This is a genomic window from Sporosarcina sp. P17b, from assembly GCF_002743115.1.
In the GTDB taxonomy this organism is placed as follows: Bacteria; Bacillota; Bacilli; order Bacillales_A; family Planococcaceae; genus Sporosarcina; species Sporosarcina ureae_C.
On the sequence record NZ_PDYP01000012.1, the window covers coordinates 1 to 57,671 of the forward strand.

Annotated in this window: 51 protein-coding genes and 1 pseudogene (1 of these 52 running past the window's edge); 41 read left to right on the forward strand and 11 right to left on the reverse strand. The window is 38.7% G+C overall.

The window, feature by feature from the left end:
* Positions 1-345: 345 nt before the first annotated feature.
* The 15 genes and pseudogenes from CSV76_RS12720 to CSV76_RS12785 all read left to right on the forward strand — a co-directional run.
* Positions 346-627 (forward strand): annotated as a pseudogene (locus CSV76_RS12720) (hypothetical protein); the annotation flags it as partial.
* A 483-nt stretch (positions 628-1,110) separates the two neighbouring features.
* Positions 1,111-1,911, forward strand: a complete 801-nt coding sequence (locus CSV76_RS12725) for an IclR family transcriptional regulator (protein ID WP_099625810.1) — start codon at positions 1,111-1,113, stop codon at positions 1,909-1,911.
* A gap of 27 nt (positions 1,912-1,938) precedes the next feature.
* A complete protein-coding gene (locus CSV76_RS12730; protein ID WP_099625811.1) occupies positions 1,939-2,934 on the forward strand; it encodes a TAXI family TRAP transporter solute-binding subunit in 996 nt (331 codons plus the stop codon).
* Positions 2,935-3,054: 120 nt separating this feature from the next.
* Positions 3,055-3,681, forward strand: coding sequence for a hypothetical protein (locus CSV76_RS17730; RefSeq protein WP_233204479.1), 627 nt, complete (start codon positions 3,055-3,057; stop codon positions 3,679-3,681).
* Complete coding sequence (locus CSV76_RS12735; protein ID WP_233204480.1) at positions 3,651-4,985, forward strand: TRAP transporter permease; 1,335 nt, start codon at positions 3,651-3,653, stop codon at positions 4,983-4,985. Before CSV76_RS17730 ends, CSV76_RS12735 begins: the two co-directional genes overlap by 31 nt.
* Before the next feature lie 2 nt (positions 4,986-4,987).
* Positions 4,988-7,138 (forward strand): acetate--CoA ligase family protein, encoded by a 2,151-nt coding sequence (locus tag CSV76_RS12740; RefSeq protein ID WP_099625813.1) that lies wholly within the window; start codon positions 4,988-4,990, stop codon positions 7,136-7,138.
* Complete coding sequence (locus tag CSV76_RS12745; RefSeq protein WP_158232806.1) at positions 7,131-7,913, forward strand: enoyl-CoA hydratase/isomerase family protein; 783 nt, start codon at positions 7,131-7,133, stop codon at positions 7,911-7,913. The genes CSV76_RS12740 and CSV76_RS12745 overlap by 8 nt, the downstream gene beginning before the upstream one ends.
* A 26-nt stretch (positions 7,914-7,939) precedes the next feature.
* Entirely contained in the window at positions 7,940-8,329 is a 390-nt protein-coding gene (locus CSV76_RS12750; protein ID WP_099625815.1) for a hotdog family protein, read from the forward strand.
* Between the two features lie 12 nt (positions 8,330-8,341).
* On the forward strand, positions 8,342-8,704 hold the full coding sequence (locus tag CSV76_RS12755; RefSeq protein WP_099625816.1) for a MaoC family dehydratase: 363 nt from the start codon (positions 8,342-8,344) through the stop codon (positions 8,702-8,704).
* A 35-nt stretch (positions 8,705-8,739) separates the two neighbouring features.
* Positions 8,740-9,492 carry an SDR family NAD(P)-dependent oxidoreductase gene (locus CSV76_RS12760; RefSeq protein ID WP_099625817.1) on the forward strand — a complete coding sequence of 251 codons (753 nt, stop codon included), beginning with the start codon at positions 8,740-8,742 and terminating at the stop codon, positions 9,490-9,492.
* A 39-nt stretch (positions 9,493-9,531) separates the two neighbouring features.
* Entirely contained in the window at positions 9,532-10,311 is a 780-nt protein-coding gene (locus CSV76_RS12765; RefSeq protein WP_099625818.1) for an enoyl-CoA hydratase/isomerase family protein, read from the forward strand.
* Between the two features lie 14 nt (positions 10,312-10,325).
* Complete coding sequence (locus tag CSV76_RS12770) at positions 10,326-11,510, forward strand: thiolase family protein (RefSeq protein WP_099625819.1); 1,185 nt, start codon at positions 10,326-10,328, stop codon at positions 11,508-11,510.
* A gap of 23 nt (positions 11,511-11,533) precedes the next feature.
* A complete protein-coding gene (locus CSV76_RS12775; RefSeq protein WP_099625820.1) occupies positions 11,534-12,391 on the forward strand; it encodes a 3-hydroxyacyl-CoA dehydrogenase in 858 nt (285 codons plus the stop codon).
* Positions 12,392-12,583: 192 nt separating this feature from the next.
* On the forward strand, positions 12,584-12,874 hold the full coding sequence (locus CSV76_RS12780) for a hypothetical protein (protein ID WP_099625821.1): 291 nt from the start codon (positions 12,584-12,586) through the stop codon (positions 12,872-12,874).
* A 349-nt stretch (positions 12,875-13,223) separates the two neighbouring features.
* A complete protein-coding gene (locus CSV76_RS12785) occupies positions 13,224-13,562 on the forward strand; it encodes a hypothetical protein (protein ID WP_099625822.1) in 339 nt (112 codons plus the stop codon).
* Between the two features lie 403 nt (positions 13,563-13,965).
* On the opposite strand, the gene CSV76_RS12790 is transcribed toward CSV76_RS12785, so the two are convergent.
* Positions 13,966-14,862 (reverse strand): LysR family transcriptional regulator, encoded by an 897-nt coding sequence (locus CSV76_RS12790; RefSeq protein ID WP_099625823.1) that lies wholly within the window; start codon positions 14,860-14,862, stop codon positions 13,966-13,968.
* Positions 14,863-15,061: 199 nt separating this feature from the next.
* Between CSV76_RS12790 and CSV76_RS12795 the strand changes: the two genes are divergently transcribed.
* The 5 genes from CSV76_RS12795 (at position 15,062) to CSV76_RS12820 (ending at position 21,110) form a co-directional block, all read left to right on the forward strand.
* Positions 15,062-16,297 (forward strand): sodium/glutamate symporter, encoded by a 1,236-nt coding sequence (locus tag CSV76_RS12795; RefSeq protein WP_099625824.1) that lies wholly within the window; start codon positions 15,062-15,064, stop codon positions 16,295-16,297.
* Between the two features lie 21 nt (positions 16,298-16,318).
* Positions 16,319-17,263: an agmatinase gene (gene speB / locus CSV76_RS12800; protein WP_099625825.1), complete on the forward strand. Its 945-nt coding sequence runs from the start codon at positions 16,319-16,321 to the stop codon at positions 17,261-17,263.
* 215 nt (positions 17,264-17,478) lie between these two features.
* Positions 17,479-18,603 carry an S-layer homology domain-containing protein gene (locus tag CSV76_RS12805; protein ID WP_099625826.1) on the forward strand — a complete coding sequence of 375 codons (1,125 nt, stop codon included), beginning with the start codon at positions 17,479-17,481 and terminating at the stop codon, positions 18,601-18,603.
* Between the two features lie 263 nt (positions 18,604-18,866).
* A complete protein-coding gene (locus tag CSV76_RS12810) occupies positions 18,867-19,592 on the forward strand; it encodes an AIM24 family protein (protein ID WP_233204481.1) in 726 nt (241 codons plus the stop codon).
* A gap of 252 nt (positions 19,593-19,844) precedes the next feature.
* Positions 19,845-21,110, forward strand: a complete 1,266-nt coding sequence (locus tag CSV76_RS12820) for a hypothetical protein (RefSeq protein ID WP_199173069.1) — start codon at positions 19,845-19,847, stop codon at positions 21,108-21,110.
* Between the two features lie 739 nt (positions 21,111-21,849).
* Here the strand turns inward: CSV76_RS12820 and CSV76_RS12830 are convergent.
* Complete coding sequence (locus CSV76_RS12830) at positions 21,850-23,550, reverse strand: sigma 54-interacting transcriptional regulator (RefSeq protein WP_099625829.1); 1,701 nt, start codon at positions 23,548-23,550, stop codon at positions 21,850-21,852.
* A 164-nt stretch (positions 23,551-23,714) separates the two neighbouring features.
* On the opposite strand from CSV76_RS12830, the gene CSV76_RS12835 reads away from it, so the two are divergent.
* The 6 genes from CSV76_RS12835 (at position 23,715) to CSV76_RS12860 (ending at position 30,984) form a co-directional block, all read left to right on the forward strand.
* On the forward strand, positions 23,715-24,872 hold the full coding sequence (locus CSV76_RS12835) for an amidohydrolase family protein (protein WP_085426918.1): 1,158 nt from the start codon (positions 23,715-23,717) through the stop codon (positions 24,870-24,872).
* 25 nt (positions 24,873-24,897) lie between these two features.
* A complete protein-coding gene (locus tag CSV76_RS12840; protein WP_085426917.1) occupies positions 24,898-26,277 on the forward strand; it encodes an APC family permease in 1,380 nt (459 codons plus the stop codon).
* Positions 26,270-27,445: a M20 metallopeptidase family protein gene (locus CSV76_RS12845; protein WP_099625830.1), complete on the forward strand. Its 1,176-nt coding sequence runs from the start codon at positions 26,270-26,272 to the stop codon at positions 27,443-27,445. The genes CSV76_RS12840 and CSV76_RS12845 overlap by 8 nt, the downstream gene beginning before the upstream one ends.
* Position 27,446: 1 nt before the next feature.
* Entirely contained in the window at positions 27,447-28,817 is a 1,371-nt protein-coding gene (locus CSV76_RS12850) for a glutamine synthetase family protein (RefSeq protein WP_232319594.1), read from the forward strand.
* Between the two features lie 64 nt (positions 28,818-28,881).
* The gene (locus CSV76_RS12855) at positions 28,882-30,213 is read left to right on the forward strand and encodes an aspartate aminotransferase family protein (protein WP_099625831.1); all 1,332 of its coding nucleotides are present in this window, start codon (positions 28,882-28,884) and stop codon (positions 30,211-30,213) included.
* A gap of 36 nt (positions 30,214-30,249) precedes the next feature.
* Complete coding sequence (locus CSV76_RS12860; RefSeq protein WP_085426914.1) at positions 30,250-30,984, forward strand: type 1 glutamine amidotransferase; 735 nt, start codon at positions 30,250-30,252, stop codon at positions 30,982-30,984.
* 259 nt (positions 30,985-31,243) lie between these two features.
* On the opposite strand, the gene CSV76_RS12865 is transcribed toward CSV76_RS12860, so the two are convergent.
* The 3 genes from CSV76_RS12865 to CSV76_RS12875 are packed head-to-tail and all read right to left on the reverse strand — an operon-like array spanning position 31,244 to position 32,594.
* On the reverse strand, positions 31,244-31,687 hold the full coding sequence (locus tag CSV76_RS12865) for a MarR family winged helix-turn-helix transcriptional regulator (RefSeq protein ID WP_085426913.1): 444 nt from the start codon (positions 31,685-31,687) through the stop codon (positions 31,244-31,246).
* Entirely contained in the window at positions 31,684-32,160 is a 477-nt protein-coding gene (locus CSV76_RS12870; RefSeq protein WP_099625832.1) for a glutathione peroxidase, read from the reverse strand. The genes CSV76_RS12865 and CSV76_RS12870 overlap by 4 nt, the downstream gene beginning before the upstream one ends.
* 14 nt (positions 32,161-32,174) lie before the next feature.
* The gene (locus CSV76_RS12875; RefSeq protein ID WP_099625833.1) at positions 32,175-32,594 is read right to left on the reverse strand and encodes an organic hydroperoxide resistance protein; all 420 of its coding nucleotides are present in this window, start codon (positions 32,592-32,594) and stop codon (positions 32,175-32,177) included.
* A gap of 328 nt (positions 32,595-32,922) precedes the next feature.
* On the opposite strand from CSV76_RS12875, the gene CSV76_RS12880 reads away from it, so the two are divergent.
* The 3 genes from CSV76_RS12880 (at position 32,923) to CSV76_RS12890 (ending at position 38,609) form a co-directional block, all read left to right on the forward strand.
* Positions 32,923-34,332: a YfcC family protein gene (locus CSV76_RS12880; protein ID WP_099625834.1), complete on the forward strand. Its 1,410-nt coding sequence runs from the start codon at positions 32,923-32,925 to the stop codon at positions 34,330-34,332.
* 216 nt (positions 34,333-34,548) lie between these two features.
* Positions 34,549-36,333: a choline/carnitine O-acyltransferase gene (locus CSV76_RS12885; protein ID WP_099625835.1), complete on the forward strand. Its 1,785-nt coding sequence runs from the start codon at positions 34,549-34,551 to the stop codon at positions 36,331-36,333.
* A gap of 221 nt (positions 36,334-36,554) precedes the next feature.
* Positions 36,555-38,609, forward strand: coding sequence for a transglycosylase domain-containing protein (locus CSV76_RS12890; protein WP_099625836.1), 2,055 nt, complete (start codon positions 36,555-36,557; stop codon positions 38,607-38,609).
* Positions 38,610-38,729: 120 nt separating this feature from the next.
* On the opposite strand, the gene CSV76_RS12895 is transcribed toward CSV76_RS12890, so the two are convergent.
* Positions 38,730-39,962: a Fic family protein gene (locus tag CSV76_RS12895; RefSeq protein ID WP_099625837.1), complete on the reverse strand. Its 1,233-nt coding sequence runs from the start codon at positions 39,960-39,962 to the stop codon at positions 38,730-38,732.
* A gap of 283 nt (positions 39,963-40,245) precedes the next feature.
* Between CSV76_RS12895 and CSV76_RS12900 the strand changes: the two genes are divergently transcribed.
* The 7 genes from CSV76_RS12900 to CSV76_RS12930 all read left to right on the forward strand — a co-directional run bounded on the left by CSV76_RS12900 (position 40,246) and on the right by CSV76_RS12930 (position 47,974).
* Positions 40,246-40,497, forward strand: coding sequence for a hypothetical protein (locus CSV76_RS12900; RefSeq protein WP_099625838.1), 252 nt, complete (start codon positions 40,246-40,248; stop codon positions 40,495-40,497).
* Between the two features lie 258 nt (positions 40,498-40,755).
* Complete coding sequence (locus CSV76_RS12905; protein WP_099625839.1) at positions 40,756-42,540, forward strand: choline/carnitine O-acyltransferase; 1,785 nt, start codon at positions 40,756-40,758, stop codon at positions 42,538-42,540.
* 339 nt (positions 42,541-42,879) lie between these two features.
* Positions 42,880-43,734 carry a MurR/RpiR family transcriptional regulator gene (locus tag CSV76_RS12910; protein WP_099625840.1) on the forward strand — a complete coding sequence of 285 codons (855 nt, stop codon included), beginning with the start codon at positions 42,880-42,882 and terminating at the stop codon, positions 43,732-43,734.
* Between the two features lie 2 nt (positions 43,735-43,736).
* Complete coding sequence (locus CSV76_RS12915) at positions 43,737-44,873, forward strand: M20 peptidase aminoacylase family protein (protein ID WP_099625841.1); 1,137 nt, start codon at positions 43,737-43,739, stop codon at positions 44,871-44,873.
* Between the two features lie 4 nt (positions 44,874-44,877).
* Positions 44,878-45,735: a GNAT family N-acetyltransferase gene (locus CSV76_RS12920; RefSeq protein WP_099625842.1), complete on the forward strand. Its 858-nt coding sequence runs from the start codon at positions 44,878-44,880 to the stop codon at positions 45,733-45,735.
* Positions 45,716-46,825 carry an o-succinylbenzoate synthase gene (gene menC / locus CSV76_RS12925; protein ID WP_099625843.1) on the forward strand — a complete coding sequence of 370 codons (1,110 nt, stop codon included), beginning with the start codon at positions 45,716-45,718 and terminating at the stop codon, positions 46,823-46,825. Before CSV76_RS12920 ends, menC begins: the two co-directional genes overlap by 20 nt.
* Positions 46,826-46,927: 102 nt before the next feature.
* The gene (locus CSV76_RS12930; RefSeq protein WP_099625844.1) at positions 46,928-47,974 is read left to right on the forward strand and encodes a YkvI family membrane protein; all 1,047 of its coding nucleotides are present in this window, start codon (positions 46,928-46,930) and stop codon (positions 47,972-47,974) included.
* Positions 47,975-48,152: 178 nt separating this feature from the next.
* On the opposite strand, the gene CSV76_RS12935 is transcribed toward CSV76_RS12930, so the two are convergent.
* Positions 48,153-49,124 (reverse strand): polysaccharide deacetylase family protein, encoded by a 972-nt coding sequence (locus CSV76_RS12935; RefSeq protein WP_099625845.1) that lies wholly within the window; start codon positions 49,122-49,124, stop codon positions 48,153-48,155.
* Between the two features lie 170 nt (positions 49,125-49,294).
* Between CSV76_RS12935 and CSV76_RS12940 the strand changes: the two genes are divergently transcribed.
* A complete protein-coding gene (locus CSV76_RS12940; protein ID WP_233204484.1) occupies positions 49,295-49,570 on the forward strand; it encodes a hypothetical protein in 276 nt (91 codons plus the stop codon).
* A 190-nt stretch (positions 49,571-49,760) separates the two neighbouring features.
* Entirely contained in the window at positions 49,761-51,014 is a 1,254-nt protein-coding gene (locus CSV76_RS12945) for an erythromycin esterase family protein (protein WP_099625847.1), read from the forward strand.
* Positions 51,015-51,159: 145 nt separating this feature from the next.
* Here CSV76_RS12945 and CSV76_RS12950 read toward each other — a convergent pair whose 3' ends face one another.
* The 4 genes from CSV76_RS12950 to CSV76_RS12965 form a co-directional block, all read right to left on the reverse strand.
* Positions 51,160-52,050, reverse strand: coding sequence for a glycine betaine ABC transporter substrate-binding protein (locus CSV76_RS12950; RefSeq protein ID WP_099625848.1), 891 nt, complete (start codon positions 52,048-52,050; stop codon positions 51,160-51,162).
* A 1-nt stretch (position 52,051) separates the two neighbouring features.
* Positions 52,052-52,705 carry an ABC transporter permease gene (locus tag CSV76_RS12955; protein ID WP_085426889.1) on the reverse strand — a complete coding sequence of 218 codons (654 nt, stop codon included), beginning with the start codon at positions 52,703-52,705 and terminating at the stop codon, positions 52,052-52,054.
* On the reverse strand, positions 52,698-53,834 hold the full coding sequence (locus CSV76_RS12960; RefSeq protein WP_085426888.1) for a betaine/proline/choline family ABC transporter ATP-binding protein: 1,137 nt from the start codon (positions 53,832-53,834) through the stop codon (positions 52,698-52,700). The genes CSV76_RS12955 and CSV76_RS12960 overlap by 8 nt, the downstream gene beginning before the upstream one ends.
* 235 nt (positions 53,835-54,069) lie before the next feature.
* Positions 54,070-55,140 carry a TDT family transporter gene (locus CSV76_RS12965; RefSeq protein WP_158232807.1) on the reverse strand — a complete coding sequence of 357 codons (1,071 nt, stop codon included), beginning with the start codon at positions 55,138-55,140 and terminating at the stop codon, positions 54,070-54,072.
* Between the two features lie 309 nt (positions 55,141-55,449).
* Here CSV76_RS12965 and CSV76_RS12970 point away from each other — a divergent pair, with 309 nt between their 5' ends.
* From CSV76_RS12970 to CSV76_RS12980, 3 genes are all read left to right on the forward strand, one after another.
* On the forward strand, positions 55,450-55,713 hold the full coding sequence (locus CSV76_RS12970) for a hypothetical protein (protein WP_085426886.1): 264 nt from the start codon (positions 55,450-55,452) through the stop codon (positions 55,711-55,713).
* A gap of 171 nt (positions 55,714-55,884) precedes the next feature.
* Entirely contained in the window at positions 55,885-56,808 is a 924-nt protein-coding gene (locus CSV76_RS12975) for a S66 peptidase family protein (RefSeq protein ID WP_099625850.1), read from the forward strand.
* Between the two features lie 228 nt (positions 56,809-57,036).
* Positions 57,037-57,671: the 5' portion of a hypothetical protein gene (locus CSV76_RS12980; RefSeq protein WP_099625851.1), read on the forward strand. The gene runs 28 nt beyond the window's last position; the window shows 635 of its 663 coding nt (coding positions 1-635); its start codon is at positions 57,037-57,039; the stop codon falls past the right edge of the window.

Sequence of the window (57,671 nt, forward strand, 5' to 3'; positions counted from 1 at the left end):
TCATCGATCTTCGCAGACCAGTATGCTTCTTTCTCTTTTCTTTTCAAATAAATACCTCCCAAAATGTGTTCTATGGGAGGAGTATCTCACGAATCTTCTTCTATTAATATGTGTTCACTATTTGACGCTTACCTTTTTATGTAGCTGCAAGGTTCCAACACAAGTCGGAAATAATTCTGAATTGAACTAGAGCTATGTGCAACCCCGGTACCATCATCCATCACTTACGAACAATAATCTTATTAGAAAATTGAAGAGTAATGTTTAAAGTAGGTACCAGGTCCCCAGACAAATGAGAAACAACTCTGAATTGGACTGAAGTTGTGTGAGGACCTGGTACCTTTATTAAAGCGACGTTATTTCACGTCGGCATATGATGAAGCGATTGAAACGCAGTCGAATACGTGGTTTGTGAAAGAAGATCAACTTCATTTATCGGCAATTCAGTACACCGTAGGATCAGACACCATACCGAATATCCGAGGGATCCTTGATAGTAAGGAATTTGATAAGTATAAAGCTGAAAATCCAGGCGCGAAGCCGTTTATGTACGGACCTGAAATGAAGCGTGATTGGATTCATGTGTTGAATGAGGTGATTGTTCCTTTGGGAGATGAGTTGAGGTGAGTGGGGGAATGTATGTATGAGGTGCCTATGTCAGAAATAAACTTAAATGCTTAAATAGTTATAAAGGACTGAGAAGTTAGATACCTGTGTGAGAAGCAAACGTCAATGTTTAAACAATCATGAAAATAATATGCTCATATTATGATCAAAGCTGAACCCCAAATAGTAGCCACTTTTTATAGTGACATTTACTATTTGGGTTCAATTTTGTAAATTATAAATACTAATTATTTTAAAAACAAGATAAAAGCCTAAACAAGATAAAAGTGTCATAAAACTGAAGTTGTTAAAATATTTTTATTTTTATTTTTTTAATGTTGACATTAGTCAGACAACTATGTATTGTTGTATATGAAAGTTCTTATTATATATAAAAAGAACTTTCATATATAAAAAAAGCAGTAATTATATTAGGTAATACATTTTTTAGTAACCAAATGAAAGCGCTTCATTTAAAAATGAATAGAAATAGGGGGGAGTTTTGTGGACAAAAATTCACAAGTATTAATGAAGAATAATGAGGTTGAGAAAAAAGTATATTCTGCTCCAGCTGTTAGTAAAGCAATAGAAATAATCACATTTTTAAGTAAATATAAAAATAAAGAGTCAACATTAACAGAGATAAGTAAGGGGGTTTCAGTGAATAGTTCTACTTGTTATAGAATTTTACAAACTCTTGTAAGTGAAAAGGTTTTAAGATACAAAGATGAGACAAAAAAGTTCTCTCTAGGTTCTTATTTAATGGTATTAGGAAATAGAGCCTCGGAATTTATTGACTATATGGAAGTAACCCGAGAATATATGGGAAAGATAGAGAAATTAACAAAGTCTACATGTGGACTTTGTCAAAGGGTCGGTGATCAATGGTTGTATGTAGAAACAAAAATTCCTGATTCACCTTATAGTATTTCAATAAAAGTTGGGCAGAGATTTGATTTGAATGCAGGAGCAACAGCAAAATTATTAATGGCTTATTTATCACCAAAAGAAAGGGAAGAAATTTTAGATCGTATAGGTTTAATAAAATATACAAATACAACTAAGTTTGATAGAGAAGAGTTTTTAAATGAAATGCCAGTGATTAGAGAGCAAGGTTTTTCAGTTAGCATAGGAGAGCACTATGAAGGGATTTCCGGTATATCATTTCCTATATTTAACAAGCTAGGAGATATAGAATTTGCTATAACAGTAATCATGTTGAAAAATGGAAGAAATAAAGAAGACTTAAAAAACGTTGCAATTCAAGTCAAAGAATTAATAGATGAACTAACATCATTAATATGAATAGGTCAGAATTATAGGAGGATTAATATGAAAAAAATCAAAAGTTATTTCTTACTTCTAACAGTTTCTATTCTAACATTACTAGTCCTAGCTGCATGTGGTCAATCGTCCGATGAGTCTTCAGGTGAAAAGTTAACTGGTGCATTTTCAACAGGTAGTTCAGGCGGACTTTATGATTTATTAGGCGGTGGTATGGCAAACATTATAAATCAAAAATCTGAGAATATTAAACTAAACTCAACTGTACCTCCATCTATTAGTGAGGTACCAAGAATGTTAGATACAAAGCAGGCTATCGTAGGTATAGGAATGGCAGATATGATGCAACGTGCCAAGGAAGGCGTTGGAGAGTTTGATCAGCCATACGAAAGTATTAAACCAGCATTTGCAATGTACGACAACGTAATGGCAATTGTAACTACAGCTGATTCTCCAATTAAAAATATAAAAGACCTTAAAGGAAAAAAAGTAGGTGTTTCTTCGAAATCTACACAAGACGTAGTATCTCCTTATTTAGAACTTGCAGGAGTTCCCCATGATGAAGTTGAATGGGTATTTCTTTCTTATTCAGAACAAGCTGAAGCGTTAAAAGAGGGAAGTATTGACGTTGGAAATTTCACTTCTTATCCGAAAGCAGGTTTATTAGAGGATTTATCTACTTCAAGAAAAGGATTGAAGTTTCTCGAAATAGATGAAGATATACGAGAAGAATGGGATAAAGAATATCCATTGTGGGCAAACGGTATAACGCCAAAAGAAACCTATAAAGGAATGGATAAAGATAGTAATTATTATACGATGTTCACAGTACTTTACGTAAATTCAGGTTTATCTGAGGATAATGTTTATGAAATAACAAAAGCTGTATTTGATAATTATGAAGATATATCAGTTCTCCATCCAGCAGCAAAAGATATTAAACCAGAGAAAACAAAAGAATATATTGAAAAAAACATTATCGATCAAAAAGATTTACATCCTGGTGCGCTTAAGTATTTCAAAGAAAAAGGGATTTTAGAATAAATGTATTGAAATGATTCGTTTACAAGACGCTAGACTTTCTGGGATGAATAGTTTTAGAAAGTCTATTTTCTTGAAAAATCTAGAAGAGGTTACTCGCATTCTTAGAGAGAGGGTGAATACATGGAAGTAACTAATGAGCAGAAAAAAATTCTACCCATGGTAATCCTTATAATTAGTGTTGTATGGGTCACTTTCCAATTATACACGGCAGCATTTGGTGTACTGCCAGCATTGCAACAAAGAGCTATTCATTTACTTTTCGCATTGACAATGATATTTCTGATGAATCCATTCTCAACAAAGAAAGGTTCTAAAAAAGAAAAAATCACGTTTGAAAAAATTATTATGGTAACACTTTCTGTTTTTGCAGTAGGATATATTACTATTAATCACATTGAAATATGGTCACAGACTGGTTCCTTATCTTTTTTACAAGAGATTGTTAGTTTTCTAATCATTTTATTAGTACTCGAAGGCGCTAGGAGAGTTATTGGGTGGTCACTTCCAATTATTAGTCTCATTTTCATCGCGTATTCATATTTCGGGAACTACCTACCACCGTTATTCCAACACCAAGGATATACTTTTTCAGAGTTATTTCGTCACGAAGTAATGGGGCTCGAAGGTATATTTGGTATAGCGCTAGGAGTTGCAGCAACATTTGTGTTCTTGTTTATTTATTATGCTGCTATCCTTCAAGAATCAGGGGGGGGAAGGTGTTTATTGACTTATCTACCTCACTTGTAGGTAGAATTCGTGGAGGCCCCGCGAAAATTTCTGTAATAGCGAGTGGCTTATTTGGATCTATTTCAGGTAGTGCAGTAGCAAATACAGCAGGTACTGGTTCATTTACAATTCCGTTGATGAAGAAGACAGGATATTCAAAACGCTTTGCTGCATCTGTTGAAGCGGTATCTTCTACAGGGGGTCAATTCATGCCTCCTGTAATGGGATCAGCTGCATTTTTAATTGCAGAGGTATTATCAATTCCTTTTTGGCAGGTTGCACTAGGAGCATTAATACCCGGAATTTTGTATTATGTAGCTGTTTTTATAATGGTTGATATTGAAGCCGTAAAACATGATATTAAAGGTATAGATGCAAAGGATATCCCGAGCTTCAAAGAAACATTAAAAAAAGGATGGCATCTAATGCTTTCTCCATTGGCACTAGTCTTCCTATTACTATATTTACAATGGTCACCTATGAAGGCTGCATTTGGAGCTATTGTAATTACATTACTTTCAACATTTATTAATAAAAATAATCGAATGAGTGTATCTCAATTCTTTATGAGTATGAAAAAAGGTGCAGTAGGTTCACTTGAAACTACAATCGCGTGTGCATGTGTTGGTATTGTAATAGGAGTTATAAACCAAACTGGTTTAGGTTTTTCAATATCATCTATTTTAATAACTCTTGCTGGCGATAATCTAATACTTTTACTTCTATTAACTATGGTTGTTTCCTTGATTTTGGGTATGGGACTGCCAACAGTGGCTGCATATCTAGTTTTAAGTGTTATGGTCGCTCCTGCACTTGTTAATCTAGGAGTATATCCACTAGCAGCACACTTATTTATCTTTTACTTTGGTATTATCTCTGCTATAACACCTCCTGTAGCGCTTGCTTCGATCGTAGCAGCAGGAATTGCAGAAGAAAAACCATTGGCAACAAGTCTTAGCTCATTAAAGCTAGGTTTGCCAGGTTTTCTCCTTCCATTTATGTTTGTCTTAGGACCTGAGTTAGTTTTAGAAGGAACAACAATAGGAATAGTCACTAGTGTAATAACAGCTATATTAGGGATTTATTTACTAGCTATAGCTATACAAAAATATTTCATTCGCCACTTAAAAATTTGGGAAAGTACAATTTTCGGACTTACATCCTTAACTTTACTTTATCCAGGTATAACAACAGATATAATAGGTATTTCAATTACGCTGATTTTCTCATTGTATATATGGAAGACAAAAGAAAAATTACCTAAGCAAAAATTAAAATCAGGCGATAAGATTATCGAGTCGTCTACACAAAGTATAGGGGGATAAAAATGATAAAAAATTTAGTTAAGAAAAAAAATGATTACTCAAGTTTCTTAGATCCACAAAGTATTGCTGTTCTAGGAGCTTCTAATGATCCAAGCAAAATTAGTGGTAGACCAATTGAATATTTAAAAAGATACGGATTTAAAGAAGAAAATATTTATCCGGTAAATCCAAAATATGATTCTATTCAAGGTGTTAAATCTTACAAATCACTTGAAGAGTTACCAGATGGAATTGATCTAGTAATAATTGCAATCGCAGCTAAATATGTAATTGAAAATATAAATATATGTGTAAGAAAAAAAGTTAAATCTTGTATGATCTTTAGCTCCGGTTTTGCTGAAATGGGAGAGGAAGGACAATCATTACAGGAAGAAATTACAAATATCGCCAAAGAAACTGGGTTGTTTATTATAGGTCCAAACTGTCAAGGTATAGCTAATTTGAAAAATAGGAGCATTACTACTTTTTCAACAGCTTTTGTAGAAGGAGAATTAGTAAACGGCTCTTCAGCAATCTTGAGTCAAAGTGGTGCGGTTGCTGCTATGGTTTATAATATGCAAAAAAACGATGGAGCTGGAATTAAGTATTGGGCTTCTACTGGTAATGAAGTTGATGTCAATATTCCGAGTATAGCAAACTATATATTAGATGATGATGATATTAAGGTAGTACAAGTTTATATGGAATCAATAAAAAACGTCAAAGAGTTAGTGGAACTAGCTGAAAAATCTAGAAGATTAGATAAGCCAGTATTAGTATTGAAACCTGGTAAAAGTGAAGAAGCTAAAAAAGCAGCTAGCTCACACACGGGTGCTCTTGCTGCGGAAGATATAGTAGTAGATAAAATTTTAAAACATAATGGATTAGTTAGAGTAGACGATGTTAATGAGCTTAGTTCTTTTTCAAAAGTATTTCGTCTTTCTAAAAGAGTAAAAGGAAAAAATGTAGCTATTCTTAGTAACTCTGGTGGGTTAGGTGTAATGATGGTTGATAAATGTAAAGAGTATGGATTAAACATCGTAGAGTTTGAGAGCAATACAGTAAATCGACTTTCGGAGATTTTACCCGTATTTGCATCATTTGAAAATCCAATCGATGTAACAGCACAATTATTAAATGATAAAGAATTGTTATCTAATGCACTTCCGATTTTGATGGCTGATCCCAATGTAGATATTATTCTATTCGGTCTAGGTATAATTGGTAAAGGTTATGATATTGATAAAATGATTAGTAGTATAATTCAATCTCAAAAAGATGGAGAAAAATTGATTAGCGTGGCTTGGGTAGGTAGTCAAGAGGGTAGAATTGAAGAATTTAACTGTAATGACGTACCAGCTTTTGAAGACCCGACACTATGTGTCAAGGCAGTTGCCAAGTATGCAGAGTACTGTACAAATAACTTTGAGAATAGTGACTACTTAGATAAACCCGATTATTCAAAAGGGAATTCATTATTATTAAATATGGAGACTAATGAAGGGTTTCTATCAGAATATGACAGTAAGCGTGTATTAAAGTCAGATTTCCCAATCGGTCCAATGTATAAAGGATCGAACGAAAAAGATATTGATAACATCGGGAATGATATTAATTATCCAGTAGTTTTAAAAGTCAATTCTAATAAAATTCAGCATAAATCAGAAATCGGTGGGGTTAAACTCAATATAAAAGATAAAGAGCAACTACTAAACACTTATTCTGAAATGTTATCAAACGATCTAATTCCAAAAACAAATAAGGGATTAGAAGTAATAGTGGAAGAAATGTCGGAAGAAGGATTCGAAATTAGTTTAGGTTTGAAAAAAGATCCTGTATTCGGACCAATAATTATGGTTGCATCCGGTGGTATTTATATAGAAGTATTAAAGGACTTTCAATTACTAATCCCACCAGTTTCATATGAGCAAGCAAAACATGCTGTTAACTCGCTAATGTTGTCCCCGTTACTAACAGGAGTAAGAGGAGAAAAACCAAAAGATGTTAATAAGTTATGCGAAGTGATAACAAATTTTTCTGACTTTGTACTCGAGAATGAAAATAATCTAGAAGAGATAGATATTAATCCTATTATTGTTAAAGATAAAGGTAAAGGTGTAACAATAGCAGATGCTCTTATTAAGATATCGAAAAGTGGTGAGAAAAATGAATAACGAAAACATTATTGTTGAAGATTTGAACGGAGTAAGAAATATCACTTTAAATAGACCTAAAGCACTGAATTCTCTAAATTATGATGTTATTGAGGAATTAGAAAATGTAATAAAGGAGAGTAAATACAATGACTCAATCCGAGTCGTTGTATTGAAGGGAAGCGGAAAAGCTTTCTGTGCAGGTGATGACCTAAAAGGAATGGCCACAGAGAAACAATCAGTTCCTGAACATATATTAAGAAGATCGGAATTAGGATATGGAAGGTTAATATTAACTTTGAGAAATTTAGATAAACCTATAATAGCTGAAGTACATGGATACGCGTTAGGAGCAGGTTGTGATTTAGCTTTAGCTTGTGATTTGGTTCTAGCTGCTGAGGATACAAAATTTGGATTAGTATTTGCGCAACGCGGTCTAGTATCTGGAACAGTATTATTGCCTAAACTAATAGGATATCAAAAAGCGTGTCAATACCTATTCATGGGAGAATATTTTTCAGCATTAGAAGCTGAAAAATTAGGAATAGTAAACGAAATACATAAACCTGAAGAACTTTCTAAAGCGGTTAATGTATTGGCAGAAAAGTTATCAATAGCTCCTACAGCTGCTATTGGTTTAATCAAAAGAGCTATAAATGAAAGTATTGGAACTTCACTTGAAGAATCAGTAAAAGTACAAAATACTGTTGTAGCTGCTTCTTATACTACACATGATTATGAAGAAGGTAAGACAGCCTTCCAAGAAAAGCGTGAACCAAATTATTTAGGCAGATAATTATATAAATAGATTGGAGACTTATTATGCTAGCCTTCGAATATCAAAAAACACCAATTAATCATGAGTATAAAACATTTTTTGAGTTAGAAGAAGGATTTGTAAAGAGCTATTTAAGATCAATTGGATTAAAAGAAGATAATAAAAAAATTCCATCATCAATTTTTGCAATATATAATTTTTGGAATTCAACAATGGGGAATCCTGTACCTGGTACTATTCATTTAAAACAAAAAATGGAGAATTTACTAGAACCTCAAATTGGAGATAATTTTGAAGTGACGATAACTATAAAAGATAAATTTCGTAAAAAAGAAAGAGATTATCTAGTTTTTGAAACTGAGTTTCATAAAGATGGAAAATTATATTGTAAAGAAACCACAACATACTTATGGGGTTTTGCCAATGGTAATTAGAGGAGTGTAGTAATGAGTAATTTAGAAAGTACAGATTTAATCAGTAGTAAATATACTGTTTCTCAAGAAGAAATCAATAGTTTTGCAAAAAATAGTGGTGGAATGGGTTCTATTCATACAGATCCCGAATATGCTCAAAAAACATTTTTCAAAAAAACATTAGTACATGGCCTTTACATGCTTGCAATTATAGAAAAAGAAGCTCACTTCCAGTTTAAAGGAAGCAATATAAAAACTATTGAAGTGAACTATTTGAAACCTATAGTTGTTAATCAGGAATTTCATATTAAGTTTATTCAAAAGCAGGTAAATGATTGGGAGTTATCGGTTCTAACTAATGATAAACCAATGATTATAGGAACATTTACACTTTAAGATTTAAAGTGTAAGTAGAAGGTGGGATGTATCAAATGAATAAATTTGAAGGACAAGTTGTGGTAGTAACAGGCGGAGCTCAAGGTATAGGCGCGGCGACTGTTAGCGCTTTTCTAAAAGAGGGAGCAGCAGTAGCTGTTCTTGATCAGCAAATTGAAAAGATACAAGCCTCTGTTCTGATAAATAATAAATTATTAAAATATTATCAATGTGATATTACTAAAAATGAAGAAGTCATAGAGTGTTTTAAGGATATAGTAGAACATTTTGAGAAAGTAGATGTACTTATTAATAATGCAGGGGTAACACGCGATAATTTGCTATTTAGAATGAGTGATGATGATTGGGATATGGTTATTGACACTCATCTTAAGGGAAGTTTCCTATGCTCAAGAGAAGCACAAAAATATATGGTGAAGCAAGGGCATGGAAAAATAATAATGTTATCTTCTAGATCAGCGTTGGGGAAAAGAGGACAGACGAATTATGCTGCTGCCAAGGCAGGGATTCAAGGAATGACAAAAACTATGGCTATTGAACTTGGACCATTTGGTATAAATGTAAATGCTGTAGCACCAGGATTCATTGAAACACAAATGACAAAAGATATTGCGAAAAAAACTGGAGTTTCGTATGAAGAAATTAAAGAAGAAGTAATTAAAAGTAATGCTATTAAAAGAGTAGGAAAACCTGAAGACGTTGCTAATCTAATTAAGTTTTTAGCATCAAAGGAATCAGACTATATAACGGGGCAGACTATTTATGTTGCTGGAAACATAACGAATTAAGTCTAAGACTTTTAAAAAACTGCTAGGAGGAAGTAAACTATGAGTTACAAATTTATTGCAGTAGAAAAAACAGGGAAATTAGCATATTTAATTATTAATCGAGCTGATGTAAGAAATGCTTTAGATAAGGAAACTCTAGATGAAATGAAAATGTTCATGGAAGAAGCTAAAAATGACGATAGTATAGGAGCAATTGTTATTACTGGAGCAGGTGATAAATCATTTGCAGCCGGAGCAGATATCAAACAGATTAGAGAGAAGTCTATGCTTGAGATTCTTCAAACAGGTGGAATGAAGGAATTTTATAGCTATATAGAAAGTTATGAAAAACCAACTATTGCAATGATTAATGGTTTTGCATTAGGTGGTGGTTTTGAACTTGCATTAGCATGTGACATACGCATAGCTTCAGAAAACGCAAAATTAGGACTGCCAGAACTCAATCTAGGGATTATACCAGGAGCAGGCGGCACACAAAGATTATCAAGGTTAATTGGAAAAGGTAAAGCAGTCGAGTTAATCCTTACTGGGAAGGTAATGAAAGCTGAAGAAGCCAAAACTATAGGAATTCTAACCGATGTAGTTCCAAGTGAAGAGTTGCGCAATACAACAGAAAAAGTGGCAGAATCAATTCTCAATAAAGGACCACTCGCGGTTAGATTAGCAAAATTAGCTATTCTATATGGAAACGAAACAGATATCAATACAGGATTAATGATTGAAAAGTTATCACAAGCAGTTCTTTTCGCTACTGAAGATAAAAATGAGGGAACAGATGCATTTTTAGAGAAGAGAAGTCCTGAATTCAAAGGGAAATAAAGGGGGTAAAGAAATTGAAAGATAACTACGTTATTGTCAGTGCTGTTAGAACGCCTATTGGAAGATTCGGAGGATCATTAAAAGATATTAATTCAGGGAAATTAGCAAGTTTTGCAATTACAGAAGCAATTAAAAGGGCAGGAATTAAACCAGAACAAGTTGATGAGGTAATTATGGGCGAGGTCAGACAGACTTCTGAATCATCAAATGTCGCGAGAGTAGCAGCATTACGTTCAGGTATACCTATTGAAAAGCCAGCTTTTACTGTTAATCGTTTATGTGCATCTGGTATGCAGGCAATTACTTCTGCTGTACAGCAAATTGCTTTTAACCAAGCTGAAATTATAGTAGCTGGTGGAACAGAAAACCTAAGTAGAGCTCCTTTCTATTTATACGATGCTAGATTTGGAGAAGGAGTTCCTAAATTAATTGATTCTAATTTGTTAAACGGTCAGCAACCGACTGAAACTTATGGAAATGATCTTGGTATGGGTATCACTGCAGAGAATGTTGCAGAAAAGTATAAAATCACTCGAGAAGAGCAAGATCAATTTGCTGTACTAAGTCAAGAAAAAACCAAAAATGCAATTGAAGAAGGAAAATTCGAAAAAGAAATTGTTCCCATTGAAATAAAGAGAAAAAAAGATAGGTTCCTGTTTAAGCAAGATGAACATCCAAGATTAGATACAAAAATTTCTTCTTTAGAAAAACTGAAACCTGCTTTTAAAGAAGCTGGAACTGTCACAGCTGGTAATACTTGTGGCAGAAATGATGGAGCTACTGCGATAGTAATCATGAAAGAACAAAAAGCTAATGAATTAGGACTAAAACCTATTGTCAGAATAGTAGATTGGGCCACATCAGGTGTTGATCCGAGATTTATGGGAATTGGTCCAGTGCCAGCCATTAAACTATTACTTGAAAAAACAGGTTTAAAGAAAGAAGAAATTGATCTATTTGAATTAAATGAAGCCTTTGCAGCTCAAGCATTAGCTGTTATTAAAGAGACTGGAATTGACATTAATAAAGTAAATGTAAATGGAGGAGCTATCGCATTAGGGCATCCTCTTGGAGCTACAGGAGCAAGGATAACTACTACACTTATTCACGAGCTTATAAGACGACAAGGACGATACGGAATAGCTACTTTATGCGTCGGCGGTGGTCAAGGCATAGCTTTATTGGTAGAAAGAATCTAACTAAATTATAGGGGGAAACTTTTATGTCTATTGAAACAATCCTTGTGGTAGGATCAGGAACTATGGGAAGAGGAATTGCATATGTATCAGCCGTAGGAGGATACAATGTTATTTTAAATGATATTAATGAAGATGCGTTAGGCATTGCGGAAACTGATATACAATCATTTTTCAAATCAGGAATTGAAAGAGGGAAAATGTCGTACGAAGATGCAGAACTAAGTAAAAGTAGAATTCAATACTCTTTAGATCTGAAGAAATCAGCAGGAAAAGCTGATTTTGTAATTGAAGCGGTTCCAGAAGTGATTAGTATTAAAGAAGAAACATTTAAGAAATTAGATGAATTTACACGAGATGAAGTAATACTTGCAACTAATACATCAGCTATGAGTCCCACAGAAATTGGTTCTTTTACGAAGAAACCCGATAAAGTTATTGCAATGCATTTCTTCAATCCGGTTCCCAAAATGAAACTAGTAGAAGTTATTAAAGGCCTTGAAACTTCGGAAGAGACTGCATCAACTGTTAAAGAAGTTACTAGAAGAATTGGGAAAGAAATTGTTTTAGTTAATGAACATCCTGGATTTGTGACGAGCAGAATCAGTGCATTAGTAGGAAATGAAGCCTTTAATATGTTAATGGAGGGTGTAGGTACTCCAGAAGAAATTGATAAAGCGATTGAATTAGGATTAAATTACCCAATGGGTCCATTTAAACTTGGAGATATAGTAGGTTTGGATGTAAGATTGAAAAACCTTGAATATTTGCATAAAACATTAGGAGAAGCATATAGACCAAGTCCACTTCTTATCAAATATGTAAAAGCAGGAAGATTAGGAGTGAAAACACAAAAAGGGGTATATGACTACATTGCTAAATAACAACTTGTAGAAATATCTTATATTATATTTATTTGAAAGAGAGTATTTCTGCAGAATTAGAGTGTAAGGTACCTGTGTGAGAAACAAACGTGAATGTTTGAACATTCATGAAAGTTTCTCGCACAGGTACTTTTATTTTTGTGACAGACTGCGAAACTGCTTAAGATAAAGACATAGCAGGAGGTGAGTAGAATGGATTTATCTTCACCGGTGAAGGAGCTTCTTCACTATAAAACAGGGACTTTGCTGCAGATCACCTGGACGGATGGGCTTGCCGGTTTATATGAACTGGATACGTTTTATGATACGGATAATGGGCTGGAGATGGAGGAGTCGGAATACCGAGAGTTTCATGCGGCGCTGGTGAGAGTATGTAATGGGGACGGCGGTCTATTGGAGATCGGCGGGTCAGAAAATATTCCCGAGTCGGTGACACTTGTAGAGACGGGTGACGTGATATGGCGCAGGTGCGATAATGAATAAAAATGGTACCTGTGTGAGAAACAAACGTGAATGTTTAAACAATCATGAAAGTTTCTCGCACAGCTACCTTCTATTAATACTGATAATTAATAAACAAAAACTATAGATTTCAAGAAACCTTTCATCATTATTATCTTATTCTGGGAAATTTTAAAACTAGAAAATGTTTGGAGGTAAATTGAAATAAGGTACCACGTCCCTGCGTAATAAAATAAGACCTAATAAAATAAGATATCAGGTCCGACAAAATTATTTTCCACTCTATTTTGGAATGCTCGTTCCCGCACGTCTAATTAATCTTGAACAACCATACAATTGTAAGAACTTACAAATTCATTGGAGGGAAGTCATGATTAGTTTGATTCAACATACTCAAAAAGGAAATTTCAACCACTTTGTTATGAAAGGTGAAAAAGGAAAGTATCACATTACTGTAATTCAACCGCCTCTCGATTTTCATGGAGAGGGATGGGGGCGTAACGAGTATGAAGGTCATTATGTTGTAATAAATAATGATAGAAATACAAGGCTTGGTTCTTGTCATAGCTATAATTTTGTATCTAGTTATTTTACCGACAGTAGCCCTGACTATTTACCATATCGAATAGGAATACATGAAAGTTGTTGGGAGGATTTTATGAACTGCTCAAGGGAGTTTATCTATCCTATAGTAAAGAGTTGTGATTAAATATTAAGACATTAAAACAAGCTACGAGGTCCCCGCATAACTCCCACACAATTTGGGTAGCTGAAAAAGGAAACTAAAGAGAAAAACACAGCTATTTGCGGTCCACAACATTTAGTGTCAGATCTTAAGTAATACTTCGCAATAAGCGCCGAAAGTGTACAATTAGAAAAAGGCTGTAAGGCTCCAATCAAATAACGCATATAAAACACAGCACCTCCTTGATACAATCAGTGTATCAAGAAGGTGCATTTTCATATTTCAAAAAGTCAAAGATCATTATCCTCACATTTTGAATAAAGTGTGAAGTACACATGCGAATTAGTATAGCTGCAAGGTTCCAATACAGATCGGAAACAATTCTGAATTGAACTAAAGCTATGTGCAACCCCGGTACCATCATCCATCACTTACGAACAATAATCTCATTAGAAAATTGAAGAGTAATGTCAATAAAGTCTTGAATAGGAGGGGGGAGATACCGTTCAGGCTGATAGACTAAATAAACCGTTCTTTTGGAAGGGAAATCTTTTATGAAGACTACGTTTCTTCGTTTCGATGGATTGAGGGCGAGAAAACTTTCTGGAACAACTGATATTCCTAGTCCATTCTCCACAAGGCTACATGCCGTTTCTAAACTTTCTGTTTCGAATTCTACTGATGGTGAAAAGCCTACATACTCGCATGCTTTAATAAAAGTTTCTCTAATTTTAAAACCTTCCAGACTGTGAATAAATGTTTCGTCTTTCAAATCGATAATTTCAATACTGTTCAGATTTTTAAATCGATGATCCGGAGGTGTTAGTAATACGTAATTTTCTTGGAAGATAGGTATATATTTGAAGTCATTGTGATCATTAGCTATAGAAGTGATTCCTAGATGAATATCATAGCTCTCTAAACTTTTTACAATATCACTCGGTCCTAATTCCCGCACTTTCATCGATACAGCAGGATATTTGCTTTTGAAAATTCCAATCATATGAGAAATGAAATACCGGTATGATTCAATCATTCCTAGATTAATTTTGCCTTTACCTACATTTCTTGCATCCTCCATCTCTTTGTAGATCTTATCAAATAACCCCAATACATTCTCCGCATGTTTATACAAAATTTCCCCTGGTTCGGTCAACTTCAAATTTTTTGTACTTCTTTCAAACAATATACATCCCAGTTCGTTTTCCAATGATTTGATGGTATTGCTCAACGCTGGCTGTGAAATATGTAATTGTGCTGCAGCTTTTGTAAATTGTCCGCATTCTGCAATAGTATGAAAATGCTTTAAAGAGCGAATGTCCATTTTAAAACCTCCTCTTTATAACTATTAGTTATCAATTTATAATATTTCGATATTAGACATTATATAATTACTATTATACAATTTCAACTAGATGGAGTGTTTAGAAAGTTCTAATTCATTTAATTTCATTTTTTATGGAATTAGCTTTAGCTCCTGAGCAAAAGCGATGTTTAGCGACAAATAGAAAGGAGGAACTGCTATGTCATCGAGTAGAAGTGAGAATGGAATGCTAATCCTGGATGTCGATATGATTACTTTTACTGCTATCGGGGCAGTGTTACTAATCTTGGGGACATGGATTGTAAAAAGATATGAATTTCTTTGGAAGTATTCCATTCCGGGACCTGTAATTGGAGGTTTTGGATTTTCACTATTAATGTGGGGAGCTTATGAATTAGGGCTTTTTGAGTTTCAATACGACAATACACTCTATGATTTATTCATGTATGTTTTCTTTGTAACAATTGGCTTGTCTACCGGCGTGTCGATTTTGAAAAAAGGCGGCAAATTGCTTTTGATTTACATGTTGGTGTGTTGGTTCCTAGCGATTTTGCAAAACGGTATTAGTATCGGTGCAGCATGGCTGACAGGCATTAATCCACTCTCTGCATTAATGGCAGGACAGGCATCTATGCAGGGCGGTCATGGCATGGCTGGCTCACTTGCTCCATTAATAGAGTCATTTGGTGAATCAAATGCACTTACAATTGGAATGGCTGCTTCGACATATGGACTAATAGCAGGCTCGTTAATTGGAGGACCTGTTGGCAATTGGTTGATCTCTAGAAAGAACTTAAAAATCCAAACTGATTCAGCTGATTTGAATGCGCTTACAACTGAAATTGAAGAGAAGAAGACAGCGATTACTTGGCAAAATACACTTATAGAAGGCTCTTTAATCTTTGTCATATTGGCCATTGGTTTGCCAACAGCACAGTGGATTACCAATGTGACTGGCTTCTCCATCCCAGGTCATATATTTAGTCTATTCCTAGGAATTATATTCCGCTCAATTAATGAGCGAACATCATGGGTGCCTATGACTGACACAACAATGGATATGATTTCAAATGTTTCATTGAATATGTTTTTAGTAATGGCCATGATGAAACTGAAATTATGGGAACTGTACGATCTGGCTCTTCCTTTGGCGGTAATACTTGTGTTGCAAACACTAGTCACAGTAGCAGTTGCAGCATTCATCCTATACAGATTACTTGGAAAGAACTATGACGCAGCTGTTATGTCAGCAGGATTTATTGGACATGGATTAGGAGCCACGCCAAATGGATTGGTTGTAATGAATGCGATATGTACGAAATATGGCGTCTTTTCCAGGAAAGCGTTTATCATTATCCCGATTGCGGGAACAGTTTTAACAGATATTGTCGGAGTACCTATGTTTGTATTTCTTGCAAACCTTTTAGGAAATTAAACTAGTAATGGAGGAATAACAATGGAAAAAATTAATATGCCAATCACAGGAATTTGTTCTTTTGCTAAGTATCCAATTTGCACGGACTGGGAAGAAATTGATGCAGATATCGCAGTTCTAGGCGTTCCGTATGATACGGGCGTTGGCTTTTTAAGCGGCTGTCGATTTGGGCCTAGAAGAATTCGGGAAGTGTCCACGCATTACGCGCGTGGTAGTGCAGGATTTTATGATCCGGAACGTGATGAAGTATTTTTAGGTGGAGATGTAAAAATCGTGGATGCAGGAGATGCGGATGTCATCCATGGAGATATAGAGCAAGCATTTACTGCAATTGAATATGCTGTAGCAAAAATCCGAGAAAAAGGTGCCATTCCTGCGATTATGGGTGGAGACCATTCGATTTCCATTCCTGTTGCACGTGCATTAAAAGATGAAGGTGATATCACAGTCATTCAATTAGATGCCCATTTAGACTGGTCAGATGCACCAGGCGGACAAACTTTAGGAAACGGTAGCCCTATGCGTAGAATGTCTGAAATGGATCATATTAAAGATATGGTACAAATCGGTTTACGTGGATTAGGGAGTAGTCGAAAAGAAGATTTTGACGCAGCAAAAGCTTACGGGAGCGAGCTAATCTCAGCACGCGATTCCGCTAAGTTGGGTGTAGAAGGTATACTTAATAAAATTCCAAAAGCCGATAAATACTATGTGACAATAGATATTGATTGCTTTGATATTTCATTGGCTACGGGTACAGGATCTCCTTCACCTGGAGGATTCACATTCGATTTCCTAAATGACATTTTAATTGGAATCGCTGAAAAAGGAAATGTAGTTTGTTTCGACCTAGTTGAAGTTGCTCCCCAATATGATCCTACTGGTGCCACGACTCGGGTAGCAGCTATGACGATGCTGAATTTCATGGGCCATATACTTAAAAACAAAGAAAAACAGTCTAACTAATAGAAACTACCATAGCCATGCAGCGAATATATTTTATTCGCTGCATGGCTTTTTGAGTGGGTGTCAGGTTGTTAGGAAAGTGAGAAATCACTCTGAATTGAACTAAAGTTGTGTGCGTACCTGGTACCTTTATGATTTTTATTTTGAAACTTTTTCCTGAAATCTACGTCTGTACGCTGATAAATATATCGTACTAACCGATAGGAGGTATTTATATGAAAAGCAAACTATGGAAAATAATGATGACAGTGTTGATTATATTGCCGCTGCTCATGATACCGACGGGGACAGAGGCGTCCGTCAAGAATCCATTCCGAGATGTGTCAACGAACAATCCTTATTTTGAAATGGTGCATGAAATGCGGGATCAGAAAGTTATCAGTGGGTATCCGGACGGTACATTCAAGCCGAAAGAAAAAATCAATCGGAAGCAAGCAGCCGCGCTTGTCAACAGAATTGTCAAATTGCCGGCACGGAAGAAGTTTGTGGCATTCAAGGATGTCTCCACGAAGAATCCTTATTTTCATGACATCCAGAAAGTACAGCAAGCGGGTATATTTGAGCCCGATGCAAAAGGTAATTTTTATCCGAACAAGCAGATTACACGTGGAGAGATGGCGAAAGTGCTGACAATAGCATTTAAACTGAAAGAGATTTCGGACTTTGATTTCCTTGACGTACCGAGAAACCATCCGATGAGTGAATACATACGAGCAATGTATGCTGCCGATATTACGACGGGTGACGGTGGCATATTCTATCCAGATATCGCTGTCTCCCGTGATCACTACGCCGTTTTCCTCTACCGGACCCTGCATCGGAATGACCCGATCAATCCTGAAAATCCTGAAAGACCGTTGCCGGGGCAATTGACTACTGCGCAACCTGAATATCTGCAGAGTTCCGATTATAATATAGCAGAAGCCATGCTTAGTATGATGCAACAGAAAGTGACGCTTTATCCAGCCGACTACTTACTTACAGATCCCATCAAAGACGGTCCTTATGGCGATACGCGTGAAATCGAATTGTACAGTAAGTATCGTGGATACAATGAAATGGCGAAGCAAAACATACGTTACTTAAAACGGTTTACGAAAGAGAATTCAATCGTAGGAGAAATGCTGACACGATGGCTTGAAGGTGATTTTACTAAAGTAACAGATGATTATAGGACGTTACGCAGGATCACAGACTCAGAATACGGAAACTGCGAGAGTGATATATGCATGGATGACCTCATCAATGCCCGTACAAAACGTGCGGAAGAATATTTCCTGAAAACAATCACCGGTCCCGAAGCTATGAAACGTTTCCATGCGGAATGGGGATCGGATTGAATAATTGAACGATGAAATAGTGTACAGTACCTACGCGATAAACAAACATAAATGTTCAAAACAAGATGCCTGTGTGAGAAACAAACGTGAATGTTTATACAATCATGAAAGTTTCATGCACAGAAACCTTTCATCAATGCATAGGAAATGTGAATTTTACTAGTCCTAATCATGCTATAATTACCATAACATTGCAAAAAAAGAAAATCAGAAAGCGGGCGATTATTCTGTTTACAATTAAAAACTTTGAAGATAATGAGAATGTGAAAATCAGGGAAGAACTAGGTCCTTTTAAAGTAGTAGAGTTTCAAAAAGAACTAAGTACGAATCATGCAACGGCTCAATCGGCATATTATGCTTCCGAAATGAATGTAAGACGAAGACAGCTAGTTTGCGATGTCAGTCAGTCAAACATTACGATTCAGGCAGGGGCCATGCAATGGATGGCGGGAGACGTGAAAGCGACGACTGGGCTTAAGGGAGTAGGAGACTTCATCGGAAAAACGATTAGGGGCAAAATGACCAAAGAATCGAGCATCAAACCGGAGTACACGGGCACCGGTACACTTATTTTAGAACCAACGTATAAGCATATTTTGCTACTGGATGTATATGAGTGGGATCAGTCACTCGTCATTGAAGACGGACTCTTTTTAGCTTGTGATTCAGGATTAAAACATAAGGCCGTGATGCGTTCTAATCTTTCTTCTGCTGCTTTGGGCGGGGAAGGTCTTTTCAATTTGGGACTTACCGGGCAAGGAGTGATTGCACTGGAATCTTCCGTGGCAAGAGAGGAACTTATAGAAATTGAGTTAGAAAATGATGAGTTGAAAATCGATGGAAATATGGCGATTGCTTGGTCAGGCGGTTTAGAATTTACTGTCGAACGCTCTGGAAAAACACTTATGGGTTCGGCGGCTTCAGGCGAAGGATTGGTAAATGTCTACCGCGGAACAGGAAAAGTGTTAATGGCGCCGTTCCTTCAATAAATTCGAAATAACAGATTCGATTAAAATAAGGTACCTGTGTGAGAAACAAACGTGAATGTTTAAACAATCATGAAAGTTTCATGCACAGGTGCTTTTGATTGTGATGTGAAGTGTGGTAACTATGATTTTTTACTCGGAGAAGAAAACAAGTGAAATGTTAAAGGTATCTGGTTCTACTTCAATTCGGAATTGTTTCAGAACCAGGTATCTTAAGACTTATATATCTAATGAAAAGACTGAAGGAGAGTTTAAATGATGCCTGAAGAAAAAATGTTGAGTAACCTAAATGAAATCAATGAAATTGTCCTCTCCAACACTATAGGTGATATGCTTTCTCTGAAAAAAGTAAACGATGATAAATTGAAAGAGAAGAAAAAATACAAGGAAGTCTTTGTATCTGACTTGTCATTGATAACGGGTAATGTTTCACAGGCGGTACTGCAAGTTGCTAATCAGGGAATGACTGTGACTCAAATTGCGAAACAAGCACCTAATGGTTTGTTTACTGCTACTACAAATCCCTCCAATTTGTCCAAATTCGCAAATGGAACTACATCGACAATGGTGCGAGACTCGTCTGGTCGTATAACCGAGCACGCGGGTTTTGCTGACATTGGTATAAGTGCATCAGTGAATCCTACAATTATTCTTTCAGCCGGAATGCAAGTGATGTCAGCTGTTTCAGGAACATATTATTTACATAAAATTCAGGATCAAATTACTAATATGGATGCGAAATTAGAAGAGCTTCTAAATATTCATCATGACACAAACATAGGACGTTTAATTGCGACTAGGAAAGGATTGTCAGAAATTGCAAGTAGAGACTTTGTTGATGCGACTGATCTATATGCAATTAGGAACTACAAAAAAACTGCAGATGAAATTCATGAGGAATATATGTATCGTTTAGAAAGACTAGAACGTGAATTGAACATGGAATTTGATTCGAATGCTGAGGGAAAAAAACTCATTGATATTAATTTTACAATGACGATTGCTTTTGAAGCCAATAAACTATCTTTGTTTGCAGAACTAATTGAGATTGGAACCAGGATGAAGATTGGAGGTCAAATAGAAATTATTAATGGATTAACTAGTCAATTAGAAAGAAATTATGCAAGCAGTTTTTATCATAAGGTTGACTTAGAAGTTGAGAAGGTCTATTCAATAAGACGGCAACAAAGTAACAGTGAATTGGTTGCTAAAGAGAAGAAATATGAAAAGTCATTAGAAAAATTTACTGATTTTCCTATTGTTCCTCATTGGGGAATTCTAGCCATCAAAGCGGGGAGGCTTGTTAAATCTAAAAGAGATGTTAATAAAGCGGTAGAAAAAATCGAGTTAGAAAACAAAAACTTGGGAAAAGTAAAAATAGACATGAAACAAAACAAGGAGAACGATCGAATTGATAATATTATCGTCGAAGTCGTTGAACTGCCATATAAAGAGAAGGAGATTTTATATATTCCTACCGTAAATAATAAGCAACGAGTATTTGTACCGATGGAAGATTAGTAGAAAAATATCTTAAGGATACGCTTAAAAATAAGGTACCTGTGTGAGAAACTTTCTTGAGTGTTTAAACAATCATGAAAGTTTCCCGCGCAGGTACTTTTCATTAGTAAGCCATTCAGTTGTTCCGACAGGACAGTTTTCTTTTATAAAAAAAACCTCAACCTTTATAGGAAGAGGATGATTGCCGCAACTGTAATCACCTTAATGACTAAGCTACTTGAGATTTTGATGTGGATCTCCATAACCACACCTCCAATAAAGAGAGAAGGATTACGGGATTTAGAATGCAGTGCAGATGCACTCCGAGAGTCCCGACCACTCTTCGAACACATTGTAAATATAACACGGTTACCGGCAAATGTTACCGTAAATATTTTGATGGGTTTTAAAATAAGTATTTTAGTATGAGGAATAAGATATTCACAGTAGCGACGAACAACTCTAAATTGAACTAGAGTTGTGTAAGGTCCTGGTACCTTAAATTAGTACAGGTTCCCACACAAACCAGGAAAATTACTTATTTAATCTAGTGTTAAAAAGGTACCTGTTGAAGAAAAAATATATATGTTTAAACAATCATTTAGGAATCATCTACAAGTACCTATAATTGTTTGTTATAAAGATGACCGTGTAGACTATGCTTATGCCATAACACAAATATAAAAAAACGGAGACAGAACTTTGGTGTTCATCTCCGTTTTTTTATATTTATAGTACTCTGATTCAATGGATACATAATCTATTTCTCAAACTCGATTTGATGCTTTTTGATTTTATAGTTTAAATTCTGTCTGGAAATTCCAAGTTGATTTGCCGTATTGGTTAAGTGATAATTGCAGCGGTTCAATGTATTCTCGATAATTTGCCTTTCATATTGTTCGACTGTTTCTACCAAATCAATTTTAGGATTGTAAGTTGCTGTTGTTGTACTTTCTATTTGCGCATCTACCGTTTGTAAGTATTCTGGTAAATGATTTATTTTAAATTCAGATTCAGTAGGAGAGCGATTAATCATCCACTCAATCATATGTTTTAGTTGTCTCAAATTACCGGGAAAGTGATAATTTTTCAAGAAGGTTACAGTTTCCAATGCAAATGAGTGCTTTGTATTACTGTTATTACTTCCAAATAGCTCAAGAAAATACTCTGCGTACTGCATGATTGATATCTGCTGCTCCTGTAAGGAAGGAATGTAAAAAGAGAATGAGCTGAGTTCGTAGAAGAGGTTTTCGTTCAATCGCTGTTCCTGAATGGCCTCCCAAGGCTTTTCATTCAATAGAGAAATAATTTGTGTGTCTATCTCGATTTCCTCATCACACCCATTGCGTATAATCGTGTTGGTTTTAAGCGCATTAAAAAGTCTTTCCTGGATAAATAGCGGCATTAACGTCAACTTATCTATTATCAATGCACCTTTATGTGCAAGTTCTAAGTAACCTGCTTTACTGTTTGAACCAAATAGCATATTGGACAGTGATTGAGAAGAAAGAAGGCCGCAGTTGATCATATATACAGGCTTACTCAGAATGTTCTCAGCATAGAAGCGAGCTAAAGCATTTTTTCCTGTACCTCGATCACCATAAAATATAAGGTTAGCAGAAGGGTTTTCCAGTTGTTTTAACTCCTTTAGTATTGAAGATAGCGCTTTAGTGTCTGAAAAGAAACTTGAATGCTGCTTTTCTTTATTTATATCATCTTGTGCTACTTCTGTTTGCCGGACATAAAGAGTTTCAATAAAATCTTCGGTTTTTGAAAAGTCTTTTGTAATGAGAATATTTCCGATTTTTTGTTTGCCGATAAGAAGTGGTATATTTCTCTGATAGATGCTATATCTCTTTCCACTATTTGAAAAGAATATGTTGCTAGATGCGATTTCCTTGTTGTTGGTAAGTGTATAAATTGAAGAAGCCTGATTGACTTTATCCGAAAATACCTCGGCAGCATATCTCCCCTGAACGTCTTTTGTCTCTCTTGAATCCAGTTCGCCTTGCTTTTTATTATAAAGAACAACTTTTTGGCTATTGTCTATAAAACAGATTCCCTCTTCTATATGATCTAAGATTATTTCAAACTGACGTAAATACTGCTGGTACTTTTGTATTTCTGTATTCTGACGGTTAATGGTTGTAACTTGCCGCAAAATTATAAGTGCTTCTGAATTATCAATCGCATGTATATTGACTAAAGCATGGTTTTGTCCAATGGACATATCTATATTCTTCATGTCTATTCTATTCATGAAGAATTGAGAGATTTTTGTAGAAGGAAGATAATTATGTATGGATTTACTAACTAGTTGGCTTTTAGTGGCTCCAGGGAAATAATCTACTGCTGATTGATTAAGTGTTTTAATAAAACCATGTTTATCGATAATTATAATCCCTTCGAAGAGATAAGGTGCTAATAATTGGGTTGCGTCTTTCAAGTTGAATTCATTCATTTTTTTCTCCTTTTGTAAAAATATTTTTCTTTCCTTGAAGTTTAAAAGTTTAGAAAATATAATCAATCATATCACAATTTTCAGAATAGAAAAAACAGTAGCGGAAATTTTTTTCCGAAAGTAATTTTTCTTTTTTGGAATGCAGAATTGAGAGGAGATATGGAATGAAGAAAGTAAACCTAACTGGAGTAAAAGTAGTGGACGTGCATGCACATCCGTTTAAAGAAAATCGAGAATCCCAATCACCAGTCGGATTTTTACGGAACCTTTCCTTATCAGTAATTCCGGAGATGTTTTCAGACTTGAGTGAAGTAGAACAGCATCAGCCGTATCCAGGATCGAATATGTGGATCCAAAGGCTGCTAAGAGGAATGTCGCGTTATCTCAATTGCGATGAGGAAATTGAAGCAATTGTCCATGCAAGAAATGAGCAATCAAAAGATTTTTCTGCCTATACTCAAAAACTTTTCAAGGATGTAAATTTGCAGGGAGCTATCATGGATTTTGGCTATCCGCAACCTCCGATAGACAGAGAGAAGTTCGAAGTATTATGTGATATCAAGGTTTGGGAAATAAGTAGAATAGAGCCTCTTATGGTGGAGCTTTCTGAGAATCATCAATCATTTGAAGATTTCATTAGCCTTTATAGAAAGCGCTTACAAGAGGATTTGAGAAAAGAACATATAGTAGGATTAAAAACAATTATTGCTTACCGAAGCGGCTTGGATGTTGAAGAAATTGATGAGTCAGCAGCGTCAGGAGAATATGAAACATTTAAAAATGATACAAGAGCTCCCGTAAAAAGGCTTCGTGACTACTGTTTCCATATTGCGATGGAATGTTGCACTGAAGCAGACAAATTTATGCATATTCATACGGGCATCGGCGATGGAGAAGTTGTACTTCCAAAAGCAAGCCCAAGTTACTTGTTAGATATTTTTCGTCAAAAAAAATACGAAAATACAAAAGTTCATCTTGTCCACGGAGGCTACCCATGGATGGAGGAGGCTGCCTTTATAGTCAGTATTCTTCCTAATGTATATATGGATATTTCTTTACAAAATCCATTTACGGCACATGGAGTCGAACGGATTATGTCTCAAGTATTTGAATTGGCACCGTTTGATAAGGTCATGTATGGATCAGATGCTTTTACAGTTCCTGAAATGAACTGGATGGGTGTTAAGATTTTTATTGAAAACTTTGAGCGAGTGCTGAATTCGTGGGTTGAAAAAGATTACATGGATGTGGAAAGGGCTCAATATATCGGGGAAATGGTTCTCTATAGGAATTTTGAAAAGATTTACAATATCACACTATAAAAAAGAATAGGGAAGGGGAAATTTTATGAGTGATCATTTACAGTTGGATCTTCAGCCGAAAAGAACTTTAAAATTCTGGCACATTTGGGCTTTGGGAGTCGGAGCAGTAGTTGGCGACGGGATTTTTCTTTTGATGGGTGAAGGAATTGCTGTGGCGGGACCAAGTTCAATTATTTCGTACGGAGTAGCAGGTCTGTCACAGTTATTTCTAATAATGGCATTAGTGGAAATGGCGGTTGCCATGCCAAATGCAGGAGCAATGTCATACTGGGTTGAACGGATTTTGGGGAAGTCTTGGGGGTTCATTGCGGGAATGACATTTGCGATCGGCTGGATTATAGCTGGCGGCAGTGTAGGACTAGCACTTGGAAAAATAACAATGTGGTATTTCCCGAGTTTAACTGCTGAATGGTGGCCGATGGTGTTTGCACTGGTGTTTATCACCTTATTTGCTTTAATGAATATAGCGGGTACTATGCTTGCAGCCAGGATACAGCTTTGGCTCGTGTTGGGCCTTGTAGCTATAATGATCGTATTTGCGGTTATTGGTCTTAAAGATGTAAATCTTAGTAACTTCACTCCTCTGATGCCACATGGAGCGTCAGGATTTTTAAGTGCGATACCTTTAGGTACGTATGCATATTTAGGCGCGCTTACGCTTGTTACAGCAGGAGCTGAAGCTATTAATCCTGAACGAGACCTTCCGCGCGGACTGATCTGGTCAAGTCTGACATTTTTATTTATTTATTCTTTTGCCCATTTCGTACTTCAAGGTATCATCCCTTGGCAAAATGTGACGATTGACAGTTCACCATTTACAGTGGCAGCAGGTCAAGTTTTTGGTGTTGCAGGTGCATTTATTATGAATACTGCTGCATGGGTAGCCGCAGCAACTACTATTCTCATGGGAACTATTTATGCGACTTCACGTATTTTTTATTCTCAGGCAAGGGAGGGCATGCTGCCTAAATTCATGGGTAAAATACACCCTAAAACTTACACGCCCATTAATGCAATTATAGTAATTTGGGCTGCAACTGTTTTATTGATTGTTATCGGTCAATTTAATCCGGATTTGATATATATAGAGTTATCAAATCAGCTTGTGATTGCTTGGTTGTTTTCATGGGGGATTACATTGGTTGCCAGTGTGATTTACAGAGTACGCTACAAAGAAGAAGTAGCAAAGTTATCATGGAGACAACCCTTGTTTCCGATGTTTCCTGTATTAGGGTTTATCGGTATAGTAGTTGTTCTTTATGGATCATTCGTCAATGATCTGGGGACGTTACTAAGAGGTGCTGCTTGGCTAACTGTGCTGTTTGTTCTATTTAAAATCTTCAATAAAAATGCCTTTCGCAAAAATAGCGCGGAACCAATAAAAGGTGATTTGGACTATGAATAACAAAGACTATTTGAATCAATTAAAAGATGAAGTAATATCCATTCGAAGAGAACTCCATCAAAATCCCGAGCTGTCTTTTAAAGAGTATCAAACAGCGGAAACTATCACGAAGATTCTCACTGGCTGGGGGATTAACTATAAAAAGATCGGGGAAACAGGAGTGTTTGTCGACATCATTGGGAACGCTTCAGGCAAAACCATAGGCTTGCGTGCTGATATTGATGCACTGCCTATTCAAGAAGAGGCAGAAGTTTCTTACCGTTCACGTAATGATGGAGTAATGCATGCATGCGGTCATGACGGGCATACGGCTATGCTATTAGGTGCAGCTAAACTGCTGCATGAAAAGAAAGATGAGCTTCAAGGAACTGTACGCTGTATTTTCCAGCCCGGTGAAGAATTGGATGGAGCGGCACAGGAGCTCATTGATAGAGGAGTACTTGAAAATCCCTCAATAGAATGTGTAGTCGGTATGCACTTATGGCCATATCTGCCGTTAGGAACTGTTGGTGTGAAGAGCGGAAGCATGACGGCATCTTGTGACGATTTTAAAATTGTTATTAAAGGTAAGGGTGGTCATTGTGCAAGACCCCATCTAGGTATTGATGCTATTAATATAGCAACAAAGTTAGTTCAAGACTTGCAAGAAATTCCGTTGAAACACACAAGTCCTACTCAGCCGGCTTTAGTTCATATTGGTAAAATTCAAGGCGGAGAAGCTAATAATGTAATAGCAGATACAGTTGAAATAGAAGGTACAGCAAGATCATTCTCTGCGACAACGAGACAATTGATCAGGAAAAAGATTGAAGATATTTGTGAAGCCGCAGAAGGATTATGGAATGCCACTATAAAGATAGAATATATTATTGGTGCCCCAGCAATCAATAACTCACTCAGTATGACAGAGTTATTTAAGACAACTGCGACTGATTTGCTTGGTGATACTCAAGTCTATGAGCTTGATGAACCTTCGATGGGTGCCGATGACTTCGGATACTTTTCGGAAAAAGTACCGTCGCTGTACTTCCGGTTAGGTATTAAAAAAGACAATGAAGAAATATTCGATCTGCATCATCCCAAGTTTCACTTCGACGATACGGTCTTGATTTACGGTGTTGAACTATATACAAGTATTGCCGAAGAGTTGCTGAAAAGGAGAGAGTGAAATGACATCAATTAAACTAACGAATATGAACTCGAAGCAAGAAGAAGTATTAGAGAGAATAGAGCGCGAGAATATCCAATATGTACGTGTGGAATTTTTAGATTACGCAGGAACAATTCGTGCCCGCACTATTCATAAGAGTCAAGTGAGAAGCGCAATGGAAACAGGGGTTAATTTCAGTACAGCTATTATGAATTTCAATATGTTTGATAGGATGATTGAAAATGCCAGATATGGAGCGGACGATGGTGATTTCTTTGCTATGCCTGATCCAGACACTTTTGTAATTCTACCGCACAGAAATCAAACGGCGCGTATGTATGCTGATTTAGTAGATGAAGATGGAAACCCTTGGCACGGCTGTCCCAGAAGTGCATTAAAAAGGCTGTTGAAGGAAGCTAAAGAAGAAACCGGCGGCGAGATTAATATGGTCTACGAACAAGAAGCCTACTTGTTAAAAGAGCATGACGGGAAACTTGTACCCGCTGATAACAGCTTATGTTTTTCAACGGATGGATTGGATATTCAAGAAGAATTTGTTCAAAAGTTTGTTGAAATTATGTATAAGTTGGGAATTGAAACAGAACAGATATCAAGTGAATACGGTCCTGGACAACTGGAAATTAATACAAAATACGATGAAAGTCTTAAAGCGACAGATAACCAAGTAACTTTCCGTCAGCTATTCAAACATTTAGCCAGAGATATGGGGATGGTTGGGACTTTGGCACCGAAACCTTTTGAAGAATATGCAGGCAGTGGGCTGCATGTCCATATCAGTATATTTGACGGAGAGCGGAATGTTTTTAAAGAAACTAATGATAGCAGAGGATTAGAGCTGTCTGATACTGCCTATTACTTCATAGGCGGCATTTTGCACCACGCGAAAGCGCTTTCTGCAATAGCTGCGCCTACTATGAATTCTTATAAGCGCTTATTGCCTGGAACTTTTGCTCCTGCACATGTTTGCTATGGAGTAGGCAACCGTTCTGCACTCGTCCGTGTTCTTGAACCCCGACGAGAAAGGAGATTTGAATACAGAGGTGCAGACGGAACGTGTAACCCGTATATGTTGTCATCTGCTTTGATTGCTGCAGGGTTGCATGGTATTCGGCAGAAGATGGATCCTGGTCTTCCACTTGAAAAAGATATTGCTTCATTATCAGCTGAAGAATTAATCACATTAGGCGTAGAAGATGCACCGAGAGATTTAAAGGAAGCTCTTTATTATCTTGAAAAAGATACGATACTCGCAGAAAGTATTGGAAGAGATATTTGGGAAGAGTTTATTAAAGTTAAAAAATCTGAATGGAAATCTCATTTTTATCAAGTAAATGAATGGGAAAGACAGTTGTTTTCTTCTGTTTATTAATTAAACTCAACGATTCAGAAGGTGGCGTAAGAGTTAATATATTTTTTAGAAGGTGGAGATATGTTTGACGAAAACAGACACCATTATTGAGAGAGAAAAAAAGTTGATTTCAAAAGCGCTCAGTCTTCGTTTCCATCCAATCTCTGTAGAGAGTGCATCTGGAACGAGAATTATTGATACGGAGGGTACTTCTTATCTAGATTTAACAGCAGGTTGGGCAGTGGCAAACATCGGTTATAGCCGAGAAGAAGTTGCAAAGGTAATATATGATCAATATAAAAAGCTTTCATTCACTACCCAACTTAGTGCACCAAGTGAAACAATGACTACACTGGCAGATGAATTAATCAGTATTTCACCGGGGACATTTGAGAAGAAAGTATGGTTTGGACATTCAGGATCGGATGCGAACGAATTTATTAGCAAGTTTATACCAGTGGCTGCCGGACGTTCAAAAATGATATCTTTCTTCGGCTCATATCACGGACAAACAATGGGTGCTTCCTCCCTTTCTGGCCATGCCGCTCAATCGATGTTTGAAGGAAGAGGAAATGTCGTTAAAATTCCGTACCCAAATGAATTCCGGCCATTCAGTGGAATTAAAGAAAATATCAAAGAACAAGCCATTCACTTTTTAAAAGAGGTATTTGCTACAGTATGTCCTCCTGGAGATACTGCAGGGGTAATTATCGAAGCGATACAAAGTGATGGCGGAATGGTACTGCCACCTGAAGGTTTTTTACAGGCTCTAAGTGAGATATGCGATCAGCATGGAATCTATCTGATCCTGGATGAAGTGAAGGTGGGTTTAGGACGGACTGGAAAATGGTTTGCGTTTGAACACGATAATATTATTCCGGATGCAATCGTGGTCGGTAAATCTCTTGGTGCTGGTGTACCTATAAGTGCAGTTATCGGGCGAAAGGAAATCATGGATGCTGTTCCGGCTGGCCATATGTTCACTGCCAGTGGGAATCCTATTTCCACTGCTGCTGCCATAGAAAATTTAAGTATTATTAAAGAAGAAAATTTAATGAGTAATGCAACAGAACGCGGAAATCAGTTTTTGACAGGTCTTAAGGAAATTAAAAAGAAATACAATTTTATTGGAGATGTAAGAGGTGAAGGGCTGGCAATAGGGATTGAGATTGTTGAATCTGAAAGCAACCAACCCGATCCGTTAGTGACTGCAGCTATATGCTACCGGTCTTACGAATTAGGCTTGCTTGTATATACAGTAGGAATTCATGGGAATGTACTAGAGATCACACCTCCGCTTATAATTACTGAGAATGAAGTACAAGAAGCTCTGAATCTTTTGGAAGCTGCTTGTGAAGATGTAGCGCAAGGCGATTTTGATTATGCCAAATTAGAAGAATACACTGGTTGGGGTTAACTTGTAAGTATACTTATAGAAAGGTGCAGTTAGAATATGAAAGTTTGTATCTTACAGCACGAAGGTTTAGTTGCACCTGGTTTTGTAAAGGAATGGGTGATCAGCCGATGTCATGAAATGCAAATTATTCGTGTAGACTGTGGGCAAGAGTATCCCCCAATCGAAAACTTTGAAATGCTAATTATATTAGGCGGTCAAGCGGGCGCGTATGAAGAACAAGAGTATCCCTGGTTAATAAGAGAGAAGAAATGGATTCGCAGTGTAGCGGACAGTGGAAAACCGATCTTTGGAATATGTTTAGGGGCCCAACTACTTGCTAGTGTGTATGGAAAATCTGTAAGAAAAGCCAAGTATAAAGAAATAGGTTGGTGGAAGATTTCTTTTGTTGAAAACAGCGAGTCTCATGTTTTACTAGAAGGCTTGCCGAACGAAATTCCATTTTTTCAGTTTCATCAAGATACATTTGATCTGCCTGAAGACGCTGTACTTCAAGCAGACAATGAAGCATTCGATAATCAAGCATTTACAATAGGACGTTCTATTCTCGGAGTTCAATTTCACCCCGAAATTGATAATGAATATCTACAGCGTATACTAGATAAGTTTGGTGACTCCTTCGAAAAAGGTCGCTATACACAAACATCTCAGGAAATAGCCAATAAAGAAACTTGTCAGCAAAGCAAAAAATATCTATTTCAGATCTTGGATAACTTTGAACGTTTAATTGACCAGGAAAATACCAGCTCCATAAAAAATAACATGTCAATGTAAATAAACAATTTAATACTTCTAAGTGAAGAAAAACAAGTGACTTGCTCGAGGTCAAGACTGGTTCTAAAACAAGGTACCTTAAACTTATGTTCGAATATGATATCAACAAGAACAAACGATAGAACAACTGTGAAAATCAGTCACTCTATCGTTTTTTTTTGTACATTTTATTCAAAATGAAAAAAGCACCAGACCCCCCACACAACTCAGAATCAATTCTAAATAAATCTAGAATCATGTGCGGACCCAGTACCCTTCATCACAACCTCGTACGCTCCTTCAACTTCCCCTGCAACTCATTTAATCGCACCATAAGCTCTTCATACTCACTTAACCCAATATTACACAATTGAATTTCCTCATTAACTCGTTCAATAATAGAGTTTTTCTCGTCGTATGCTTTTTTCTCTAACTTGACATAAACTTTACGTTCGTCTTCTACTGAACGTTCTTTGCGTAGCCAACCTTTTTCCTGCATACGGGAAATCATCGGTGTGAGTGTCCCTGTTCCTAGGCCTACTTGTTCGCCGAGCTCTTTCATCGTGATTTCGTCATGTTCCCATAACGCGAGCAACACCAAGTATTGAGGATACGTCAGTCCGAATGATTTTAAGACACTGGCGTATAGTTTAGTGAACTCTCCAGCCGTTTCATAAACCGCGAAACAGAGCTGTTTATCTAGCGTAGAAAAGTCTTTTTTCATAATAGTTTTTCCACATCATCCGCAAGCTTTGCAGGAACGGTTTGAGGCGCGTATCGCTTCACGACGTGTCCGTCACGATCTACTAAGAACTTTGTGAAATTCCATTTGATTTTCTTCGAGAGCAGTCCGCTTTTCTCTGTTGTCAGGTAATCGAATAATGGGTCTGCTTCATCGCCGTTTACGTTCACTTTCGCCATCATTGGGAATGAAACACCATAGTTCAGTTGGCAGAATTCAGTTGTTTGATCAATATTATCAAATTCCTGGTCATTGAATTGATCGCAAGGAAAACCGACTACCATCAGGCCATCGTCTTTATATTGTTCATATAGCGATTGTAAACCACCGAACTGTGGAGCGAAGCCACATTTACTAGCTGTGTTGACGATAACTAAAGGCTTTCCTTCATACTCTTTCAAAGACAAGATCTCGCCATTCGTTTTTTTAACTTCAAAATCGTATACCGATACCAAGTAAATTCCTCCTTTTATTTCACTGTGATTTCCACTTCGACATTCCCGTTGAGTGCTTTAGAATACGGGCAGTAATTATGTGCTTTCTTTGCATATTCTTCTGCAGTTGCTTGATCTACACCTTCGATTGTTACTTCAAGTTTAGCGCCTAGCTTCACGCCGCCGTCCGTTTTATCCGGATAAAGTGCTACAGTTGCGATGACTTCACTACTAGCATACTCTACTTTTCCTTTGTCTAACTGAATTTCAAGTGCACTGTTGAAACATGCGCTATATCCAGCCGCAAACAATTGTTCAGGATTTGATGCGCCAGACACAACACCGCCAAGTGCTACAGGCTTTGCTACATCTAAATTGAAAATATTATCTGGTGAATAAACAGAGCCATCGCGTCCGCCTGTGTTAATAATCGTCGTTTCGTATAGTGGTTTCATGTAAAATTCCTCTTTTCTTTTTATGTTGTGTACGATTTAATCTTATACGATTTAATTTACAAAAGCAATGATTTTGTTTCTGAATGAAAAATAAAAAGTATCGGCTCATGTATCCTTACAAAGGAAGCCTTGATTAATATGAAAATAATATATAGTATAGAATGTATTCAATTGCCAAAATTGATAGAATACTTTATTTCCTGAAAGTCCTGTTTACTGTGAACGAATAGGAAAAAGATATTCAACAAGAAAAAATACATCAAAATCCTAGACTCCACAAAACAAGTGTAGGGAGTCGTGTGAATGGTGAAAGAGGGGGTACGTTTTAATGAAAGAAAGTGAAGTGAAAAGGGAAAAGAAGAAATTTTCAATGCCACATATTTTCGTTATCCTGTTTATGATTATAATCTTGGCTTCTCTAGCCAGTTATATCGTGCCTGCAGGTGAGTACGAACGTGTGACGATGGAAGACGGTAGGGAGGTTATTGATCCCAATACGTTTAAATTGGTTGAAAGTACACCGGTTGGACTATTTGATTTTATGTTTGCGGTTCCAACGGGCTTGATTGAGACAGCAGAAATTATTTTTGGTGTTTTGATGATTGGCGGTATGTTCGCAGTCATTGAACGAACTGGAATTATTAGTATCGGTGTTGGGAAATTAGCAAATATGTTTTCAAATAGGGGACTATGGGTGATCCCGATATTGATGATCCCTTTTGCTATTATTACTACGTTTACGGGTCAAGTTGAATTATCTTTAATTTACTTGCCTGCTATTTTACCCCTCATGCTTAAACTCGGCTTTGATAAAGTGACAGCAGCAGGAACAGTGCTTGTGGCCACAATCTCTGGATTTACTGTTGCACTCACATCTCCTGCAAACTTAGGTGTTTCCCAGACGGTATCTCAACTTCCGTTATACTCTGGAATGGGTTACCGAATTATTATTCTTGCTACTATACTCTTAGTTGGAATAGTGTTCGTCGTTCGATACGCTAAAAAGGTGCGGAGTCATCCCGAGTTAAGTATTACATATGATGCGTCTGATTTAACGCAGAATGAAGCAATGCTGGACACGGATCAGCAAAAAGCAACCACTAGGCAAAAACTTGCATCTGTTGTGGTGTTGATTGCGTTTGGTGTTTTACTTTGGGGCTTGTTCGAACACGGCTGGTATTTCCGGGAACTATCTGGTTTATATATTATGACCGGAATTGTTGTGGGTCTTGTCGGAGGTCTCGGAGTATCTCAAATTTCGGAGTCCTTTATTGAAGGATTTAAAAATATCCTTTTAGGGGCTTTAGTCGTTGGCGTTGCACGTGGAGTCGCCGTTGTGCTAAATGACGGAAATATTATGGATACTATTACGTATGCAGCTGGGAATCTCGTAGCAGCGATGCCAAGTAGTGTGACGGCTACGATCATGCTAGTCGTCCAAGGTTTACTGAATTTCCTGATTCCATCGGGAAGCGGACAAGCGATGGTGACCATGCCCATTATGTCTGGACTTGCAGACTTGTCAGGTGTATCTAGGCAAACGGCTGTACTTGCATTCTTATTTGGAGATGGATTCTCGAACATTTTCTATCCAACGTCAGGATACTTTATGGCAGCTTTAGCAATTGTGGGAATCCAGTGGAGCAAATGGGTGAAATTCATTTGGCCTCTTCTCTTAATCTGGTATGGGCTGGCTATTGCATTCTTATTCATTGCTCAATTTATTAACTATTCTTAAAGGGTGGGCTAGTCTAGTCTTCATTCTTCAAAATTACAAATAAGGTACCTGTGTGAGAAATAAGCGTGAATGTTAACCATTCATGAAATTTTCATGCGCAGGTACCTTTATTATGCGATTCTTTTTCATGTTATACTAAATAAATTGCTCGAAAAGAAGATTGGACACCCGATCTTCTTTTTAACGTTAAAAATGATAATCGCTTAGAAATGAATCATGAAGGAGATAATTATTATAAACAAGACATTTGCTTACAAAAATGAATTACCATCTTTACCAATACCGCCATTGACGAGTACAAGAGAGCGACTTCTTGAATGGGTTGAACCATTTTTAAACGATAAACAACTTGCAGAAACTACTGAGGTTGTGAACGATTTCTTCAAATTAGATGGAGACGCAGAAAGACTTCAAAAAAAATTATGCGAATTGGATGCTGAAATTAAAGGGAGTTGGCTAAAGCCTTTATGGGATGATATGTATTTGAAATTCCGTGATCCTTTGCCAACGGGCATGCATTTCAATATTTTATTGGATAATAAAAACCATGAAAATCGATATACGCGTGCGGAACTTGCGGGAAGGGTAAGCCGTTTAGTCACGGAATTATATCATTTAATCATTGATGGCGAAGTAGCGCCCGTCGTAAAAAATGGTGTGCCCCAAGATATGAGTCAATATAAGAAGTTTTTCAAGTCCATTCGCATACCGAGAGTAGAAAGAGATGAATTTAGACTAGCGGCATTTGAGAAAAGAAATAACCATGTCATTATTTTATATAAGAGAAATGTGTATAAAGTGAACGTAACAAATAGTGAAGGTGAAATGTATCAAAGCAGTGAAATCGCACATGCTATTGAGCGAACTTTTCAAGAAGAGCAAAGTGAAGGCGCCAACGTAGGGATTTTTACAACTGCGAAAAGAGACGAAGCTGCGAAGATATATGATCAACTCACTGTATCTAAAGTGAATGCGAATCATCTACAAGCGATAGCGGATTCGCTCATTGTCCTATCTATGGATGAAGAAAGTAGTAGTTCCGAAGAAGCGATTGAGAATTTAATGTTAAATGGAACGAATAAATACTTTGATAAAACCATCCAAGTGATCCTCACGAATAAAGGTGAATTGGGTTATAGCATCGAGCACTCTTCGGTTGATGGTACGACGATATTTGCTGTCATTAGCTATGTTAATGAAGGCCTGGAAAGTGATGAGCCTGAAAAAATATATACGACTGAACCTACTCTAATGGAAAAACAACAATGGGAATTATCTGCGGAGATGGAGAAGTCGTTAATGAAATTTGAAAAAGAGAATGCAAGAATCAAAAAAGAGTTCTCTATTAAAACGACAATCTTCAACAGCTTTGGTTCAGATGAAATCAAAACCATGAATATTAGTCCGGATGCTTTTTTCCATATGGCTTTACAAATTGCACAGTACAGAACGTTTGGCGTATTTAGAAGCGTTTATGAACCCGTTTCAGTTCGTGCATTTTATGAGGGAAGAACAGAATGTGCAAGAGCGACCAGTATGGAAAAGATTGACTTGGTGAAAGCGCTAGAAAATGGTGAAGAGAGTCATGAAGTGTTGTATGACTTGATGCAAAAGGCGAGCGCGGCCCATACAGATCGAATCATCAGGTGCCGTAAAGGATTCGGTGTTGAAAGGCATATGTACGGCCTAGAGCAAATGTATAAGTTGCACGGGGAAGACCTCGGTATGACGGATAGACCTGCACTCTTTAGCGACACTGGTTATTTGACAATGCGTCATGATTTTATTTCGACAAGTGGTATGGCGTATGACAATGTAAAGTATCGGATATTCGGACCAGTCGTTGAAGGTGGTTTTGGACTCGCTTATATTTTATTGGATCAATCGATTTCTATTAATATCTCCTCCAGTGCGGATGAAGCACATCATGCGCAAGAGTTAACAAATCATTTGGAAGATGCATTTTTAGAATTACGACAGATTGTGGACCGTATTCTTTAAATAAGGTACCTGTGCGCGAAACCATCATGAAAGTTTCATGCACAGGTACTTTTAGTAAGATATTACCCAGAATCCTAACTTCTGAGTAGTATCTTTTTTACATACATCCGTACCAAAATCCCCCAACAGACAAAGTCCGCAACCTTCAAACACCGGCATCGTCAATACTTATGCTGTACTGAACCAATAAAAATTCGCAGCATAAAGCAGGTGAAACCTATATGAAAAGATCCGAGTATAAGGCATTACAACATAAAAAAGCACCTAAAAAGAAAAGAAGCCTGAAGAACAAGATCATCCGTTTCGTATTGATCAGTGCACTGCTTGCCGTTCTTAGCGTACTACTCGTACTGAATATCTTCATCACATTCAGTGACGTAAGTAAACTCGAAGAACCTGCGCCCAGATCGACAGTGATTTACGATCCGGACGGTGAAGTGATCAGTAAGGTTTCGAATTCGAATATTGAAGGTGTATCGATCGACCAGATTCCGAATACGTTGATTGAAGCCGTCGTATCTGTGGAAGATCAACGATTCTACAAACATCACGGCATTAATTATTTCAGGATGGGACGCGCCTTAGTCGAGAACGCGTTCAAAGGTAAAATCGTGGCAGGGGGGAGTACGATTACGCAGCAGCTTGCGAAAAATGTATTTTTGACGCAAGAGCGTACGTATTCGCGTAAATTCAAAGAACTGATCCTCGCAAAGAAGATTGAACGCGTGTATTCGAAAGAGGAAATCATGGAACGTTACCTGAATCAAATCTATTTCGGTGACGGGGCATGGGGCGTTCAACGAGCAGCGCAGACCTATTTCGGTAAGGATGTTAGCGAATTGACGTTAAGTGAATCTGCGACAATTGCGGGCATCATTAAAGCACCGTCGCATTTAGCGCCTACGAAAGATATAGAAAAGTCGGTGAAACGGCGCAATCTCGTGTTGTCGTTGATGCTGAGTGAACAGTATAGCAGTCAGCAAGAATACGATGAAGCGGTCGGGCAGAAACTGGCATTGGCTGAATCGACAGTTCCAGATTATAAAGTGAACTATCCGTATTATATCGACCGTGTAGTGGACGAAGCGGTCACTATGTACGATTTGACGAGAAATGAAGTGCTGTCCGGCGGGTTGCATATTACGACAGAAATCAATCCGACGGTCCAAAATGCGCTAGAAGAAGTATATGCGGATGATAGATATTTTCCTAAGAGCACGCCAGATCAACTTTTGCAGAGTGCCTCTGTTTTCTTGAACCCTAAAACAGGTGGAATCCTAGCGTTAGTCGGTGGAAGAGGAGAATATACGCAGGGACGCTTCAATAATGCGACTGACCTCATACGGCAGCCTGGATCTGCGTTGAAGCCGCTTGCCGTCTATACTCCGGCACTTGAGCAAGGGTACCATATGTCAGATTTGCTTGTGGATGAACCGATTGATATGGATGGATACTCTCCGAAAAACTTTGATCAGAAATATAGAGGGGAAGTGACGATGTACGATGCACTCGCGCAATCGTATAATATCCCTCCTGTTTGGTTGTTGGATGAGATCGGCATCAAAAATGGCGTGCAGGCGGTTGAGCAGTTTGGGATTTCATTAGAAAAAAATGACCGTGCGCTTGGATTAGCGCTTGGAGGACTGGACAAAGGTACTTCTCCTTTGCGGATGGCTCAAGCGTTTTCTGCGTTTGCGAATGATGGTGTGATGGAGGAAGCGCATGCGATCACCGAAATTAAAGATTCGGAAGGAAAAGTGCTTGGGAAGTGGCAGGGTGAGTCTGTACAAGTGACAGATGCAGAAGTTGCCCAGCAAATGACCTATATGCTGCAAGGGGCTGTAAATGAAGGCACTGCCAAAAAAGCACAAGTTTCCGGTGTGGACGTGGCGGGAAAGACGGGCACTACCCAGCTCCCGATTGAAGGAGTGGATGGTTCAAAAGATCATTGGTTCGTCGGCTATACACCTGATATTGCCGGTGCGGTCTGGCTCGGATATGATCAAACAGATGCCGACCATTATTTAACCTCCACCAGTAGCGTTACCGCACCGCCCATTTTTGCGCAGGTTGTTTCAAAATCATCCAGCGAATTGACTGTGAAGAAATTTGATTTGTCGTTAATAGATGAAGAAATAAAAGAGTTGGAAAAGCAGAAGAACATGACAAAGGAAGAAAGAGAAAAGGAAGAGAAGAAAAAAGAGAAGGACCAGAATAGAAAAGAGTTTTGGAAGGAGATCAAAAAGTGGGGACGGGACTGGTTTGGGGTTGAGTAGGTGCCAGGTCCCCACACAATTTGGAAACAATTCTGAATTGAACTAGATTTGTGTGGGGACCTGGTACCATTTTTGATCTTACTACCGACAGAGCAGGTACCATAAGATTCTATGTGCTAGCTACTCTATTTTTAGCGTCTCATGCAGAAACTCGGAATTTACTCGGTAGGACTTGGGCCGCAACTGATGCAATTCAGCAATGCCTTCCTCTACCAACATATCCATGATCTGATTCACTTTATAACGTGAGAGATCAGATACTTCCATTAGTTGTGTCACCTGAATATCTTCAATCGCGTTGAATACTGTCAGTACGAGTAGGTGCAGAAGAATCGAACGTTTATCGGGATTTGACTGCCACTTATCACTGAATAAAAAGTCATGTATTCTCGATAATTTTACTTCATTGATTATCAAATCTTCTATTACGTTTTCCTGACCTGCAATCAGCAACTCCAGCATATCTTTCAAATAAAACGTCAACTCTCCCCGATTCATAGGAGAAGGCACTTGCTCCAGTGCCTTGTAGTATTTTATTTTATCTTTGTTAATAGTGTATGAGAACGTCACTGCGGAATAACGCTCCAGATACTTTGCTAGGTAACTGCCGACCAACAGTCTACCCGTACGCCCATTTCCATCATAGAACGGATGAATGTACTCATAAACGTAGTGTGCAATTAAATAACGGAAGAGTTCGGGATGGGTACTGTCCTGTAAAAACTGTATGAGCTGATACAGCGCCTTTTCAATTTGGTCTTCTGTCTGCAGTCCGATGTGTGTTACTCTTGCGCCGTCTGTCACCTCGACTCCTTCTTTCCGGAATAATCGACCGTCGGGGGCATGCTGACCGGCAATTTCATCTGCGACTAATTCGTCATATAGTTTCCTGAAGTCATCCAAACTGTGAAAGGGACCGATGTCTTCAATATGCAGATAAGTTTTCATCATGCCAGTGAAGCGCTTCTTTTTCGGGTCAGGCTCATCCAATCGCTTCAACACACCGCTCAGTTCCTGTTTCGTACTGCGCACTCCCTCGATTTCATTATTACTCTGCGCATCATTGATGATTAAACGGCGGAAATACGGCTCTGCTGCGAACTGTGGTAATTTGCCGATTAACGACTGAATGGTTCCGCTGTTAAGCAACACTTTGTTACTTAAGTTAATAAGCTCAGGTGTCATAACATAGAAAAGTTCAAATTGTTCCTTATCAAGTCTTCCTTTCCGAAAGGACTGAATCTGTAAGAGTGTATGCATACTGCCGTAGCTATTGATTCGTTTAGCATATTCCTTTTCGAATTGTACTTCATCTAACTTATAAAATAATTTCGTGAGATTTTCATAATCCATCGAATCACCTTACCCTTATTTTAAATATTCACCAATTTTTAAATTAGTATACATGGATAGCCGTAATAAAACAAGAAATTAATAAATTTGATGAATTATTTTAAAGAAGGTGCGAGGTGCATATAAAATTTGTAACTGAATGATGGAAGTATCCTGGTGAAGACTCATTAACCATACGATAGATACCTGTGGAAATCAGTTGAATTATCGTTTTTTTATTTCTTGAAAATAAAACGAAACTTTATCCAATTATGAAAATAGCAAAGAGAAATACAAGGGACAAATGTATATCCGCCCACATGAAATTGTTGATCGTCCAGACTTTAACAAAGCAGAAATTAAGGCAATGTGTTCAAAGGCAATTGATATACTCAATCGAAATGATAACAGAGAAGAGAGAGGTAGAATTATTGCACGCATTGGTTTAGGCATAGGAAGACAAAAAGATGATGAAGAGTATATGTGTTCGGAATTCATCGACGATCGCTACAAGAAATTGGGAATTGAACTTGTACCGATCCAAGCGGGTTTATAGTCCGAGAGCATATGGCTTCAGGCCCGAATGTTCAAGCTTTGTTCGAGGTTTCCCCGTGAACATAAAAATGGTATACTGTTTGATGTTGCTAAACCAACTGTTTATACTTATTATCCATACATATCGCGATTGAAATGTAATTTCGGTCTAACGATTTTATTGAATGCGAAAACACTAACAAATAAATGGCTCGAAAAGAAGATTGGAATTCCGATCTTCTTTTTAGCGTGAAAAACGATAATCGCTTAGAAATGAATCATGAAGGGACTAATTACTATAAAAAAGACATTTGCTTACCAAAATAAATTACCATCTTTACCAATACCACCATTAACGAGTACAAGGGAGAAACTTCTTGAATGGGTTGAACCTCTTGTAAACGATGAACAACTTAAAGAAACTACGGAGGTTGTTAACCATTTCTTTAAAGTGGATGGAGACGCAGAAAAACTTCAAAAAAAATTATGCGAATGGGATGCCAAAATTGAAGGTAGTTGGCTAAAGCCTTTATGGGATGACATGTATTTAAAATACCGCGACCCTTTGCCAACGGGCATGCATTTCAATATTTTATTAGATAATAAAAAGCATGAAAATCGATATACGCGCGCGGAACTTGCCGGAAGGGTCAGCCGTTTAATCGCGGAATTATATCATTTAATAATTGATGGCGAAGTAGCACCCGTCATACAAAATGGTGTGCCCCAAGATATGAGTCAGTATAAGAAGTTTTTTAAGTCCGTTCGCATTCCGAGAGTAGAAAGGGATGAATTTAGACTAGCGGCATTCGAGAAGAGAAATAACCATATCATGATTTTATATAAAAGAAATGTGTATAAAGTGAACGTAACCAATAGTGAAGGTGAAATGTATCAAAGCAGTGAAATCGCAACTGCTATTGAAAGAGCTTTTCAAGAAGAGCAAAGTGAAGGCGCCAACGTAGGGATTTTTACCACTGCGAAAAGAGACGAAGCCGCGAAGATCTATGATCAACTCACCGTATCTAAAGTGAATGCGGATACTCTACAAACGATAGCGGATTCGCTAATTGTCATTTCTATGGATGAAGAAAGTAATAGTTCCGAAGAAGCGATTGAGAACTTAATGTTAAATGGAACGAACAAATACTTTGATAAAACCATCCAAGTCATCCTCACTAAAAAAGGTGAATTGGGTTATAGCATCGAGCATTCTTCGGTTGATGACACGACGATATTTGCTGTCATTAGCTATGTAAATGAAGGTCTAGAAAGTGAAGAGCCTGAAACAATCTATACGACTGAACCAACTTTAATGGAAAAACAACAATGGGAATTGTCTGCTAAGATTGAGAAGTCGTTAAGGAGATTCGAAAAAAATCATGCGAGAGTCAAAAAAGAATTTTTTATTAAAAATAGAACGTTCAACGGCTTTGGTTCAGATGAAATCAAAAAAATGAATATGAGTCCGGACGCTTTTTTTCATATGGCCTTACAAATTGCACAGTACAGAACGTTTGGCGTATGTAGAAGTGTGTATGAACCCGTTTCAGTCCGTGCATTTTATCAGGGAAGAACAGAATGCGCGAGAGCGACCAGTATGGAGAAGCTGAACTTGGTGAAAGCGCTAGAAAGCGGTGAAGAGAGTAATGAAGTGTTGTATGCCTTAATGCAAAAGGCGAGCGCGGCTCATACAGATCGAATTATCACGTGTCGTAAAGGATTCGGTGTTGAAAGGCATATGTACGGCCTGGAGCAAATGTATAAGTTGCACGGGGCAGAAATCGGTATGACGGATCCACCTGCACTCTTTAGCGAGCCTGGCTATTTGGCGATGCGTCATGATTTTATTTCGACAAGTGGTATGGCTTATGACAATGTAAAGTATCGGATATTCGGCCCAGTCGTTGAAGGCGGTTTTGGACTCGCTTATATTTTATTAGATCAAACGATTTCTATTAATATCTCCTCCCATGCTGATGAAGCAGAGCATGCGCAGAAGTTAACCAATCATTTGGTAGATGCATTTTTAGAATTAAGACAGATTGCGAATCGTAGTTTTTAAATACTTCAAGGCAACTTGTTAACAGATGTCAGAGCCTAATCTAGAAGTATTCAACGAAAGCGCAAACCTATTAAGAGGTATGGCGTCAGTTGGTGGGAAACTGTAAATCACGTTTCTGTTAGTTCCGAACGATAATGAATACGTTCTACAACAAGCCCTCTACGCATTCGTAGGGGGCTATTTATAATGGTGCGGATTGTCTTATTGCTGCCTTCTATGATTCAGATTATACATTGTATTCTGTCAATGCATATGGTAAGTTAGTAAATGACCAATAATGAAGTCTAAACTTCATTTGCTATATTAAAGATGTCTTGGCTTCAAAAGGAGGGAAAGTGATTGAAACTTAAAGAGCTTATTCAAGAACGCTACAATACTTTATCGAAAAGCCAAAAGAAAGTAGGTCAGTATGTGATCGATCACCCAAAAATCGTTGCGATGTCTTCAGCGCAAGAAATCGGGGCAAAGTTTGATGTCAGTGAAACAACGGTTATCCGCTTCAGTCATAGTTTGGGGTTTTCCGGTTATGCAGAATTACAAAAGGATATTCGAGAGAATTTGTTGTTTCAACAAAGCAGCTTGACGACCTATCAGCAATCCAAGCTTGTGCTCGAACAAAAACCGCATTTCTTCGAGCAAGTCATGGAGAAGGATCGTGTAGCCATTATGGAGACGATGAAACAGATCGAGGAGGCCGATTACGAAGAGGCAATTGAACGCCTTGCTAACGCCGAAACGGTCTATGTGCTTGGCCTTCGATCGTCTTATACCGCGGCTAATTGGCTTTCCTATACAATCGGTTTAGTGAGAAGTAACGTGCGATTGTTGCGGCCCGAAACGGAAGATGTCATTCAAACATTGAGTCAAATGAATGGCAACTCCGTAGTGATTGTCATCTCGTTTCATCGTTATTTAAAAGAAACGATTCAAATTGCACGATTGGCACATGAACAGGATGCATTCATTATAGGGATTACAGATTCGACACTAGCTCCGATCCATACATATAGTCATTTGTTATTTCCAATTTATTCACCGAATAAGTCGACACTTGACGCAACAGCTTCTTTATTTTCATTCATGAATGCGATTGTGGCTGGTTTATCGGTGAAGGAAAAAGACAGTTTTGAGAAAAGACAAAATTCCTATCAATCCATAGCGAGTGATTTTTTATTCGTGGAAGGAGTAGATTGAAGATGGAAGCCGCGTTGAAAGAAGTGAAACCATTGATTGAAGAGGTGTTTACTCATCTGCATGAACATCCCGAAATCAGTTGGCAGGAAGTAGAGACGACGAAGTATTTGCAGCAGTTATTAGAGAATGAAGGGTTCCACGTGACGACATTTGAGGATTCGACTGGGCTGGTTGTGACGCTTGGTACTGGCAAGCATTGCGTTGCGCTTCGTTCAGACATTGATGCATTATGGCAAGAAGTCAACGGGGTGTATCAAGCCAATCATTCATGTGGACATGACGCACATATGACGATGGCGGTTGGGACGTTACTCGTTCTGAAGAGACTTGGGATTCCAAAAGTGGGTCGCTTAAAAGTGATTTTCCAACCTGCCGAGGAAAAAGGAACCGGTGCATTATCATTTGTGGAAAAAGGCGTTGTGGACGATGTAGATTATTTGTATGGTGTGCATCTTCGTCCTATTCAAGAACTCGGGGATGGCTATTCGACGCCTGCTATTTTGCATGGTTCTGCAAAAATGGTAACGGGATCGATTACAGGAACGGATACACATGGTGCGAGGCCACATCTTGGTCAAAATGCGATTGAAGTAATGGCGCAACTCGTTCAGGCAATCCATGCTATTCACGTCGATCCAATGGTTCCGCATTCCGCAAAAATGACGATGTTCCAAGCGGGTGGGGAATCAGCAAACATTATTCCCGGTAACGCGGTGTTCAGCTTAGACATTCGAGCCCAAACAAATGAGGTCATGGAGAAGCTAATGAGTCAAGTGGAGCAAAAGATTTCTACTGTTGCTGAGATGTTTGAAGTGCAGATCGATTTTGAAATCAAATCAGAAATAGCCGCTGCACAGGTGGATGAAACCGCAGTTGACATAATGGCACGAGCAATTAAGGAAACAGTGGGAGAGCAGTCTCTCGTGCCTCCTATCGTCACGCCGGGTGGAGAAGATTTTCATTATTACACACTGAAACGACCGGCCATCAAAGCGACGATGCTTGGACTTGGGTGTGATCTATCGCCGGGACTTCATCATCCGAATATGACGTTCAATCATGACAGTATACTGACGGGAATCGAAATACTCGCCCGAGCAGTGAACCGCACATTTGAGCAGCTAGAACAAAGGACGTGAGTTTATGAAGACTAATTTATCGATTCGCAAATTAGAATCGAACGAAGACATGCGAATGGTTCAAGGACTTGAAAAACAAATTTGGGGAGAGAATACGGTTCCAACACATCAAACCTATACGGCTTCGAAAAATGGTGGGTTAGTAATTGGTGCTTTCGATCAACAGGAGTTGGTCGGATTTTCATATAGCTTTCCGGGATTTGCAAATGGAAAAACGTATTTATGTTCGCATATGCTTGGCGTCCATCCGAATTATCAATTATTAGGGATTGGTAAGATGCTAAAGGATGAGCAACGTAAACTCGCCAAAGAAATCGGCTATGACTTATTGACATGGACATTTGATCCGTTGGAAAGCCGTAATGGCTATTTAAACTTGACGAAGCTGTACGGTATCAGCACTACTTATCTGGAAAATTGCTATGGCGAAATGGAAGATGGTTTGAATAAAGGATTACCATCAGATCGGCTTCAGGTCGAGTGGTGGATTTCTAGTGAACGGGTGGAAGACGCGTGGACACCCAAACTGCCCAACTACGACCGACCGTTTGCAGTCGGACAATCTGAAAAAGGCAACCCGATGATGGAAGTACATCTAGAGGAAATCCCTTCAAGTAGCGAGGGCATTGAAGTACCGATACCGAACAATATTCAATTCATTAAAAAGGATGAGCCTGAACTTGCACTGGATTGGCGAATGAAGATTCGAGCTGTCTTTCAATCACTATTCGGCGCAGGTTATGCGCTAGTAGGATTGAAGAAATCCGACACGGACGTTCATTACTATCAATTCATAAAAAGAACCATGATTCCACTACATATAAAACAGGAGGAGAATTCGAATGATTATACAAGAGATTAATATCCGGAAAATGAAAATGATGATGAAAACCCCTTTCACTACAAGCTTTGGTACGTTTCAAGAGAAAGATTTTCTATTGCTTGAAGTCATAGATGAGCACGGAAACACGGGATGGGGGGAGTCCGTCGCTTTCCATTCACCTTGGTACAGTGAAGAAACCATCGAAACCAATCTACATATGTTGGAGGACTTTTTAATCCCTTTAGTGATTGGGAAGGAAATCCATCACCCAGATGAAGTAAGTTCACTTTTCAACGCAATCCGTAAAAATAATATGGCGAAATCCACTGTCGAGGGAGCGATTTGGGATCTTTATGCAAAGCGTAACAACATGACATTAGCACAGGCGTTGGGTGGAGAAGCTGAGAAAATAGAAGTCGGTATTAGTATTGGGATTCATGAAGATACAGCTAAATTAGTAGAGACAGTCCGCGATTTTGTGGAGGAAGGCTATAAACGTATCAAAGTGAAGATCAAACCGGGATATGATGTGGACGTGATACGTGAACTTCGCAAAAACTTCCCTGACGTACCGCTCATGGCAGATGCCAACTCGGCCTATACACTGGAAGATGTGGAACTGCTTAAACAGTTGGATGAATTTAATTTAACGATGATCGAGCAACCGCTTGCTTCGGACGATATCATCGACCATGCCACTTTGCAAAAAGAAATCCAAACACCGATTTGTTTGGATGAAAGTATCCACTCTCTTGAAGATACACGAAAAGCGTTGGAGCTTGGGAGCTGTAAAATCATCAACATTAAAATTGGTCGTGTCGGGGGATTGACTGAAGCGAAGAAAATCCATGATTACTGTATGGAACATGGTATTCCCGTTTGGTGTGGAGGCATGCTGGAGTCAGGAATTGGACGCGCACATAACGTAGCGCTTACGACACTGCCTAATTTCATTCTGCCAGGTGACACAGCAGGATCATCCCGCTATTGGGAGGAAGATATCATCACGCCAGAAGTCGTTGTGGAAAATGGGTATATTACGGTACCCACTTCATATGGCATTGGATATGAACCGAATCTTGAAGCAATGAATAAATTTACGGTGAAAGAAATGAATTATAAAGCATAATGAGTCAAGTGGGCGAGAATGTTCGCCCACTAGGCTTTCTGAAATCTGAAAAATCAGTTTACATAAAACTTAGAAACATATACTGGAAGGCGAGGAAGAGGGATGAAAAAGAGTTTTCAAATCGGTGCAGCTTTCATCGGTGTGATCGTCGGGGCGGGATTTGCATCTGGACAAGAAATACTGCAGTTTTTCACTAGTTTTGGCACAATAGGTATAGTTGGAACTCTTGTCGCAGCCATATTATTTGCATTCATCGGCATGAATTTAACTCAATTAGGTAGCCGTTTGCAAACCACATCCCATCAGAATGTCATTTATCATATTTGTGGACGTTATGTAGGTATTGTTGTGGATTTCGTTATCACATTTTTCCTATTCGGCGTCACCGTCGTCATGTTTTCAGGTGCCGGTGCAATATTCGAACAGCAATTACATATTCCGGGATATATTGGAAGTATTATAATGGCTATTTTAACCATCGCGACCGTGACGTTAAGTGTTCAAAGAGTCATCACGCTCATTGGGGCATTCACACCGTTTTTACTTTTGCTCGTAATGGTGATCACGGTGTATTCAGTTATCAACTATGATTTCTCGGCCGCTGAAATTCAAGCGGCAGTTACCGGTAAAAACCAAGGGGCACCTCACTGGCTATTAGGTGGACTGTTGTATGTTTCTTATAATATAGCAGCTGGTGTTGCGATGCTCACGGTCATGGGAGGAACAGTCAAGGACGAAAAAGTTGCTGCGTGGGGTGGAATCATCGGAGGTCTGGGGCTGGGTCTTCTCCTTCTTCTCATCAATATATCGATGTTGACACAGTTGAAAGAAATCGCCGCGGTACCGATGCCGATGCTGTTCTTGGCGAATAATATAAGCCCAGTAGTTGGTGCACTCATGTCCATTATTTTATTGGGAATGATTTATAATACTGCAGTAGGCATGTTGTACGCATTCACCGTACGCTTTATCCAACCTGACACAGCACGCTTTAAAGGGAGCATCATCCTATTTGGTTTAGTTGCATATGCCGCAAGCTTCATCGGTTTCGTAACTCTCGTGGGCACTGTTTATCCGGTAATGGGTTATCTTGGATTTGTGTTGATTGGTGCTATTGTTTTTGCGTGGTTTAGGAAGAAGAGAGTGTAGACGGTACCAGGTCCCCACACAATTCGGGAACAATTCTGAATTGTTCTGGAGTTGTATGAGGACCTGGTACTTTACTTACAGCAACTGAAAAAACCGGAGACAGGACCGTGGTGTCCATCTCCGGTTTTACATATTTAAAGCACTCTGACAGGGGAGTTTTTTGTTTTGCGCAAGCACCTCATTCATCACCCCATGCTGTTCCGTTCACACGTTTTTCACTCATCAGTTCACTGACAGTCCCCAGACGAAAACCTTTCTCTGTGATTTGTGTAATCATATCTTCCATTCCTTCAGCTACAGGTTGAGTCGGATGCATTAAAACCATCGAGCCGTTCTCCACTTGCGATACGATCCTGTTCACCATTTCATTCGTCGCCGGCTTTTTCCAGTCGACTGTATCCACGGTCCATAAAACCGTATGCATTCCTAGCTGGCTTGCAGTTTCAACCGTTTGCTGATTAAAACTGCCGCTTGGCGGACCGAACCACTTGGGCGATGTAATTCCAAGTGTTTTTATGATGATCTCATTGGTCTTTTTTAACTCTTCCATTGTTTCAGCTTTTGATTTCTGCTGTAAATCGGGATGGCTGTATGCATGGTTTCCAATTTCATGTCCTTCACTATGAATCAATTTAGCTAAATCAGGATTTTTACTTACCCAGCTGCCGTCGAAGAAGAAGGTAGCTTTTATTTTATGCTTCTTGAGTGCATCCAAAATTTCAGGAATGTATTCATTACCCCAGGCAACATTAATTAAAAAAGCCACCATCGGTTTATCGGGATTTCCTTTGAAAATGGGGTGGGGGCCAAGATCTTTCAAATGAACAGTGGGGGAAGTTTCTTTGTACACGATTTTTGATTGATCCAATGTACCAGTCTTTTTCATTTTCTTGTAACTGGCTTTCAGATCCACTTCCAGTCCATTGTAGCCGGGGATGGCTTTCCAGACTCTGTCGACCTTTGCATCAACCGCGGGGATATGATGCGCCTTGCTGAATGATTCCAATTCTGTCGTCAGTCTGTCTTTGCTATTTTTAGATGCGGAGGCCGTGCTTACTAGATCCGTATCTGCTCCCCAATGATTGGTGAAAAGAACTAGGTAAAGTATTCCTATACAAGCAATGAAAGAAATAAGCCAGAAACGTTTCAGTTTATATCACCTCATCTCTAGTCCGTAGTGTTTCCTGTACCTAAATAAATATGCTTGATTTTAGGTGCAAAGTGCGCGCACAATTCAAATCCTCTTGCGTATACTTCCGCTATAAATTGCAATACTAAGCGTATAATTATCATGGATTTTACATGTGGGAGGCGAAGGATTTGGGAAAGGAATTTGGCCAGAGTTGGAAAAAACAACACCCAGGCACATTCTTTGGGAATTCGGTAGAGAAGGCAGAACGTGCAGTGAAACAAGCGATGTCTCATCCAGAAGAGATGGCTATCGAGCATGCGTTTACTGCAATTGAGCGCGCGGAAAATGCGTTTGTGAATGTGGAGCAATATGACAATGAGTTAGATACCATTCAGCAACATAAGAGTCAGTTGGATTTAATCAAACAGCAATTGAATGATGCTCGAATGAAAAAAGGCGAGTAATCCATCATGGATCTTAGTTATCTCATTACTTTATAAATCGTGATCAGTACATTTCTTGCTTGATAGTAGTGACAGGTTGTTAGATGTACACGTCGCTGAATTTATATTGGTACTGCAATCCGAAAAAAACTCCCATCGGATTTGAGGAGTGAGATAGTGTGGCGGTCACTATCATGAAGGAGGTTTTTTCATGTCCAGAAAATTAGTAACCTCTATTAAAAAGCAGGCGATACCGCTGGATGACCCTACTGCATTTGACCGACTTTTGAGAGATGTGGGGGATGCACAGATTGTGATGATCGGTGAGGCGACACATGGAACTTCTGAATTTTATCGACTGCGCGCCGAGTTTTCCAAACGACTCATAGAGGAAAAGGGTTTCGCTGCCATTGCTGTGGAAGGCGACTGGCCATCCGTACAGTTAATAAACAGCTATGTCAAAGGCTACAATGATCAACCACCCCTTAACGAGTTGCTGTCGCGTTCATTCAGCAGGTGGCCGGCATGGATGTGGGCGAATGAAGAAATTGAAGCATTTGTCACGTGGCTGGCCAATGAAAACAGGCAACGTGGTTCAGATTCTACAGTCGGCATGTACGGCATCGACCTGTACAGTTTATACGATTCCATCGATGAAGTCATGAACTTCCTGGAAAGCCATTCATCCTACGGTGCCGATTTGGAACTTGCAAAGAAAGCGTTCTCCTGTTTTGAACCGTATAATCGGATGCCCGAACACTATGCCTTGTCTACTGCCCACTTCACGGATGAATGCATAACGGAGGTTACGAGCCTGCTGGAATCCATCCGAACCAATGAAGAGCATTATCCCCGCGCGAATGAGCAAGACTTGAACTTGACAATGAACGCTTTGGTTGCGAAAAATGCGGAAGCCTATTACCGGGCGATGCTTCAGGATGATGCGCTGTCATGGAATATTCGCGACACCCATATGGCAGAGGCAATTAAGGAAGTACACAATTATTACGGCAAAGACGCCAAAATTATTGTGTGGGAACATAACACCCATATCGGTGACGCATCGGCGACTTCGATGTCAGATCATGGACTGACAAACGTCGGTCAGCTGATCCGGGAGCAGTATGGTAGGGGAAATACGTACGCGATTGGTTTCGGCACATATGAAGGAACGGTCATTGCAGGAAGCAGTTGGGGAGAGACACCGGAAGAAATGGTCGTACCGCCTGCACGGTTTAATACATGGGAAGGCCAACTGCACGCAGCGGGCGCACATGACAAAATGCTGTTGTTCGATGAGGAGAACCGGTGCCAGTTTGATGAATGGATCGGTCACCGCGCAATTGGCGTGGTCTACAATCCCGAGTTTGAAGCCCACGGCAATTTCGTCCCCTCCCGCATCAGCGAACGCTACGACGCCTTCCTATATATCGACCGCACGACTGCGTTGAGGCCGTTAAGCTGATAATACTGCTCATAGAAAAAACGGTCCCTGTATGAAGGACAAACATAAATATTATAATAATCATAAGACTTTCATGCACAGATACTTATATAATGCGAAAAAAACAGCGCACCCTCATCTACAAAAGAGGGTGCGCTGTTTCTATTTATTTCTCTTCAATTAACCCACTCTCCACCAAGTATTCCTTGGCGACGAGTTCGACCATAATTCCATCATTATCGACTTTTCCATTCATCACTTGCATCGTTTCTTCATCGATTTGACCTTCGAGAAGACCGAGTATTTCTTCGAGTTCTGGGTATTCTTTAAGTGTTTCGTCCCGTACTAACGGCAGTGCATGGTAGGGCGGGAAGTACGCTTTGTCGTCTTCTAGCACGCGTAGATTCGCAATCGCTAGCTGTCCATCTGTCGTGTAGGAGTTGATGACATCTACTTCATTTGCGCCAATCGCACGATACATCATACCGTGATCCATCCCTTTGACGTCTTTAAATTCGATGTCATATTCTTTTTCGAAACCAGGTAATCCGTCTGGTCGATCAATAAATTCAAATACGGCGCCGAGAGTGAAGTCCTTGGATACCTTAGCGAAATCACTAAATGTCACAAGGCCTAGCTCTTCCGCTTTCTCTTCATCAAGTGCTAGTGTATACGTGTTATTGAATCCGAACGTACCGAGTGCGGTAATGTTGTCACCGGCGACGAGTCGTTTGGTCGAAGCTAGTGTTTCTTCAGCTGTTCCAGGCTCTTCTTGATAATACGTCACGACAATAGTTCCCGTGTAGTCAGGGATGACGTCGATGTGGTCATTAGTCATCGCGTTCCAGACGACGGATGAGCCGCCTAAGTTTTCTTTGTAAATAATATCTACACCTAAGCGATCTTCAATTAATTGTCCCATGATATTAGATAAAATAATACTTTCCGTATTATTTCGAGAACCGAGTCTAAGTGAATCTTTTTCATTGAAAATACAGCCTGAAAGTAGGCTAGCCAGTAAGGTCGTGACAAGCAACAGTGTCAGTTTGTTTTTCAAGTCATCTCAATCCTTTCGGCGTCGTCCAACGTTCAACGGCGCTGAAGAACGTTTCAAGGGCAATCGCAAGGATCGCTGCTGGAATGGCCCCAAGTAAAATCAATCCGTCAATTCCACGTGTAATACCGAGGAAAATGAAGTCACCAAGTCCACCTGCTCCGATGAATGCTGCAAGTGTCGCGTTACCGACGTTAATAACCGCAGCTGTTCGAATTCCGGCCATAATAATAGGAATGGCAAGCGGTAATTCTACTTTAAACAAAATTTGCATGTTGGTCATACCCATACCTCTCGCCGCTTCGATTGTGGCGGGATCAACGTCTTTAATGCCTGTATAGGTGTTTCGCATAATAGGCAGTAAAGAGTAAAGGAATAACGCAGCAATAGCTGTTTTAACGCCAATTCCGAAAATGGGAATCATAAAGCCAAGCACAGCTAAACTAGGTATGGTTTGCATAATGCCTGCCGCACCAAGTACCCCAGTTTTTAGTTTAGGTACACGTGTAATAAGAATACCGAGCGTTACCGCAATGACTACAGCGAGGATCATTGAGAAGAATACGAGTTGAATATGGATGGAAGTTGCTTCGAGCACTTCCGGCCATCGTAGTTTGGTTTGTTCCACAAGTTGTTGCCATATATTTAAATCATTCATCTAAATCTGCCCCCTTATCTGTCCATTGACTAGACATCGCAGAGAGCAAGGAGCCGCGGTTTACAAGACCTACCAATATATGCTGTTCATTGACAATTGGAATCATGCCGAACGGGGAAGTGTCCATCATAATAATGGCATCTTTCGCCGTTGCTGTATCCAATAAAAAAGGTACTGCGGGTTTCATTACGTCATCAATGGTTTTGATGCTATCCAAATTTTTAATTAAATCGTAAGCGGAGACGATGCCAAGTAATTTCTTATGATCATCTACAACGAGAAGATCCGTAATTTTACGTTGACGTATTAGAGAAATGGCTCGTTCTGGAGAAGTAGTAGAACGTGTAGTGACGACCTTTTCTGCCATGATTTCCGTAACCGGCATCAGTTCAGGATTTTGGATAATACGATGCTTACCCATAAATTCTTCTACAAAGCCGTGAGCGGGTTCATGTAGTAATTTCTCTGGCGTGTCTAGCTGAAGTAAATTGCCGTCTTTCATAATGGCAATACGATCGCCCATCTTTAGCGCTTCGTCCATGTCATGTGTAACAAAGACAATAGTCTTCTTTAACTTTTTATGTAACTTCAGTAATTCTTCTTGCAATTGCTCCCGTGTAATGGGGTCCAGCGCACTGAACGGTTCATCCATTAAAATCACATCTGGATTCGCTGCAAGCGCTCTCGCAATTCCGACACGTTGTTGCTGTCCACCTGATAATTCTTTTGGATACCGTGTAGCATAGATTTCCGGATCCAGTCCGACTAATTCAAGTAGTTCGAGTACACGTGCTTTAATTTCTTTTTCATCCCAGTTTTTAAGTTGCGGTACAATAGAAATGTTTTTTTCGATTGTATAATGAGGGAAAAGACCGATTTGCTGAATGACATAACCGATATTTCTGCGGAGATCAGCGGCATTGTAAGATTTGATATCTTTGCCGTTGATAGAAATTTTCCCACTTGTGTGTGGAATAATCCGATTAATCATTTTCATCGTAGTAGACTTACCTGAACCACTGGGTCCTATGAGAACTAGTAATTCACCTTCAGCAATCTCGAAGTTGACAGATTTCACAGCTTGAAATCCACCATCGTACACTTTTGTAACATTTTCAAACTTTAGCATAAGTACCTCCTGTGTGTTATTAAAGGGAAATCCTTATAACTATTCGGTTTTGAAATAAGGAATTAAAAAAATAGACGTGGCTCCTTAATAAATTAAGAAAGTCGTCTGAATTAATACCTTAACATATTAGTTAAGTTAATACAAGAACAGATTGAATACCAGTCCGAAACACCACCCGAAAATCGTTCGAAATTGAACTAGAGTCGTGTACGGATCTGGTATTGTTTACAGTCATTCAATCAATCGCTCCGTTTCTTTCTGACCGTAGTTGACGATAAATCTGCATGCTCATCAACGCAACTTCCGCGATAATTAAAAGAACAATCACAACCGGCAAGAAGAGTTGCAGCAACTGTGCTAACACATCGATCCATTCATGCTGGCCCGTAGGAATTCGTTCCGTAAAGAAAAGGAACATGCCGAATGTGAAAACCCGAGCCCATTGCGTCGGTGAATAGACAAAGATGCCATGATGCCAGCCGAGTTTCCGAATACGTTGAAAAGCCCACAGAATCTCAATTAGTTCAATGACCAAGAAGAAAACGAATGAAAGAATCCAAACGATGTATAGGAGGGAGAAGGCTGAAGGATGGGAGAATGTCAAAGCCACGCCTGTAATGGATATAGCGCCGTGTAAAATGCAATTCGTATTAATCCAGTTGACTGTTAAGTCGTTAGTCGAAGCATTTACATAACGAAACACGATCAGCAAAAAGTTTAGTATGTAAAACAGTGAACCAATAATGAGCAGAGTAGTAGCGGGAACTGTCCAATTCTCACCAGTGAAAACATGGTAGCCAGAAATCACAATGGATTGTGTGGACACGCACGTCAGCAGCAATCCGCCATGAATTTGATCTATATACTTTTTTAGATTGGTGAAAATGAGACTATAATTTCTTATAACGAGTCCAATATAAATAAACCAAAATGTGAGATTAATGTAAAAGAGAATGTTCATTGAACTGGAGATGTTTTGATCGGACAGTAAAATAAGTATGATCGAAACAGAGGCAATCCAAGTGCCGATTGAAAAACTCGATATCGGGTCTTGTACATGAAGCAAATAAAAATCTTTCTGAAATACATCGAATACGTAATGAATCAGTATCCAAAAAGCGCCCGCAATAAGTACGTAAAATACGGTGCTGTTTACGTGCGGAAAATATACGAATCCGACGCTTTTCAGTGCTATGCCCATCGACATAAGCGGAGCGCCAGCAACTGTGGAAATCACTGGCTTATGTCCAAGGCGTCTAACGGTGATCGCCAGAATAAGAACCGTAAAAAATAAAAATATAAACATCATTGTATCCCTCTATTTTGACTTTCTTTTTATTGCATAAATCATATCATAATTAATTGTCGCCAGTAACGGTGAGTACTATACAGTATAGAACAGAAGGGAATTCTAATTACTAGATTCTTCAATGTGGAGGAAATTACAGCCAAATATATAGTGTTTTTTTGATATCGTTGCGCTATTCCATTCAGTTATTAAACTTCCCCTTTGATTTCATCGGTTAATACGTATAAAATATACTTCTGTGCTTCTTTACAGTACGCAAGAGGTATGTATGATTAGTAATAATAAAAGTTTTAGTGGAGGGTCTTTATGAATTATAGAATTAGTAACAAACAGGTATTTGAGCAAGCCCAGTTGCGATCCGTTTCAGATGTGCAATTGACTGAAGATGAACTTCAAAATGGGATGAAGTTAGCGACGGCTAAGGAAGACGCTACGTTGATGCTGTATTTGATAGAGGTAGACGGTCAAAAGAAGTTTGAAGTTCGTTGGGATGATTCGCACGAGCAATTCACTGGCTGGTATTCAGCATGGGAAAATTTCACTTGGTGTCTAGATATCGCAGGTAAGTAATTTCAATATTACTTGGTTGCAAAGCTATTCATTCATATATTCTAACAAATAGACTCCGCTAGTTTAATACAAACTGGCGGAGTTTTCGCGTCCCAAAAAAGATCCGCGAACATATGCTACTACAATAGAATAGGTTTGTGCTACTTACTAGGGGAGAGGGGTTACTGATTGATGGCTACGAAACCGCAGCAATTAAAAAGAGGTGACACGGTAGGGATTGTAACGCTTGGAAGTCCGCTCGCAGCAAATCGTATTACGGAAGGGATTCGAATGTTGCAAAGTATGGGCTATAAAGTCGTGGTGGGTGAACATGTGTATTCAGCTGACGGCTTTCTTGCCGCGACTCCTCAGCAAAGGGCTTCAGATTTAATGAAGATGTTTACAAATCCGGCAGTGAAATGGATTTTACCTACGCGAGGTGGCGTCGGCGTGGCGAGTATTTTACCGTTCCTTGATTTTAACGTAATAAAACAAAACCCTAAAATTGTTTCGGGATATAGTGACATTACGATATTATTGAATGCATTGTTTGAATATGGCGATCTTATCGGTTTACAAAGTTTATTGTTGTTAGACTTCAATTCGCGAACTCCAGCATATAATTTCAATCAATTCTTTGCCGCAACATCGACTATCACGGCGCCCTGGCCCATTGTCAATCCACCTGAAGTTCCGCTGATCGGAGTAGTGCCAGGAAATGTTACAGGGCCGATTGTCGGTGGGAATCTCACGTCATTTATAGGCACGTTAGGTACGTCCTATGAAATCAATACGGAAGGCAGAATTATTTTATTAGAAGAGACGCATGAACCGATCAATACGGTGTACCGATACTTAAGCCATTTGAAGTTGGCAGGGAAATTTGAGGATTGTGTAGGAATTATTATGGGACAATGTACGAACTGTGAAACGGCATACGGAAAAAGCTATGTAGATTTGATCAATGAATTTTTAGTGCCACTTGGTAAACCTTTACTGACCAACCTAGCCACCGCACATAGCCATTACAAAGCGGCCGTACCTATTGGCGCTAATGTAAATATGGATACCGTGAATCGAACATTGAAGGTGATGGAACCGATCGTGAAGTTGTAAGAGGAAATGGATCCAGTAAAAATTCGCAACACATTACCGCACGTTGCAGATGCTGAAATATTTCACAGTTACGCCCAGACCGGCTAACTTTCTTAAAATTTCAATTATTGTTATGATAAGTATAGATTCTGCGCGATGTTCTCTAATTCCAATGAAATGCTTTGTGGTGATTAGATGATATAAAAGGACAATAGCCAGCAGAAAATACTTAACAAGGTGTGACATCTATTGAATTTATTAAATGTTAGAAAAGGCCAGTTTGTTTACTATCAAAAAAAACTGCATCAAGTCTATTCTGTGAAAGCTTTCTTTAAGCAGTCGGTTCACCTTATTCGTCTCGAAGATTATGAACAGCAGTTGGCGACGGCTAAGGAAATTACATTGTATAGACCACAGCATATGGATAGTTTTATTGTGAATCATAAACGATACACTTTGCATAAAGATGAGAAAGCAAAAGTGGGGGACTATATTTTAATTATTAACCCACAGCCGGATTCATTTGACCATTATCATCTTCATGCGATGGAGATCGTCTCGTCAATTGAATCGAATGGCGTAATCAGCAACCAGTCAAACGGGATCAAGCATAACGAATATTGGACGATGATCCCAGGGCTTGAAGAAGGCGCGAACATTATTGATCTCGAAAACCCAGACGCTGATTATATAAATGAACAAAAACTACTCAAGAAGGAAGTCCACACACCGGAAACGTATATACCTAAAATCGGAGACATCTATCAATGCAACAGCAGTAAACCCATTCTACAGACGATGGTATTAGCGATCGAAGGAGATACCGTTTATTTAGGCGGAAACGTTGAATTGCAAATGGATGAGTTGACTGATTTAACTTCTTG

Bases quoted from the DNA above. Each gene is read 5' to 3' on its own strand.
- CSV76_RS12730 (WP_099625811.1), top strand. From the start codon at position 1,939: ATGAAAAAAATCAAAAGTTATTTCTTACTTCTAACAGTTTCTATTCTA.
- CSV76_RS17730 (WP_233204479.1), top strand. From the start codon at position 3,055: ATGGAAGTAACTAATGAGCAGAAAAAAATTCTACCCATGGTAATCCTT.
- CSV76_RS12740 (WP_099625813.1), top strand. From the start codon at position 4,988: ATGATAAAAAATTTAGTTAAGAAAAAAAATGATTACTCAAGTTTCTTA.
- CSV76_RS12745 (WP_158232806.1), top strand. From the start codon at position 7,131: ATGAATAACGAAAACATTATTGTTGAAGATTTGAACGGAGTAAGAAAT.
- CSV76_RS12750 (WP_099625815.1), top strand. From the start codon at position 7,940: ATGCTAGCCTTCGAATATCAAAAAACACCAATTAATCATGAGTATAAA.
- CSV76_RS12755 (WP_099625816.1), top strand. From the start codon at position 8,342: ATGAGTAATTTAGAAAGTACAGATTTAATCAGTAGTAAATATACTGTT.
- CSV76_RS12760 (WP_099625817.1), top strand. From the start codon at position 8,740: ATGAATAAATTTGAAGGACAAGTTGTGGTAGTAACAGGCGGAGCTCAA.
- CSV76_RS12765 (WP_099625818.1), top strand. From the start codon at position 9,532: ATGAGTTACAAATTTATTGCAGTAGAAAAAACAGGGAAATTAGCATAT.
- CSV76_RS12775 (WP_099625820.1), top strand. From the start codon at position 11,534: ATGTCTATTGAAACAATCCTTGTGGTAGGATCAGGAACTATGGGAAGA.
- CSV76_RS12780 (WP_099625821.1), top strand. From the start codon at position 12,584: ATGGATTTATCTTCACCGGTGAAGGAGCTTCTTCACTATAAAACAGGG.
- CSV76_RS12785 (WP_099625822.1), top strand. From the start codon at position 13,224: ATGATTAGTTTGATTCAACATACTCAAAAAGGAAATTTCAACCACTTT.
- CSV76_RS12790 (WP_099625823.1), bottom strand. From the start codon at position 14,862: ATGGACATTCGCTCTTTAAAGCATTTTCATACTATTGCAGAATGCGGA.
- CSV76_RS12795 (WP_099625824.1), top strand. From the start codon at position 15,062: ATGTCATCGAGTAGAAGTGAGAATGGAATGCTAATCCTGGATGTCGAT.
- speB (WP_099625825.1), top strand. From the start codon at position 16,319: ATGGAAAAAATTAATATGCCAATCACAGGAATTTGTTCTTTTGCTAAG.
- CSV76_RS12805 (WP_099625826.1), top strand. From the start codon at position 17,479: ATGAAAAGCAAACTATGGAAAATAATGATGACAGTGTTGATTATATTG.
- CSV76_RS12820 (WP_199173069.1), top strand. From the start codon at position 19,845: ATGATGCCTGAAGAAAAAATGTTGAGTAACCTAAATGAAATCAATGAA.
- CSV76_RS12830 (WP_099625829.1), bottom strand. From the start codon at position 23,550: ATGAATGAATTCAACTTGAAAGACGCAACCCAATTATTAGCACCTTAT.
- CSV76_RS12835 (WP_085426918.1), top strand. From the start codon at position 23,715: ATGAAGAAAGTAAACCTAACTGGAGTAAAAGTAGTGGACGTGCATGCA.
- CSV76_RS12840 (WP_085426917.1), top strand. From the start codon at position 24,898: ATGAGTGATCATTTACAGTTGGATCTTCAGCCGAAAAGAACTTTAAAA.
- CSV76_RS12845 (WP_099625830.1), top strand. From the start codon at position 26,270: ATGAATAACAAAGACTATTTGAATCAATTAAAAGATGAAGTAATATCC.
- CSV76_RS12850 (WP_232319594.1), top strand. From the start codon at position 27,447: ATGACATCAATTAAACTAACGAATATGAACTCGAAGCAAGAAGAAGTA.
- CSV76_RS12860 (WP_085426914.1), top strand. From the start codon at position 30,250: ATGAAAGTTTGTATCTTACAGCACGAAGGTTTAGTTGCACCTGGTTTT.
- CSV76_RS12865 (WP_085426913.1), bottom strand. From the start codon at position 31,687: ATGAAAAAAGACTTTTCTACGCTAGATAAACAGCTCTGTTTCGCGGTT.
- CSV76_RS12875 (WP_099625833.1), bottom strand. From the start codon at position 32,594: ATGAAACCACTATACGAAACGACGATTATTAACACAGGCGGACGCGAT.
- CSV76_RS12880 (WP_099625834.1), top strand. From the start codon at position 32,923: ATGAAAGAAAGTGAAGTGAAAAGGGAAAAGAAGAAATTTTCAATGCCA.
- CSV76_RS12885 (WP_099625835.1), top strand. From the start codon at position 34,549: ATGAAGGAGATAATTATTATAAACAAGACATTTGCTTACAAAAATGAA.
- CSV76_RS12890 (WP_099625836.1), top strand. From the start codon at position 36,555: ATGAAAAGATCCGAGTATAAGGCATTACAACATAAAAAAGCACCTAAA.
- CSV76_RS12895 (WP_099625837.1), bottom strand. From the start codon at position 39,962: ATGGATTATGAAAATCTCACGAAATTATTTTATAAGTTAGATGAAGTA.
- CSV76_RS12900 (WP_099625838.1), top strand. From the start codon at position 40,246: ATGTATATCCGCCCACATGAAATTGTTGATCGTCCAGACTTTAACAAA.
- CSV76_RS12905 (WP_099625839.1), top strand. From the start codon at position 40,756: ATGAAGGGACTAATTACTATAAAAAAGACATTTGCTTACCAAAATAAA.
- CSV76_RS12915 (WP_099625841.1), top strand. From the start codon at position 43,737: ATGGAAGCCGCGTTGAAAGAAGTGAAACCATTGATTGAAGAGGTGTTT.
- CSV76_RS12920 (WP_099625842.1), top strand. From the start codon at position 44,878: ATGAAGACTAATTTATCGATTCGCAAATTAGAATCGAACGAAGACATG.
- menC (WP_099625843.1), top strand. From the start codon at position 45,716: ATGATTATACAAGAGATTAATATCCGGAAAATGAAAATGATGATGAAA.
- CSV76_RS12930 (WP_099625844.1), top strand. From the start codon at position 46,928: ATGAAAAAGAGTTTTCAAATCGGTGCAGCTTTCATCGGTGTGATCGTC.
- CSV76_RS12945 (WP_099625847.1), top strand. From the start codon at position 49,761: ATGTCCAGAAAATTAGTAACCTCTATTAAAAAGCAGGCGATACCGCTG.
- CSV76_RS12955 (WP_085426889.1), bottom strand. From the start codon at position 52,705: ATGAATGATTTAAATATATGGCAACAACTTGTGGAACAAACCAAACTA.
- CSV76_RS12960 (WP_085426888.1), bottom strand. From the start codon at position 53,834: ATGCTAAAGTTTGAAAATGTTACAAAAGTGTACGATGGTGGATTTCAA.
- CSV76_RS12965 (WP_158232807.1), bottom strand. From the start codon at position 55,140: ATGTTTATATTTTTATTTTTTACGGTTCTTATTCTGGCGATCACCGTT.
- CSV76_RS12970 (WP_085426886.1), top strand. From the start codon at position 55,450: ATGAATTATAGAATTAGTAACAAACAGGTATTTGAGCAAGCCCAGTTG.
- CSV76_RS12975 (WP_099625850.1), top strand. From the start codon at position 55,885: ATGGCTACGAAACCGCAGCAATTAAAAAGAGGTGACACGGTAGGGATT.